General features: G+C 52.8%; 57 protein-coding genes (2 of these 57 running past the window's edge). 38 read left to right on the forward strand and 19 right to left on the reverse strand.

Annotated elements, in window-relative coordinates; genetic code table 11:
• Positions 1-713: the 3' portion of a MipA/OmpV family protein gene (locus tag BN2591_RS04145; RefSeq protein WP_162842156.1), read on the forward strand. It extends 76 nt beyond the left edge of the window; only the last 713 of its 789 coding nucleotides appear in the window; its start codon lies beyond the left edge, outside the window; its stop codon occupies positions 711-713.
• A 579-nt stretch (positions 714-1,292) separates the two neighbouring features.
• On the forward strand, positions 1,293-2,864 hold the full coding sequence (locus tag BN2591_RS04150) for a methyl-accepting chemotaxis protein (protein ID WP_086869287.1): 1,572 nt from the start codon (positions 1,293-1,295) through the stop codon (positions 2,862-2,864).
• 472 nt (positions 2,865-3,336) lie between these two features.
• Here BN2591_RS04150 and BN2591_RS04155 read toward each other — a convergent pair whose 3' ends face one another.
• Entirely contained in the window at positions 3,337-3,603 is a 267-nt protein-coding gene (locus BN2591_RS04155; RefSeq protein WP_086869289.1) for a hypothetical protein, read from the reverse strand.
• A gap of 41 nt (positions 3,604-3,644) precedes the next feature.
• Positions 3,645-4,565 carry a hypothetical protein gene (locus tag BN2591_RS04160; RefSeq protein ID WP_086869291.1) on the reverse strand — a complete coding sequence of 307 codons (921 nt, stop codon included), beginning with the start codon at positions 4,563-4,565 and terminating at the stop codon, positions 3,645-3,647.
• Between the two features lie 367 nt (positions 4,566-4,932).
• Here BN2591_RS04160 and umuD point away from each other — a divergent pair, with 367 nt between their 5' ends.
• Together umuD and umuC are read left to right on the forward strand one after the other, a co-directional pair.
• Positions 4,933-5,367, forward strand: a complete 435-nt coding sequence (umuD, locus tag BN2591_RS04165) for a translesion error-prone DNA polymerase V autoproteolytic subunit (protein WP_086869293.1) — start codon at positions 4,933-4,935, stop codon at positions 5,365-5,367.
• On the forward strand, positions 5,351-6,613 hold the full coding sequence (gene umuC / locus BN2591_RS04170; protein ID WP_086869295.1) for a translesion error-prone DNA polymerase V subunit UmuC: 1,263 nt from the start codon (positions 5,351-5,353) through the stop codon (positions 6,611-6,613). The genes umuD and umuC overlap by 17 nt, the downstream gene beginning before the upstream one ends.
• 82 nt (positions 6,614-6,695) lie before the next feature.
• Here umuC and fabV read toward each other — a convergent pair whose 3' ends face one another.
• Both fabV and BN2591_RS04180 read right to left on the reverse strand, forming a co-directional pair.
• The gene (fabV, locus tag BN2591_RS04175; RefSeq protein ID WP_086869297.1) at positions 6,696-7,889 is read right to left on the reverse strand and encodes an enoyl-ACP reductase FabV; all 1,194 of its coding nucleotides are present in this window, start codon (positions 7,887-7,889) and stop codon (positions 6,696-6,698) included.
• Positions 7,889-8,329, reverse strand: a complete 441-nt coding sequence (locus tag BN2591_RS04180; RefSeq protein ID WP_086869299.1) for a MaoC family dehydratase — start codon at positions 8,327-8,329, stop codon at positions 7,889-7,891. Before BN2591_RS04180 ends, fabV begins: the two co-directional genes overlap by 1 nt.
• Positions 8,330-8,851: 522 nt before the next feature.
• On the opposite strand from BN2591_RS04180, the gene BN2591_RS04185 reads away from it, so the two are divergent.
• The 5 genes from BN2591_RS04185 (at position 8,852) to BN2591_RS04205 (ending at position 13,067) form a co-directional block, all read left to right on the forward strand.
• Complete coding sequence (locus tag BN2591_RS04185) at positions 8,852-10,039, forward strand: acetyl-CoA C-acetyltransferase (protein WP_086869301.1); 1,188 nt, start codon at positions 8,852-8,854, stop codon at positions 10,037-10,039.
• 40 nt (positions 10,040-10,079) lie between these two features.
• Complete coding sequence (phbB, locus tag BN2591_RS04190; protein WP_086869303.1) at positions 10,080-10,817, forward strand: acetoacetyl-CoA reductase; 738 nt, start codon at positions 10,080-10,082, stop codon at positions 10,815-10,817.
• A gap of 72 nt (positions 10,818-10,889) precedes the next feature.
• Positions 10,890-11,780 (forward strand): phosphate acyltransferase, encoded by an 891-nt coding sequence (locus tag BN2591_RS04195; protein ID WP_086869305.1) that lies wholly within the window; start codon positions 10,890-10,892, stop codon positions 11,778-11,780.
• The gene (gene buk, locus BN2591_RS04200; protein ID WP_244172974.1) at positions 11,768-12,853 is read left to right on the forward strand and encodes a butyrate kinase; all 1,086 of its coding nucleotides are present in this window, start codon (positions 11,768-11,770) and stop codon (positions 12,851-12,853) included. The genes BN2591_RS04195 and buk overlap by 13 nt, the downstream gene beginning before the upstream one ends.
• 13 nt (positions 12,854-12,866) lie before the next feature.
• Positions 12,867-13,067, forward strand: a complete 201-nt coding sequence (locus BN2591_RS04205; RefSeq protein WP_086869309.1) for a hypothetical protein — start codon at positions 12,867-12,869, stop codon at positions 13,065-13,067.
• Positions 13,068-13,143: 76 nt separating this feature from the next.
• On the opposite strand, the gene smrA is transcribed toward BN2591_RS04205, so the two are convergent.
• Positions 13,144-13,707, reverse strand: a complete 564-nt coding sequence (gene smrA, locus BN2591_RS04210; RefSeq protein WP_086869311.1) for a DNA endonuclease SmrA — start codon at positions 13,705-13,707, stop codon at positions 13,144-13,146.
• A gap of 523 nt (positions 13,708-14,230) precedes the next feature.
• Between smrA and ogt the strand changes: the two genes are divergently transcribed.
• The 3 genes from ogt to uspE all read left to right on the forward strand — a co-directional run bounded on the left by ogt (position 14,231) and on the right by uspE (position 16,804).
• Positions 14,231-14,746, forward strand: a complete 516-nt coding sequence (gene ogt, locus BN2591_RS04215; RefSeq protein WP_086869313.1) for a methylated-DNA--[protein]-cysteine S-methyltransferase — start codon at positions 14,231-14,233, stop codon at positions 14,744-14,746.
• A 209-nt stretch (positions 14,747-14,955) separates the two neighbouring features.
• Positions 14,956-15,708, forward strand: coding sequence for a fumarate/nitrate reduction transcriptional regulator Fnr (fnr, locus tag BN2591_RS04220; protein WP_016496244.1), 753 nt, complete (start codon positions 14,956-14,958; stop codon positions 15,706-15,708).
• Positions 15,709-15,853: 145 nt separating this feature from the next.
• Positions 15,854-16,804: a universal stress protein UspE gene (gene uspE / locus BN2591_RS04225; RefSeq protein WP_086869315.1), complete on the forward strand. Its 951-nt coding sequence runs from the start codon at positions 15,854-15,856 to the stop codon at positions 16,802-16,804.
• A 29-nt stretch (positions 16,805-16,833) separates the two neighbouring features.
• Here the strand turns inward: uspE and BN2591_RS04230 are convergent, their stop codons facing one another.
• The 3 genes from BN2591_RS04230 to pntA all read right to left on the reverse strand — a co-directional run bounded on the left by BN2591_RS04230 (position 16,834) and on the right by pntA (position 20,981).
• Positions 16,834-17,946, reverse strand: coding sequence for a mechanosensitive ion channel family protein (locus BN2591_RS04230; RefSeq protein WP_086869317.1), 1,113 nt, complete (start codon positions 17,944-17,946; stop codon positions 16,834-16,836).
• Between the two features lie 106 nt (positions 17,947-18,052).
• On the reverse strand, positions 18,053-19,441 hold the full coding sequence (gene pntB, locus BN2591_RS04235; protein ID WP_086869319.1) for a Re/Si-specific NAD(P)(+) transhydrogenase subunit beta: 1,389 nt from the start codon (positions 19,439-19,441) through the stop codon (positions 18,053-18,055).
• Between the two features lie 10 nt (positions 19,442-19,451).
• Entirely contained in the window at positions 19,452-20,981 is a 1,530-nt protein-coding gene (pntA, locus tag BN2591_RS04240) for a Re/Si-specific NAD(P)(+) transhydrogenase subunit alpha (protein ID WP_086869321.1), read from the reverse strand.
• 502 nt (positions 20,982-21,483) lie between these two features.
• On the opposite strand from pntA, the gene ydgH reads away from it, so the two are divergent.
• Positions 21,484-22,428, forward strand: a complete 945-nt coding sequence (gene ydgH / locus BN2591_RS04250) for a DUF1471 family protein YdgH (RefSeq protein ID WP_086869323.1) — start codon at positions 21,484-21,486, stop codon at positions 22,426-22,428.
• Positions 22,429-22,620: 192 nt separating this feature from the next.
• Entirely contained in the window at positions 22,621-24,003 is a 1,383-nt protein-coding gene (locus BN2591_RS04255; RefSeq protein WP_086869326.1) for an amino acid permease, read from the forward strand.
• On the opposite strand, the gene BN2591_RS04260 is transcribed toward BN2591_RS04255, so the two are convergent.
• The gene (locus BN2591_RS04260; protein WP_086869328.1) at positions 24,000-24,335 is read right to left on the reverse strand and encodes a GlpM family protein; all 336 of its coding nucleotides are present in this window, start codon (positions 24,333-24,335) and stop codon (positions 24,000-24,002) included. The two genes, BN2591_RS04255 and BN2591_RS04260, sit on opposite strands and share 4 nt — an antisense overlap.
• A gap of 128 nt (positions 24,336-24,463) precedes the next feature.
• On the opposite strand from BN2591_RS04260, the gene rstA reads away from it, so the two are divergent.
• The 3 genes from rstA (at position 24,464) to tus (ending at position 27,508) form a co-directional block, all read left to right on the forward strand.
• Positions 24,464-25,186, forward strand: a complete 723-nt coding sequence (rstA, locus tag BN2591_RS04265; protein ID WP_086869940.1) for a two-component system response regulator RstA — start codon at positions 24,464-24,466, stop codon at positions 25,184-25,186.
• Positions 25,187-25,207: 21 nt separating this feature from the next.
• Complete coding sequence (gene rstB / locus BN2591_RS04270) at positions 25,208-26,503, forward strand: two-component system sensor histidine kinase RstB (protein WP_086869330.1); 1,296 nt, start codon at positions 25,208-25,210, stop codon at positions 26,501-26,503.
• A gap of 75 nt (positions 26,504-26,578) precedes the next feature.
• Complete coding sequence (gene tus / locus BN2591_RS04275) at positions 26,579-27,508, forward strand: DNA replication terminus site-binding protein (RefSeq protein WP_086869331.1); 930 nt, start codon at positions 26,579-26,581, stop codon at positions 27,506-27,508.
• Here the strand turns inward: tus and fumC are convergent.
• Together fumC and fumA are read right to left on the reverse strand one after the other, a co-directional pair.
• Positions 27,505-28,905 (reverse strand): class II fumarate hydratase, encoded by a 1,401-nt coding sequence (fumC, locus tag BN2591_RS04280; RefSeq protein WP_086869333.1) that lies wholly within the window; start codon positions 28,903-28,905, stop codon positions 27,505-27,507. The genes tus and fumC overlap by 4 nt on opposite strands.
• Before the next feature lie 135 nt (positions 28,906-29,040).
• Complete coding sequence (fumA, locus tag BN2591_RS04285; RefSeq protein ID WP_086869335.1) at positions 29,041-30,687, reverse strand: class I fumarate hydratase FumA; 1,647 nt, start codon at positions 30,685-30,687, stop codon at positions 29,041-29,043.
• 197 nt (positions 30,688-30,884) lie between these two features.
• Here fumA and manA point away from each other — a divergent pair, with 197 nt between their 5' ends.
• From manA to add, 5 genes are all read left to right on the forward strand, one after another.
• Positions 30,885-32,057, forward strand: a complete 1,173-nt coding sequence (gene manA / locus BN2591_RS04290) for a mannose-6-phosphate isomerase (protein WP_086869338.1) — start codon at positions 30,885-30,887, stop codon at positions 32,055-32,057.
• 105 nt (positions 32,058-32,162) lie between these two features.
• Positions 32,163-33,692, forward strand: a complete 1,530-nt coding sequence (locus BN2591_RS04295; RefSeq protein ID WP_086869340.1) for a YdgA family protein — start codon at positions 32,163-32,165, stop codon at positions 33,690-33,692.
• 167 nt (positions 33,693-33,859) lie between these two features.
• A complete protein-coding gene (malX, locus tag BN2591_RS04300; protein ID WP_086869342.1) occupies positions 33,860-35,473 on the forward strand; it encodes a maltose/glucose-specific PTS transporter subunit IIBC in 1,614 nt (537 codons plus the stop codon).
• A 3-nt stretch (positions 35,474-35,476) separates the two neighbouring features.
• Positions 35,477-36,661 carry a MalY/PatB family protein gene (locus BN2591_RS04305; RefSeq protein ID WP_086869344.1) on the forward strand — a complete coding sequence of 395 codons (1,185 nt, stop codon included), beginning with the start codon at positions 35,477-35,479 and terminating at the stop codon, positions 36,659-36,661.
• A 101-nt stretch (positions 36,662-36,762) separates the two neighbouring features.
• A complete protein-coding gene (gene add, locus BN2591_RS04310; RefSeq protein WP_086869345.1) occupies positions 36,763-37,764 on the forward strand; it encodes an adenosine deaminase in 1,002 nt (333 codons plus the stop codon).
• Positions 37,765-37,810: 46 nt separating this feature from the next.
• On the opposite strand, the gene BN2591_RS04315 is transcribed toward add, so the two are convergent.
• Positions 37,811-38,851, reverse strand: coding sequence for an oxidoreductase (locus BN2591_RS04315; protein WP_086869347.1), 1,041 nt, complete (start codon positions 38,849-38,851; stop codon positions 37,811-37,813).
• Between the two features lie 203 nt (positions 38,852-39,054).
• On the opposite strand from BN2591_RS04315, the gene blr reads away from it, so the two are divergent.
• From blr to nth, 10 genes are all read left to right on the forward strand, one after another.
• Positions 39,055-39,192, forward strand: coding sequence for a division septum protein Blr (gene blr / locus BN2591_RS04320; RefSeq protein ID WP_086869349.1), 138 nt, complete (start codon positions 39,055-39,057; stop codon positions 39,190-39,192).
• A gap of 245 nt (positions 39,193-39,437) precedes the next feature.
• Positions 39,438-39,653, forward strand: coding sequence for a transcription modulator YdgT (gene ydgT, locus BN2591_RS04325; RefSeq protein ID WP_016496264.1), 216 nt, complete (start codon positions 39,438-39,440; stop codon positions 39,651-39,653).
• A gap of 86 nt (positions 39,654-39,739) precedes the next feature.
• A complete protein-coding gene (locus tag BN2591_RS04330) occupies positions 39,740-40,180 on the forward strand; it encodes a DUF2569 domain-containing protein (protein WP_086869351.1) in 441 nt (146 codons plus the stop codon).
• A 76-nt stretch (positions 40,181-40,256) separates the two neighbouring features.
• Positions 40,257-40,838 carry an electron transport complex subunit RsxA gene (rsxA, locus tag BN2591_RS04335; RefSeq protein ID WP_016496266.1) on the forward strand — a complete coding sequence of 194 codons (582 nt, stop codon included), beginning with the start codon at positions 40,257-40,259 and terminating at the stop codon, positions 40,836-40,838.
• 1 nt (position 40,839) lies between these two features.
• The gene (gene rsxB, locus BN2591_RS04340; RefSeq protein WP_086869353.1) at positions 40,840-41,418 is read left to right on the forward strand and encodes an electron transport complex subunit RsxB; all 579 of its coding nucleotides are present in this window, start codon (positions 40,840-40,842) and stop codon (positions 41,416-41,418) included.
• A complete protein-coding gene (gene rsxC / locus BN2591_RS04345; RefSeq protein ID WP_086869355.1) occupies positions 41,411-43,759 on the forward strand; it encodes an electron transport complex subunit RsxC in 2,349 nt (782 codons plus the stop codon). The genes rsxB and rsxC overlap by 8 nt, the downstream gene beginning before the upstream one ends.
• Positions 43,760-44,812, forward strand: a complete 1,053-nt coding sequence (rsxD, locus tag BN2591_RS04350) for an electron transport complex subunit RsxD (RefSeq protein ID WP_086869357.1) — start codon at positions 43,760-43,762, stop codon at positions 44,810-44,812.
• A gap of 9 nt (positions 44,813-44,821) precedes the next feature.
• Positions 44,822-45,442, forward strand: coding sequence for an electron transport complex subunit RsxG (gene rsxG, locus BN2591_RS04355; RefSeq protein ID WP_086869358.1), 621 nt, complete (start codon positions 44,822-44,824; stop codon positions 45,440-45,442).
• 3 nt (positions 45,443-45,445) lie between these two features.
• Positions 45,446-46,144, forward strand: coding sequence for an electron transport complex subunit E (locus tag BN2591_RS04360; protein WP_086869360.1), 699 nt, complete (start codon positions 45,446-45,448; stop codon positions 46,142-46,144).
• On the forward strand, positions 46,144-46,779 hold the full coding sequence (gene nth / locus BN2591_RS04365; protein ID WP_017456616.1) for an endonuclease III: 636 nt from the start codon (positions 46,144-46,146) through the stop codon (positions 46,777-46,779). The genes BN2591_RS04360 and nth overlap by 1 nt, the downstream gene beginning before the upstream one ends.
• Positions 46,780-46,785: 6 nt before the next feature.
• Here the strand turns inward: nth and BN2591_RS04370 are convergent, their stop codons facing one another.
• Entirely contained in the window at positions 46,786-47,211 is a 426-nt protein-coding gene (locus BN2591_RS04370; protein WP_086869362.1) for a CopD family protein, read from the reverse strand.
• A gap of 743 nt (positions 47,212-47,954) precedes the next feature.
• On the opposite strand from BN2591_RS04370, the gene dtpA reads away from it, so the two are divergent.
• Complete coding sequence (gene dtpA / locus BN2591_RS04375; protein ID WP_086869364.1) at positions 47,955-49,457, forward strand: dipeptide/tripeptide permease DtpA; 1,503 nt, start codon at positions 47,955-47,957, stop codon at positions 49,455-49,457.
• Between the two features lie 107 nt (positions 49,458-49,564).
• Entirely contained in the window at positions 49,565-50,170 is a 606-nt protein-coding gene (gene gstA, locus BN2591_RS04380) for a glutathione transferase GstA (RefSeq protein ID WP_086869366.1), read from the forward strand.
• A 64-nt stretch (positions 50,171-50,234) separates the two neighbouring features.
• On the opposite strand, the gene pdxY is transcribed toward gstA, so the two are convergent.
• The 5 genes from pdxY to anmK all read right to left on the reverse strand — a co-directional run bounded on the left by pdxY (position 50,235) and on the right by anmK (position 54,836).
• Entirely contained in the window at positions 50,235-51,095 is an 861-nt protein-coding gene (gene pdxY, locus BN2591_RS04385; RefSeq protein WP_086869368.1) for a pyridoxal kinase PdxY, read from the reverse strand.
• Between the two features lie 73 nt (positions 51,096-51,168).
• On the reverse strand, positions 51,169-52,443 hold the full coding sequence (tyrS, locus tag BN2591_RS04390; protein ID WP_017456611.1) for a tyrosine--tRNA ligase: 1,275 nt from the start codon (positions 52,441-52,443) through the stop codon (positions 51,169-51,171).
• 142 nt (positions 52,444-52,585) lie between these two features.
• On the reverse strand, positions 52,586-53,242 hold the full coding sequence (pdxH, locus tag BN2591_RS04395; RefSeq protein WP_086869942.1) for a pyridoxamine 5'-phosphate oxidase: 657 nt from the start codon (positions 53,240-53,242) through the stop codon (positions 52,586-52,588).
• Positions 53,243-53,298: 56 nt separating this feature from the next.
• Positions 53,299-53,619, reverse strand: a complete 321-nt coding sequence (gene mliC / locus BN2591_RS04400) for a C-type lysozyme inhibitor (protein WP_086869369.1) — start codon at positions 53,617-53,619, stop codon at positions 53,299-53,301.
• Positions 53,620-53,711: 92 nt separating this feature from the next.
• On the reverse strand, positions 53,712-54,836 hold the full coding sequence (anmK, locus tag BN2591_RS04405; RefSeq protein WP_086869371.1) for an anhydro-N-acetylmuramic acid kinase: 1,125 nt from the start codon (positions 54,834-54,836) through the stop codon (positions 53,712-53,714).
• Positions 54,837-55,119: 283 nt separating this feature from the next.
• Between anmK and slyB the strand changes: the two genes are divergently transcribed.
• The gene (gene slyB / locus BN2591_RS04410) at positions 55,120-55,587 is read left to right on the forward strand and encodes an outer membrane lipoprotein SlyB (protein WP_086869372.1); all 468 of its coding nucleotides are present in this window, start codon (positions 55,120-55,122) and stop codon (positions 55,585-55,587) included.
• Between the two features lie 96 nt (positions 55,588-55,683).
• Here slyB and slyA read toward each other — a convergent pair whose 3' ends face one another.
• The gene (gene slyA, locus BN2591_RS04415) at positions 55,684-56,124 is read right to left on the reverse strand and encodes a transcriptional regulator SlyA (RefSeq protein WP_017456607.1); all 441 of its coding nucleotides are present in this window, start codon (positions 56,122-56,124) and stop codon (positions 55,684-55,686) included.
• Positions 56,125-56,323: 199 nt separating this feature from the next.
• On the opposite strand from slyA, the gene BN2591_RS04420 reads away from it, so the two are divergent.
• The 3 genes in view from BN2591_RS04420 to BN2591_RS04430 are tightly spaced (at most 2 nt apart) and all read left to right on the forward strand, a layout consistent with a single transcriptional unit that may run on beyond the window.
• Positions 56,324-56,560, forward strand: a complete 237-nt coding sequence (locus tag BN2591_RS04420) for a DUF1656 domain-containing protein (RefSeq protein WP_086869374.1) — start codon at positions 56,324-56,326, stop codon at positions 56,558-56,560.
• Positions 56,561-56,562: 2 nt separating this feature from the next.
• Entirely contained in the window at positions 56,563-57,423 is an 861-nt protein-coding gene (locus BN2591_RS04425; RefSeq protein ID WP_086869375.1) for an efflux RND transporter periplasmic adaptor subunit, read from the forward strand.
• Positions 57,423-57,671 carry the start of an FUSC family protein gene (locus BN2591_RS04430; protein ID WP_086869377.1) on the forward strand. The gene runs 1,764 nt beyond the window's last position, so the window shows 249 of its 2,013 coding nt (coding positions 1-249); it begins with the start codon at positions 57,423-57,425; its stop codon lies off the right edge, out of view. The genes BN2591_RS04425 and BN2591_RS04430 overlap by 1 nt, the downstream gene beginning before the upstream one ends.

A 57,671-nucleotide genomic window follows, 5' to 3' on the forward strand; every position in this document is an offset into this window, starting at 1 on the left:
ATACTTCTGCCGTGCAAAACGGAGTGACGGTGGGCATTGGCGGGGAGTATGCGCCGCGCTACAGCGGTTCAGACAAGCAACGTGTGCAGGTGGTTCCGCTGATTCAGGCCCGCGATAACGCGCTCTTTTTTGATTCGCAAAAAGGGCTCGGTTATGACCTGCAAACCGACAATGGTTTTTATCTGGAACATACGCTGGGTTATGCGTCAGGCCGCGCCGATCGTGATTCTGGCTGGCGGGACGGTGCAGAAAACTTAAAAGGCATGGGCAATATTGATGCCACGATAAATACCGCGCTGGCGGTTGGCTGGCAAGCCACGGACTGGCTGGTGCTGGAAAGCAAAGCCACCCTGCCACTTACCGATAGCCAGGGCGTGCAGTATCAGGCGTCCCTCACCTTGCTGCCGGTGCAGACCACCCGTGATACGCTGGCTTTCCAGTCTGCCGCGCTGTTTGGTGATAGCCGATATATGAATACGTTTTACGGTGTCAGCCACAAGCAAAGTTTGCGTTCCGGCTATGCGCGCTACCGCGCAGAACAGGGATTTTACGGGATCGATAATAGCCTGACGTGGAGCCATCAATTTGATGTCCACTGGGGAACATTGCTGAGCGCCAATTACACCTGGCTGAACGATCACGCGGCAGACAGCCCTATTGTTCTGCGCCGTAATGAAGGCTCAGCGGTGATTGCCATTACGTATACTTTTTAAAAGGTGCGGGAAAAGATGGACAAAAACGATTATCAGTTTCTGGCAAAAATATGGTTTGCCTGCGGTGTCGTTTACCTGGCGGCTTATCTGACCTATATCAGCAGCTAACCGTAAAAATGCGGTTGCAGTAGCCCTGGTGAATGCCGCGCTGGACACAGAACGCCGTGCGGCATACAAAAAGCGGCGCTATCTTTCGGGTTTGATGTATTTCTTATGCAATAATTCTGAAGTACTTACTCAGGTGATTATTTGTTTGCTGGCAATAAACATTGCCCTGTAAATCGGTGTGTTACGTTTTATTACCGCCATACATCTTATTTACGCTGTTCCTGCCTTCTGTGATATTTCTTTAATTTACGTTAACTATATCAATTTCATTCAAAAAAATTGCTGCATCAAAATTATACAATATATCAACGATCGATCACATCATAATTGATAGATATAAACTATTGCTTTTCATTTTTAATAAGATTTTAACGATCGATCCCTAATCAATACTTTTTCATGGCCGATAAAACGTAGATGCCGACCGCTATAGCGGCCAGGCATGCAGATAAAATTCACTAAGGAAAGACCATGGAAAATACAACAACGATCAGTAAACCAACGGGTATCAGTATCCGAAATAAGATAATGCTCTCCTTCGGCGTCTTATTATTGTTACTACTTTTTATTGCCGGGAATGCGATTTACCGGCTTGATGAGGCGAAGAATAAAATATCCAAGATTGTCACCGAAGATTATCCTACCACCGCATTGGGTAATAATTTAATTCGTGATGTTAATGGTTCAACAACGCTATTTCTTAATGCAATCATTGAAAAAGATGCCACCAAAAAAGCGCAGTTGATTACAGACCTTGCCGCCAGGTCTGAAAAAATAAGCGAACTTTATAAGCAACTGAATCAACAAGCCGATGATGCGGCTTCTCAGGCGCTGTTAGAGAAAATCACTGCCGCGCGCAGCCTCTATATTCAGTCGCGTAGCAAAGTGATGGGTAATATACAAACCGACCCTGATGCCGCCATCACCGAATATTCAACCCATACGCGTACTTACGAAAGCCAGTATGTAGAGAAGATCAATAGCTTTATCAGCCTGCAACGGGATGAAATGCAAACGTCATATACTGATTTTTTGCATGATTACAACGTGAGCCGCATGGTGTTGATCTTCATTACCCTTATCTGTTTTATATTCGGCATTATCATGGCAATCATGATTTCACGTGCCATTGTTGGTCCTATCAGGCATGCCGTTGATGCGGCGATCAGGATCGCGAAAGGCGATCTGGGCACTGAGATAAAAGTCACTTCTAAAGACGAAACGGGGCTGCTGACAGGCGCAATCGGCCACATGCAGGAGGAGCTGAAAAAAATTGTTCTGGAGATCCGCAGCGGCGCGGAAAATATCGCCACTGGCGCATCGCAGATCATGGCCGGCACACGCGATTTATCTGCCCGTACGGAAGAACAAGCGAGTTCCATTGAGCAAACTGCCGCTTCCATGGAGCAAATCTCCTCAACGGTTAAGAATACGGGCGATAACACGGCAAATGCGTCGCAGCTTTCTGCCAGAGCAAGTGATGCGGCGAAAGATAACGGTAAATTGATGAGCTCGCTGACTCAGGAAATTCACAACATCAGCAGCTCGGCGGACAAAATGTCTGACATCATTAACCTGATTGATTCTATTGCGTTCCAGACCAATATCCTCGCGCTTAACGCCGCGGTTGAAGCGGCACGCGCAGGTGAACACGGCAAAGGGTTTGCCGTGGTGGCGCAGGAAGTTCGCAATCTGGCGCAGAAAACGGCGAACTCGTCGAAAGATATTCGTGCGCTGATTGAAAACTCGACGCAGCAGAGCGTGCGCGGCCTGGAAATGGTGCGCCAGGTGAACGGTAAAATGGACGAAATGGTCGAGAACGTGGATAACGTCTCCAGCATTCTGAAAGAGATCGAACAAGCGAGCCTCGAACAGAGTGATGGTGTACAGCAAATCAATATTGCGATTGGTCAGATTGATACCACGACCCAGCAAAATGCGGCGCTGGTCGAAGAGTCGGTTGCCGCGTCTGAAATGCTCAACGAGCAAGCCAGAGTGATGAAAGATTTGGTAAGTGTGTTCAGGGTCCCGGCGAGTGTCTGATCCTGCGCGTATGCGATTCGCAGGGAACACTGTCGTGATAAATACGTCGCCGTAAAGCGGCGACATACGCAACAATATCGTCGGCTGGGTTCTTGCCAGCCGACGTAAACGTCAGCAACGATGTCGCCAATCATTCCCACGCGGATGAGACGTCGCCGTACTTTCCATCTGCGCGCCAGAGGATAATGTCAAAGGTTTCCAGAAAGGCTCTCTTTTATCCCCCTTTTTACTCGCAAATCAAAACTTCCCACATGCTTTTTACGTCGAGTATTTACGGTAATGGCTAACGCGTGCCGCGACATTTAATACAGTTTGAAACTCATGGCCAGGCGTGTACGGCAAAGGTTTGTGCCATCTTGCTACCGGGCAGTTCGATCGAAAGAACGGAGAATATACTGTAAAAACAGTCAATAAAATGTTCGTAGACGCCCTTCTTTTTACAGGTTCAACGCACGACCCCCTGAAACTGTTACTATTTCCAGTGACACTCCAGGCCACAAACCGTCCGGATAAAGTCGCACAGGGCTTGCGCGCCTTCGGCAATGGTTGGAAAGTCAGTCGAATGGTAGATACCTTGTCCATCAGCGCCGAACAGATGCCGATATTCCGGCTTAACATCCACGGAAGTGAACCGCATCAACGTCTCGCGGTTGCAACGAATGCGATAGCCATTTTTATAACGCTGTAGCATATGCACGCCGGTCGTCGTGTTACCGGTGCTTCTTGCAATATTTAACATATGAGCATCTCCTCAATGCGCGAAAAATAATAACGTCCACTTTACTCATTTATAAATTTTCTATTTTCCTGCTTTTTTTGCAGCAAGTAATCCGGTGTTGTGCGCCTGGTTATTAAGCCAGTGGTTTTAAAATGATATTGATAGCGGCCATCAATATAGAACGGCAACTCAATAATAGCCTTGTGGCTACTGCGTACATCCAGATAAGCAAACAGCTGGTAAATGGCCAGATCAGGGCAGAAAGAACGATTGTCATCACTGCATATCTTTCCGTTATAGCGACTGATTCCGTCGTCGTCATATTTCGCCGCGATTTCACCGCCTTCTACAGGGAGTGTTAATTGACCGTCTGAAACGTAATACATAATTTTCGGGTCGCTAATCACGCCTTCTTTTTCCTTCTGCATAACCAGAATCGTCGCCTTTGCTTCTTTATAGGGAGGCGAAAGTTTTGCGACATCCTCAGACTCCAGCGTATACAGATACGTTTTTTCACCTCGCATTTCGTCGTTATCTTCTGCTACTTTCCATTTACCAGGCATCGCTGTCTCAAGGTAGGCATTTGCGACAGCATAATAGGCATCCACTCTGCTATTCGTTTCTTTTATTTCCACGTCAGGTTGCATAGCATTTTCAAAAGCAGCCAACAATGGCGCGGTTTTTAATTTGACGAGAGGCTCCGAGGTGCCGGTATCCAGTTTCTTAAGTTCAGGGAGATATTTCGCCCGATATGTTTCACGATACATTGATACGCACTTAGCGTCTTTGGCTACCGCCATTTCATAGTTTTCTAATGCAGCCTTCGTCAGGATCATAAGCTGCTGACCATCGCGAATTTCAACACTATCCATATCCATGGTTGCAGGGCATTTACTTGCAGTGGTTTTAGGTGCTGCACTTGCGCTAAAGCTGGCGCTGGCCGCAAGCAGCATGGCTGATGCGTAGGTTATTTTTTTGATCATGATTCATTCCTGTATGTATTTATTATCTGTTTGAGTTGCGCCTGTATCTCGCCTCAAACATCCACATATGAATGTTTGAGGCGTTCATTACGCGCAAGATCCGATTCATTCGACCCCGCTCGCAAACCAACACGCCCTGGCTCGCGGCAAGAGAGCGCTTCAATGCATTTGCATCAGGCAGCAATGAGATTTTCCCTAGGGGGAACAGTCTATTTTTACCCGCATTCAGGCACCAGTTTTTAGTGATACTTTTTCGCTAAATTCTTTGCTACTTCAAACATTTCCTGAATATGGCGCGCTGCGCCTCTTGATCAGTGACTGAATTTAGCAATACTGTATATAAATACAGTTAACCGGATTCATCATCATGCAGTTCATCCCATCGACCGAGAGTGATTACATCGTTCCCCTTCCGCTCTTTACTGAGCGCGTTCCCTGTGGGTTCCCAAGTCCGGCTCAGGATTATGTCGAAGAGCGGCTTGATTTAAACAAACTGGTCGTTAAACACCCCAGCGCGACTTACTTTGTCAGGGTCAGCGGGGATTCGATGATCGGTGCAGGGATTGGCGATGGTGATTTGCTGGTGGTTGATCGCTCATTGACCGCCGGGCACGGTGACATTGTTGTTGCGGCGGTTGCGGGTGAGTTCACGGTGAAGGAGTTGCGGACCCGCCCTGTTCTCCAGCTCATCCCGCATAATGTTCATTATGCGCCGATTGTTTTCCAGGCTGAGGAAGAGTTGCAGATCTTCGGCGTCGTAACATTTACCTTGAAGTCAAACCGACATGTTCGCGCTTGTTGATGTGAATAACTTCTACGCCTCCTGTGAGACGCTGTTTCGCCCGGATCTTCAGGGGAAACCCGTGGTTGTCGTGTCCAACAACGATGGGTGCATTATTTCGCGATCGCGTGAAGCAAAGACGCTGGGCATCGACATGGCGGCGCCTTATTTTAAGATCAAAGATGAGCTTCATCGTCAGAACGTTACGGTATTTAGCTCAAATTATGCGCTGTATGCCGACCTCAGCAATCGGGTTATGTCGACGCTGTCTGAAATCACCCCCGCCGTTGAGCTTTATTCGATTGATGAAGCTTTTATCGATCTGTCTGGCGTATCAAACTGTATTTCACTTGAGGCATTCGGCCACCAGATCCGTAATCAGATCCTGAAAAATACTGGGCTGACAACGGGCGTTGGCATTGCTCCCACGAAAACCCTCGCCAAGGTGGCCAACTACGCCGCCAAAAGATGGGCCAGCTACGGTGGCGTTGTGGATATTTCCTCCCGGGAGCGGCAACGTAAGTTACTGTTTCACGTGCCGATACAGGAGGTCTGGGGCGTGGGACGTCGCATCAGTAAAAAGCTGGCGTTAATGGGCATTGAAAATGCGCTGCAACTTGCCGACAGTTCAACCTGGGTTATCCGTAAACACTTTAATGTTGTGCTGGAACGTACCGTGCGGGAACTGCGCGGCGAATCATGCCTGGCATTTGATGAGTTTCCCCCAACTAAGCAGCAAATTATTTGTAGCCGCTCTTTTGGCAAGCGAATCACGCAGTATGCCGATATGCATCAGGCCATATGCGCCTATGCTGAGCGCGCGGCAGAGAAGTTACGCGCTGAACATCAATTCTGCCGCTTCATCAGCGTTTTTATTCGTACCAGCCCACATGCGGATAATCATATTTACTACGGAAACCAGGCATCCGTGACGTTGATGACGCCGACCAATGATACGCGCGACATTATCCGTGCCGCGACAGGCTCGCTGGATCAGATATGGCGGGAGGGGCATCGCTATATGAAGGCTGGCGTAATGCTTTCGGATTTTTTCAGCAGCGGCGTGGCCCAACTCAATTTATTTGATGAAAACCGCCCGCACGCGAACAGCGCGGTGCTGATGGAAACCATTGATCGTTTAAATACGTCGGGGAAAGGAAGCGTCTGGTTTGCAGGGCAAGGAACAGAAAAAAGCTGGGCGATGAAACGCGAAATGCTTTCCCCCGCCTATACAACCCGCTATTCCGATCTGCCTGTCGTGAAATAAAAACTGAACAGAAGCATAACCGGCAGCGGTTTTCATTAACAAATGCGCCATCAGACTGGCGCATTTGTCATATCAGGCGTGCTTATGCGTGGCTGTACTCTTTTACCAGTTGGCGCAGATCCAGTTCAGAGGAGTAATCCACATCCGGCATTGAAAAACCATTCAGCGCGTAAAACTCGGCGAGATACCCGGCGAAGTCGCCAACGGTTTTAAAGTTCTCGGTGGTGACCCGTTTTCTTAGCCGCTCCACGGCTTGCTGGACATCCGGGCGCAGCTCGAAATCATCAAGGCGGATCCGCCGCTCGTCATCCGTTACGACGTTGCCCATTGGCGGGTAAAGGTGGTTCAGCATCAGCCTGTGCATCTGCTCAATACAGGTTTCATGCAACCGCTTCTGCTTCATTACCTTGTACAGCAACGTAATATATAACGGAAACATGGGGATAAACGCGCTGGCTTTGGTCACCAGCGCTTTGCAGATCACCGCGTAGGCATGGCCATTAATGCGTTGTAGCTGCGCGTCAAGATCATCAGCGGTGGCGTGCAAATGGGCTTTTGCAGCGCCTAATGCGCCCTCTTTATAGAGCGGCCACGTTGATTTCGGGCCGGTATAAGAGTACGCCACTGTTTTGAACCCTTCAGCCAGCACACCGGCCGCCGATAACATATCAACCCAGCGTTGCCAGTCTTCACCGCCCATCACTTTTACCGTATCGGCAAGTTGTTGTTCGGTCACCGGTTCCAGCGTCTGGTTCACCATCTGGCGGGTTTCCAGGTCAAACCCTGGGCCGGAAAAGGCTTGCCCGCGCACGCCAAGCGTCGAGGTGTAGCGCGTACCATCCGGGCAAACACGCACGCCAGAGGCAACCGAATAGACAAGCAGGTCGATGCTGCCGCCAAACTCCTGCTTGATGTACTCAATCACGTCGTTGCGGGTCGTATCGGAAAAAGCATCCGCGATAAAATTTTTCGCGATAAGCCCTTTCTCATGCGCCCGGCGACGGAAAAAAATATTGTTATACCATCCGGCGCTACCGATACCTTTTTCGCCCGGGCTTTTTTCAAAGGAAACGCCAATCGTATCGGCACCGCCACCAAAGGCCACCGCGATGCGTGAGGCCAGCCCATATCCGGACGAGGCACCAATCACCAGCACCTTTCGCGGACCATAAATTTCCCCATGTGATTCAACATATTTTATTTGTTTATCAATGCCCTGGCGTAAACCTTCCGGGTGGCAGTTTTTAGCGACATTACCTTGAATAATGAGCTCCATCAGTTCACCTCCTCCACAAGCGCTTTTTCTCGTGGGGGTAAAACGACAGCTTCACCGATAATAACCTGATCGCCATGCTGATTGGTGCATGTGGTTTTGAGTCGTACCCGGTTTTTTTCGCAATTAATCGCGATAACTTCCGCCGTCGCTGTAATCGTATCGCCAATAAATGTTGGCTTAATAAACTTGAGATCCTGTCCAAGATAAATAGAGCCATTACCTGGTAATTTATTAGCAATTACCGCTGATATTAGCCCACTCACCAAAATACCATGCACCACGCGTTGTCCAAATATACTTTCCCGCCCGGCACTCTCATCCAGATGAACAGGATTGGTGTCGCCAGAGGCCAATGCAAACTCTACGACATCATTATCCGTCAATGTTTTTTTAAACTCTGCACACTGACCAACATGCAAATTGTGGATTGTATTAACCATAAAGCACACATCCTTTCTGATATATTGTGGAGGAGTTAACGGAAATATTTAGAGAAACAACTAATAGTGTAAATATATGCCTGCTTCATCCAATCCCGTCAAGACCTGGTGAATACTCATAACAAAGAGAGTGGCGTTATTTTTCTTTTTCAGGTGTATCACGTTGCTGAGTTATTCCTTAAATTACCTCTTACGCCTGGCCCAGGCATCAAGCCTGACGTCCAGCGCCAACGCTGTATCGCCTGGAAAAATCATCATTATCAGCCAGATAAAACCAGCATCGATAAGAAAGATCTGCATATACATCTTATTAATGATTAAGAAACAGATCATATATTAAATAGTAATAACAAATAAAAACAAAATCACAACCAAAAAGGATTAAGGTCAAATACAGAAAAATAAGAACCGTTATAACTACCACATTAAAATTAACACCTTTTAAGCATTGACGCATATCAATACAACGTAAAAGCCTCAGCGCATTAATAGTTGAATCGTTTAAATAAAAAGGTAATACAAATGAAGGACACGGATATTGTCGTTCTTGATTGTGCAAGAACTGCCATCGGCGTACTGAATGGATCGCTGGCTGAAATCAGCGCACCGCAATTAGGCGCGACGGTGATTAAAGCACTTCTGGAAAAAACGGGGATTGCAGTAAAAGAGATCGATGAAGTTATTATCGGCCAGGTCCTTACCGCAGGAAGCGGGCAAAACCCGGCTCGCCAGACGTTAATTCAGGGGGGTATTCCTACCGATGTTCCGGCGCTGACAATTAATAAAGTATGTGGTTCGGGGTTAAAAGCGCTGCAACTGGCATGGCAGGCGCTGAAATGTGGTGATGCCGAATTAATTATTGCCGGAGGGCAAGAAAGTATGAGCCAGTCGCCACATGTTTTACCCCATTCACGCAGCGGCATGAAAATGGGTAACTGGCCAATGCAGGACAGCATGGTGAAGGATGGCCTCTGGGATGCCTTCCATGATTACCACATGGGGATCACCGCCGAGAATGTGGCAGAAAAATATGCGATCACTCGTGAAGAACAGGATGCTTTCGCCCTTGCGTCACAACACAAAGCGGCGATCGCGCTGGAGACGCATCATTTTGCCAGCGAAATTGTTCCGGTTGACATCACCCGGCCTCGTAAAGAACCCGTCCTGTTTGATACCGATGAATTCCCCCGTCCGCAAACATCGCGTGAAGGCTTAGCCAAACTCCGCCCAGCGTTTAAAACTGACGGCACAGTCACCGCCGGTAATGCCTCTGGCGTTAACGATGGTGCGGCAATGGTTATACTGGCAACGGCAAAAAAAGCGCGCGAGCTGGGGATCGCACCGCTGGCCAGAATCGTGGCGTTTGGTACGTCAGGCGTGTTGCCAGAAATAATGGGAACCGGGCCCATCACGGCGTCTCGTCATGCGCTGTCCAGGTCGAACTGGCAGGTTGATGACCTGGATCTTATCGAAGCCAATGAGGCCTTCGCCGCTCAGGCCATCGCCGTCAACCGGGAAATGGGCTGGGATCTCTCGAAAGTGAATGTCAATGGTGGTGCGATTGCACTCGGTCACCCTATCGGTGCATCCGGCACGCGAATTTTCGTCTCTTTGCTCCATGAAATGCAGCGCAGAAAAAGCAAAAAAGGTCTGGCGACGCTGTGTATTGGCGGTGGTATGGGTATCGCCGTCACTGTCGAAATGGAATAACGCCGCGATTCAGAATGTTATTTAACGTGAGGAAATGATGATGGGTAAAGTTGCGCTTGTAACGGGTGGGATCCGCGGTATCGGTGGAAAAATCAGCCTTCGCTTTCTGCTGGAGCATTACCAGGTTATCGCGATTGATACGGATGAGGAAAGACTGAAAGCGTGGGTCGAAGTCCAGCGAGCAGCAGGGTTTACCAAAGCCGATGCTATTCGTTGCGACGTCAGCGATTATGCGCAGTGCCAGGACGCGGTCGGCACGCTGCTTAAACAGTATGGACACATTGATATTCTGGTGAACAACGCGGGTATTACCCGCGATGCGACCTTCAAAAAAATGGATAAATCACAATGGGATGCGGTTATTCAGGTCAACCTGAACAGCATGTTCAACATGACCAAACCCGTGCTGGATAACATGCTGGCAAACCAGCGCGGGCGCATCATTAATATGTCGTCGATAAATGGCCAGAAAGGACAGTTTGGTCAGGCGAATTATTCGGCCGCCAAAGCCGGTGTGCATGGTTTTACGAAAGCGCTGGCGCAGGAAGTAGCACGTAAAAATATTACCGTTAATACCATCTCCCCAGGTTATATCAACACCGAAATGATGCAGGCCATTCCTACCGATGTGCTGGAGGCGATTGTGGCGCAAATTCCGGTGGGTCGTCTCGGCGAAGCGGATGAAATCGCCGAACTGGTTATGTATCTGGTCAGTGATAAGGCCGGGTTTATTACCGGCTCCAATATCGCCATTAACGGCGGGCAGCATATGTATTAAGGACATGTCATTGACGGGCCTCACCAGCGATCATCTAGTGAGGCGACATTGGGAACTCGGGATATTTTTATCATGCTTGAAAAGTTAAGTTCGTTTGTTGAGCTTGCGCGCAGTAAAAGGCCGAAAATAGTTGCCGTTGCCGCAGCAGAAGATTCTCATGCACTCGAAGCCATTAAATGGATCAGAAATGACGGGCTGGCAGAGGCAATTCTGATTGGTTGCCGGGATAAAATAATCTCGCTCGCTGAAAACCTTAAATTTGATATCAGCCATGTCGAAATAATTGATCTTCCGGATAAAACAGAAGCCTGTAAAGAAGCGGTGAGAGTGGTCAAATCAGGGCAAGCCGATATTTTAATGAAAGGTCTTGTCGATAGCGCCATTTATTTACGCGCAATTTTAAATAAAGAGACCGGCATAGCGGCATCAAGGCTTGTCACGCAATTAGCGTTCATCGAAAGCCCGCATTATCACAAGCTATTTGCTATTACCGATGCCGGAATCACGATTACACCTGACCAGCGAGATAAAGCCACGATGATTGCTCAGTCGGTTAATGTCCTGCACCAGGTTGGTATTGCGGTGCCCAAAGTCGCGCTGATTGCCGCCGTTGAGCATATCACGCCAGCCATCGCCGCTACCGTGGATGCCGCGGCGCTAAGCGGCATCGCTTATGATAATTGTATTGTTGAAGGTCCGCTGTCCATCGATCTGGCGTTTAATAAAGAATCCTGCCGACATAAAGGGTTGCACTCCCAGGTGGGCGGCGATATTGACCTCGCCGTCCTTCCGGATATCAACAGCGCCAATGTATTTTATAAAACGGTAATGCAGCTTGGCGGAGCATTGAGCGCAAGCACACTGACGGGAACAGCAAAACCGGTTGTATTTACCTCGCGATCAGACACAGCGAAAACAAAATATTTTGCTATTGCTTGTGCGATTTCTCAATGCAAGGACTGATTATGTATATTTTGGTAATAAACCCAGGCTCAACATCGACGAAAATCGCGGTATATAACAACCGCACACAGCTTATTTACCGCACCTTTAACCATGATGAAAAAGAGATGGCAGCTTTTTCCACGATGCTGGATCAAAAAGCGTTTCGCAAACAGATAATTCTCGACATATTGCAGGAGCATGGTTTTCGCTTAAATGACATTGATATATTTATCGGTCGGGGTGGCCTGGTGCGTCATTTGCAAAGCGGCGTTTATCGTATTAATGACGACTATATTCACGATGCCAGTGTAGGTCTGAACGGTGAACATGCTTCTAATCTGGGAGCCATCCTGGCCTGGGAATTCGCGCGGGCGGTAAATAAAGAAGAGATGGCTTATACCGTTGATCCTGTCGTCGTCGATGAATATGACCCGATAGCAAAGATATCCGGAATACCGGAAATTTCACGCGTTGGCGCTTTTCACGCGCTGAATCAGAAAGCAGTCGCGTATCGTTATGCCACGGAAACAAACCGCTCCTATTCCGCGCTTAAATTGATCGTTGCCCATTTAGGTGGCGGTATCAGCGTAGGCGCTCACCGCAATGGTCGTATTGTGGATGTAAATTCAGCCCTGGGCGGCGATGGACCATTCTCGCCGGAACGCGCAGGCCGCCTTCCCAGCTATGAATTATTAAAGCTGTGCTTTTCCGGGCAGTACACGTATGCGCAATTGAAGAAGAAGTTGATTGGCGAAGGCGGTGTATATGGTTATCTGGGAACCAAGGATATCCGCGACGTTGAACAACAGATTATGGATGGGAATAAAAAGGCGCGGGACATTCTGGAAGCCATGGCTTACCAGATAGCCAAAGAGATCGCCTCATGCGCCGCCGTACTGGAGGGATGGGTCGATGCCATCATCATTACCGGCGGCATTGCCTATAACAGAAGAATTGTCGAATTTATTCGTCAGCGCGTCAGTTTTATTACACCTGAAATCGTCGTTTATCCAGGTGAGGATGAGATGTTCGCGCTGGCCGATGGCGTACTGGCAGCGATGGAAGGTCAAAGGGAGTTAGTCGAATACTAAAGAGGTATAAACGATGGATAAAAAGAGTATTGCATTATTTCCAAATCACATCACCGTGACAAAACCTAATGACAGTGTATGCCTGCACATTAATTTCAATGATGGGCGGGAGGATATTTCAATTGAGCTGAGTAAAACGGAGGCAGAACATCTTTCACACGCGCTGGGTAACCAGCAAAATGAAATTCTTATTGCGGCCGAATATGCCGATTAAAAAACAACGGGAACCTTTCTGGTTCCCGCTTTTTATTTATCATTCGCAAGCTAATTTCCCGCCACCACTGCGTTCTTCAACGACTGCGTTTTGCATGCCGTTCCCAGTTATCCTGCTTCGCCTGCTCAGACTTGCGGATCGCGACATAGCAAGCACCGCTTCCGCCGTGGTGCGGCAGCGCGGTGCAAAACGCCTGAACCTCATCAAATTCAGGCAACCAGCGCGCCAGATAACTCCGGATGATATTCGCATGCGAACCCTCTTCACGCGCTTTACCATGAATGATAAGCACATTGCGTAGCCCGTCCTGGCGCGCATGGTACATAAAACGAAACACCCTTTGCCGGCACTGCTCGATCGGTTGGTGCAGTAAGTTCAGGCTTGCCTGTTGACCATATTTCCCCTGGCGTAATTTATCAAGCACCCCTTGTTGCAGGCCTTCTCGTTTGAACTCCAGCGGTGAATCAAGCGGCACGATATCAAGAAAACCGGTGGTCAGAAAGTTGTCGAGTTGCAGAGTGTCGACGCGTTGTAACGTGCGCGAATTGCGGCTCGGTTGCCAGTGCACATCAGCACCGCGCTTCAGGGGTTGGACATCTTCCATGGCGTCAAGGAAAAGCGATTTGTCGTCAGGGTTCATTAGGCAGTCCTCCAGCTACTTCTGCCTCCGTACTATAGCTGGCAGGGCCTGCGCTCACAATGCCTGGTGCCAAATTGGCGTTTGCACAGGCAAAAGATAATCGCGAGGAGTTCTCCTGGATGATATTCCAATAACATTACTCTTAGTCATGTTATAAAAAACTTAGCTTAAGAAAAATTAATATTCTGAATTTCAGTTAAATTATCGTGAAATCAATCACCAATTCTGACTGGAAATATAATGAAGGAACGCTATAACTATATTTACCGCGCAAGGATGAAAATGCATAAAATAACGATCGGATGCGCTGCTGTGTGTACTGTAGAGCCTGACGGATGTCGGCAGGCTCTATTTTTTTATTTGCGAAATAAGCGCAATATATCATCTATTACATAATGCGTACTTCGCTGGCTATTATTTCACCAGCTTATTTCTTTTACTCTCAATATAAGCCCTTTCGGGGTATAGCAGCCTTTCGGTACGTTTGGTAAATTGCGCCATTGCCCAGTGAAAAGGATGCCAGATGCTGACCTTACTTGAAGATAATATTTCCACACCGCTTGGCCCGCTTTGGGTGCTGTGCGATGAACAATTTCAGCTTCGCGCGGTTGAATGGGAAGAACACAGCGATCGGATGGTTGAGTTACTGAATATCCACTATCGCCGGGAAGGTTACCAGCGAGTGGCGGCGCATAATCCGGGCGGGTTAAGCCAAAAATTGCAGGACTATTTTGACGGCGATCTGGCCGTGATTGAAACCCTGCCGACGGCAACTGCCGGCACGCCTTTTCAGCGCGAAGTATGGCAAGCGCTACGCACTATCCCCTGTGGCCAGGTAATGCATTATGGTCAACTGGCGGTAAAACTGGGGCGTGCAGGTGCGGCGCGCGCGGTCGGCGCAGCGAATGGTTCAAATCCGGTGAGTATTGTCGTGCCCTGCCATCGCGTTATCGGCAGTAACGGCATGATGACGGGATATGCGGGCGGCGTGCAGCGAAAAGAGTGGTTACTGCGCCATGAAGGGTATCTTCTATTGTGAGAAAAAACGCATATTTAGCGTTCTTTTCACCTCCTTTTGTGGTAAAAGCCTTAGCGAAATGATGGAATTTCAAAGAGATGGTGCAATGTCATCTCTTTTCATTTCTGCCTCCCGTTTTATTAATCGTGAATTGACGTTTTACCAGGCTTACGCGCCCAATAAAAAGATGTTAAAATTGACCAATATCAATTACGGCGTTGAGCAGACCTATGATCCCGGAAAAGCGAATTATACGACGCATTCAGTCTGGCGGTTGCGCAATCCATTGCCAGGATTGCAGCATTAGCCAGCTTTGCATCCCCTTTACTCTGAATGAACATGAGCTGGATCAGCTCGATAACATCATTGAGCGTAAAAAGCCCATCCAGAAAGGTCAGACCTTGTTCAAAGCCGGGGATGAATTGAAATCCCTTTACGCTATCCGCTCCGGTACGATCAAAAGCTACACCATTACCGAACAGGGCGATGAGCAGATCACCGGTTTCCATTTGGCGGGTGACCTGGTGGGCTTTGATGCCATCGGTACCGGCCATCATCCGAGCTTCGCACAGGCGCTTGAAACATCCATGGTCTGTGAAATCCCGTTCGAAACGCTGGATGATCTCTCGGGCAAAATGCCAAATCTGCGTCAGCAAATGATGCGTCTGATGAGCGGCGAGATCAAAGGCGATCAGGATATGATCCTGCTGTTATCGAAGAAAAATGCAGAAGAACGCCTGGCGGCGTTTATTTATAACCTCTCACGCCGTTTCGCGCAGCGCGGTTTCTCGCCGCGTGAATTCCGCCTGACGATGACGCGTGGCGATATCGGCAACTATCTGGGTCTGACGGTGGAAACCATCAGCCGTCTGTTAGGCCGTTTCCAGAAGAGCGGCATGCTGGCGGTGAAAGGTAAATATATCACCATTGAGAATAGCGACATGCTGGCGCAACTGGCTGGTCATGCGCGCAACGTTGCCTGAGTTTTCCCCCGCTTGATCTCTCCTTTGCCGGGTCATTAAATTTATCTGATTTATTGATCTGGCGAAGGCTTTCCCCTGTTTCATTCAGCACTTATGGGTTATCTTTTACTGACAGACTGTGGTGACAGATGTAAGGAGACCCTGTATGGCTAAGTATCAGAATATGTTGGTCGCCATCGATCCCAATCAGGACGATCAGCCAGCGTTACGACGTGCTGTGTATTTGCATCAACGGATTGGCGGCCGCATTAAAGCGTTTTTGCCCATCTATGACTTCTCTTACGAAATGACCACCCTTCTGTCCCCTGACGAGCGTACCGCAATGCGCCAGGGCGTCATCAGCCAGCGCACCGCGTGGATCCGCGAGCAGGCGAAATATTATATCGATGCGGGTGTACCGATCGAAATCAAAGTGGTCTGGCACAATCGTCCCTTCGAAGCCATCATTCAGGAAGTTCTGGCGGGCGGACACGATTTACTGCTGAAGATGACCCACCAGCATGACAAACTGGAATCCGTTATTTTTACACCGACCGACTGGCATCTGCTACGTAAATGCCCGTGCCCGGTATGGATGGTAAAAGACCAGCCCTGGCCAGAAGCCGGACGCGCGGTTGTCGCCGTCAACCTGGCCAGCGAAGAGATTTATCACAACTCGCTGAATGAAAAGCTGGTCAAAGAGACGCTGCATCTGGCCGAACAGGTAAACCATACTGAAGTTCATCTGGTTGGCGCTTACCCGGTGACACCTATCAACATCGCGATTGAACTGCCGGAATTTGATCCCAGCGTATACAACGACGCCATTCGCGGTCAGCACTTGCTGGCGATGAAAGCGTTGCGGCAGAAATTTGGCATTGATGAAAAACTCACGCATGTGGAGAAAGGGTTACCCGAAGAGGTGATCCCGGATCTGGCCGAACACCTGCAGGCCGGGATTGTCGTGCTTGGCACCATCGGGCGCACCGGGATCTCCGCCGCCTTCCTTGGCAACACCGCCGAGCAGGTTATTGATCACCTGCGCTGCGATCTGTTGGTCATTAAACCGGATGATTACCAGACGCCTGTTGAGCTGGACGACGAAGAAGACGACTAAACTAGCAACCCGCCGCAAGGCGGGTTTTTTTATACCGCCGTTTGTTCCTCTTGTGGTTCAACGGGCGGCGTTTCAACAGCCACTCCCCCTTTCACCACGACGCACGGCAGCGCCAGTTCAATCCCCTCTGCGGCGAGATGTTCCATGATGCGGATATTGATTTCTTGCTGGATATCCATGTAGGTGTTGTAATCCGCCGAATTGACGATATGCACCACTTCAAAATTCAGCCGATCGGTGCCAAACCCGAGGAAGTGGGCACGGTCAAAACGCGTGTTGCCAACATCCGTGATGATGTTACGTACCATCTCGCCCACTTTACGCAGCTTCTCCGGTGGCGTAGTGATCGCCATACCAAAAGTGAAGACAATCCGCCGGGTCTGCATACGTTTGTAGTTATGAAGTGTTTGCTGAAGCAGGATGGCGTTACCGCAGACAATCTGCTCCCCACTCAGGCTACGGATACGCGTGGTTTTGAGACCAATATGTTCGATGGTGCCGGCCACATCGCCGAAAACGACAAAGTCGCCAATCTCAAAAGGTTTATCAAAACCAATGGAAAGCGAGGCGAAAACATCGCTGAGAATGGTTTGTACCGCCAGCGCGATGGCGATACCGCCCACGCCGAGGCTGGCGACCAGCGCGGTAATGTTGACCCCGACATTCGCCAGAATCGATAACAACATCATCGTCCAGAGCATCATGCGCAGCAGCAGACCGGCGATGACCATGGTGACCGGGTTTTTACTGGTATTGGGCGAGTACATCAAGTGACGCATCCACGATACCACGCCCTGATCAAGCCAGAGGGCGATTTGGATCGCCAGCACTAAAAACCAGGCGTGCCCGAGCGTGTTAAACAGGTGATCGGGGAGATCGACAAACCGCAGGCTGAAGAGTAACGCCGCCACAAAGAGCAGGAATTTGCTGGTGCGCCTGAGCATATCCACCACCACATGCTGCAGCCTGCCGACGCCGTTCTGCTTTTCACTCCAGTTGCGCGCGCCTTTCAGCACCATATTCAGTAAGTAGGTAAACAGCCAGTAGACAACCAGCGTAACGATAACCACCGTGGCAAGACCAATCCAGAATGATGGCTGCATCACTATGGATATGAAGTCAAAACGTGACAAAAACGTCATCCTTCCTCCTCATAAAAAACATGAAGATAAAAGTATAGACACTCTGCTTTCGTCTACGCGGACGAAAAAAAACCGCTCCGAAGAGCGGTTTTTTAAGCAATACGCATTACAGCGCTTTGAGGATAGCGTCGACGCTGGCTTTGGCATCGCCAAACAGCATCTGCGTGTTCTCTTTGAAGAACAAGGGGTTTTGCACACCCGCGTAGCCGGTATTCATGGAACGCTTGAACACAATCACGTTCTGCGCTTTCCACACTTCCAGCACCGGCATACCGGCGATCGGGCTCTTCGGATCATCCTGCGCCGCCGGGTTGACCGTGTCGTTCGCACCGATAACCAGCACGGTGTCGGTATCGGCGAAATCATCGTTGATTTCGTCCATTTCCAGCACGATGTCGTACGGCACTTTCGCTTCCGCCAGCAGCACGTTCATATGGCCCGGCAAACGTCCGGCAACCGGATGAATACCGAAACGCACCTTCACGCCGCGCGCACGCAGTTTTTCGGTGATTTCCGCCACCGGATACTGCGCCTGCGCCACCGCCATGCCGTAGCCAGGAGTGATGATGACCGAATGCGAGTTTTTCAGCAGTTCTGCGGTCTCTTCGGCATTGATTTCACGGTGCTCGCCCGCTTCTTCATCACTGCCGGTTGAAGAGCCATCGGTACCAAAACCACCGGCAATCACGCTGATAAAGGAGCGGTTCATCGCCTTACACATAATGTAAGAGAGGATCGCACCGGAAGAACCGACCAGCGCACCGGTCACGATCAGCAGGTCATTGCTAAGCATAAAACCCGCGGCTGCCGCTGCCCAACCGGAGTAGGAGTTCAGCATCGAGACCACAACCGGCATATCCGCACCACCGATAGAGGCCACCAGATGCCAGCCAAACACCAGTGCAATTATTGTCATCACCAGCAGCGCCAGTACTTGCAGACCGACACTTTCAGTGCGCACAAACACCAGCAGCAACAAGAAGGAAACCACCAGCGCCGCCAGATTCAGTTTGTGGCGATGCGGCAGCATCAGCGGCTTAGAAGAGATCTTCCCGCGCAGTTTACCGAAAGCGACAATAGACCCCGTGAAGGTCACCGCACCAATAAAGATGCCGAGGAACACTTCCGTCAGGTGAATATTCACCAGCACCGGATCCAGCCCCACCTCATGGTCGAGATAGCTGTTAAAGCCAACCAGTACCGCCGCCAGGCCGACAAAGCTGTGCAACACCGCCACCAGCTCCGGCATTTCGGTCATTTCCACTTTCTTCGCCAGGCGAATACCAATCGCGCCACCGATAATCATCGCCACTAGAATCCAGGCGACATTGCCGGTGTCCGGGCCAAAGATGGTTGCAATCAGCGCAATCGCCATCCCGGCGATACCAAAGTTATTTCCCTGCTGGGACGTTTCGTGTTTTGAAAGCCCCGCCAGGCTGAAAATAAACAGGATCGCGGCAACAATGTATGCAGCTGTAACTAATCCTCCAGACATCTGTTACCCCTTAGTTCTTCCGGAACATTTTCAGCATGCGCTGAGTGACGGTGAAACCACCAAAAATATTAATGCTGGCAATCAGTACCGCAATAAAACTCAAGAAGCTGACCCAGCCGCCGTGACCAATCTGCAACAGCGCGCCAACAACGATAATGCCGGAAATGGCGTTCGTCACCGACATCAGCGGCGTGTGCAGCGCATGCGAAACGTTCCACACTACGTAGTAACCCACCACGCAAGAGAGTGCGAAAACGGTAAAGTGGCCGAGGAACTCTTTCGGTGCAACATCCGCAAGCCAGCCAAACAGAATGATCGCCAGCGCCATAAAAGCATATTTCCGCCACGGCGAAACCGGTTTGACCTCTTCTTTTGGTGCCGCGGCCGCTTTCGGCGCGGCCTGCGGCTGTGCAGAAACCTGAATCGGCGGCGCCGGCCAGGTTACTTCACCATCGCGAACCACGGTAACCCCGCGAACCACAACGTCATCAAAATCGACAACCACGTTGCCATCTTTTTCAACGCACAGCAGTTTCAGCAGGTTGACCAGGTTGGTGCCGTAAAGCTGGGAAGACTGCGTAGGCAAGCGGCCAGGTAAGTCGGTATAACCGATCACTTTCACGCCATTGGCGGTGGTGCTGACCTCGTTCGGCACGGTGTATTCGCAGTTGCCGCCGTTTTGCGCAGCCAGGTCAACAATGACGCTGCCCGGCTTCATGGAATCAACCATTTCACGGGTGATCAGCTTCGGTGCGGGTTTCCCCGGAATAAGCGCCGTGGTGACAATAATGTCGACATCTTTCGCCTGGGCGGCGAAGAGTTCCATTTCTGCTTTGATAAAGGCATCGGACATCACTTTCGCGTAACCGTCACCGCTGCCCGCTTCTTCCTGGAAATCCAGCTCCAGGAACTCGGCGCCCATGCTCTGCACCTGCTCTTTGACTTCAGGGCGCGTGTCGAACGCACGCACAATGGCCCCAAGGCTGTTGGCCGCGCCAATCGCCGCCAGACCGGCAACGCCCGCGCCAATAACCATCACTTTCGCCGGTGGCACTTTGCCCGCCGCCGTGATCTGCCCGGTAAAGAAACGGCCGAATTCATGCGCCGCTTCAACAATCGCACGATAGCCCGCAATGTTGGCCATTGAGCTCAGCGCATCCAGCGACTGAGCGCGGGAGATACGCGGCACGGAATCCATCGCCATCACGGTAATGTTGCGTGCGGCCAGCTTCTCCATCAATGCCGGATTTTGCGCAGGCCAGATAAAACTCACCAGCGTTGTGCCCGGGTTAAGCAGCGCGATCTCTTCGTCATCCGGCGCGTTAACTTTGAGGATAACGTCCGAGTGCCAGACGTTGCTTCCATCGACAATCGTCGCCCCGGCCTGGACGAACGCCTCGTCATCGAAACTTGCCAGCTTGCCCGCGCCGCTTTCAATCGCGACGGTAAAACCCAGTTTAAGCAGTTGCTCGACCGTTTTCGGCGTCGCTGCAACACGGGTTTCATTGGCCAACCGTTCTTTAGGTACACCAATACGCATAGTTTTCCCTTCCATCGGTTTTAGATGATGGTTTGTCAGTGGTTCCGGCGCGGTTATTTACTCAACGCTGCGGAAAATAAAACAGTAACAAACTTTCTATAACCTACTGAAAATAACGCCTGTGATCCACAGCCGGAAAAGAGAAATTATGCATTTATCCGTGAAAATTAACGGTCTGAGACCGCAGGCAAGGTTATTTACCTTAAATTCCTGCATGCAGGCCGATATTCCGCTCAAGCGAAGCGGCAAAACACGATTAATCTCCAGTTAAGATTCGCTTTTTAACAATGTATTAACTTAAAAAAGTCATAACCTTTATCGGTTTTGCTGGTCAAGCGTCTGTTTTTTCAACATATCACTAAAGGTTATCGTTATTTCCCTCTCAGCCGCACAGTCAGTGAAAAATGACGCAGACAGTTGCGCTGTTTAAATGCAATAATCACCGACGTTTTCCCAACAACAACACCAGTTTATGGTTTGCGCAAGGCGAAGGATTATTTTTATGAAGCTTAAGTACACCCTCCTGGCGTCAGCACTTCTCTCGGCAACGGCATTTACCGCCAACGCAGCGACAGAGTTAACACCGGAGCAAGCGGCAGCGGTAAAACCTTACGATCGCATCGTGATCACCGGCCGTTTTAATGCCATTGGCGACGTCGTTAACGCAGCATCCAAACGTGCGGATAAAGAAGGTGCCGCATCTTTTTACGTTGTTGACACCTCCGATGCGGGCAACAGCGGTAACCAGCGCGCGACGGTCGATTTATACAAGGCGGACGCCGCCAAAGCGGAGCGTCCTGCTTTCCGCGTTATTAACGGCGTGACTGAGTTACCGAAAGATCAAGCGATTGCGCTTCAGCCGTACGATACGGTGACCGTTCAGGGTTTCTTCCGCACCCAGCCGGAAGTGAACGACGCCATTACTAAAGCCGCCAAAGAGAAAGGCGCCGCCTCTTTCTTTATTGTTCGCCAGGTTGATGCTAACCAGGGCGGTAACCAGATCATCACGGCCTTCATTTATAAAGCAGACGCGAAAAAACGCGTTATCCAGAGCGCGGATGCTATCCCGCGTGACTCGGATGCGGGCCGCGCCGCGCTGGCAAAAGGTGGTGAAGAAGCCAAAAAAGTTGAGATCCCAGGCGTCGCCAGCGATGCGACAGCCGGCGTTGGTGTCGGTCGTTTCTTCGAAACGCAATCCTCTTCCGGCGGTCGTTACAGTGTCACGCTGCCTGACGGCAAGAAGATTGAAGAGGTGAATAAAATCACCGCAGCCCAGATGGTGCCGTTCGACAGCATCAAGTTCACCGGCAACTATGGCAACATGACGGAGATCTCTTACCAGGTCGCCAAACGTGCTGCGGCAAAAGGCGCCAAGTACTATCACATCACACGCCAGTGGTCAGAAAGCGGCAACAATATGACCATCAGCGCCGACCTGTATAAATAATCTGCATTTATGAATCAGGCGGCTACGGCCGCCTTTTTTATTTTTTTACTCTTTTTCGTAAAATTGTCGTCCCACCTCATTGCATGGCCCGTCGACTCTCCGTAAAATCCCGCGCCTTAGTGATATCCACCATATTTATGCGCCACGGCAAAATAATTATTCTGGATTAGTTGCTTTTTTGACAGGATAACCATGGAAAAGAAACTTGGCCTTAGCGCATTAACTGCGCTGGTTTTAAGCTCGATGCTGGGCGCTGGCGTTTTCAGCCTGCCACAAAATATGGCGGAAGTTGCCAGCCCGGCGGCGCTGATCATTGGCTGGATGATCACCGGGGCGGGAATTTTACTGCTCGCCTTTGCCATGCTGATCCTGACCCGTATTCGCCCGGATCTCGATGGCGGCATATTCACTTACGCCCGCGAAGGTTTTGGTGAACTGATTGGCTTTTGTTCGGCCTGGGGCTACTGGCTGTGCGCGGTTATCGCTAACGTCTCCTATCTGGTTATCGTCTTTTCCGCCCTGAGTTTCTTTACCGATACACCATCGTTGCGCCTGTTTGGCGATGGCAACACCTGGCAGTCGATTGTTGGCGCATCCGCACTATTGTGGATTGTGCATGCGCTGGTTCTGCGCGGCGTACAAACCGCTGCGAGTATCAACCTGGCGGCGACGCTGGCGAAACTGGTGCCGCTTGGGCTGTTTGTTGTGCTGGCGGCGCTGGCGTTTAACCTTGATAAATTCCGCCTTGATTTCAGCGGCATCGCGCTGGGTGTTCCGGTATGGGAACAGGTTAAAAACACCATGCTGATTACCCTGTGGGTCTTTATTGGCGTCGAAGGCGCAGTTGTGGTTTCTGCCCGGGCGCGCAATAAGCACGATGTTGGCCGCGCCACTCTGCTCGCCGTGCTGGCAGCGCTGACCGTCTACCTGCTGGTTACTTTGCTTTCGCTCGGCGTTGTTCCCCGTCCGGAGTTAGCGGAAATGCGTAATCCATCCATGGCCGGGCTGATGGTGAAACTGCTGGGGAGCTGGGGTGAAGTGATTATCGCAGCGGGATTGATTGTCTCCGTCTGCGGCGCGTACCTGAGCTGGACGATTATGGCTGCGGAAGTGCCGTTACTGGCCGCAACGCATAAAGCGTTCCCGAAGATCTTCGCGCGGCAGAATAAAAACAACGCGCCTGCTGCCTCTTTATGGCTGACCAATATCAGCGTGCAGGTTTGCCTGGTGCTTATCTGGCTCACCGGTTCGGATTACAACACGCTGCTGACCATCGCTTCAGAGATGATTCTGGTGCCCTATTTCCTTGTCGGTGCGTTCCTGTGGAAGATCGCGCAGCGTCCTTTGCACCAGGCGGTGGCGATTGGTGCTTGCCTGTATGGCTTGTGGCTGCTGTATGCCTCTGGTCCGATGCATTTATTGCTGTCGGTGGTGCTCTACGCTCCGGGGCTGCTGGTGTTTATGTACGCCCGTCGCACACATGAGATGACGGAAATGCTCAAGCAACATGAAAAAGCGCTGATTGGCGCCTTGTTAATCGCCGCCGTTCCCGCCACCTGGATGCTAATGCGCTAGTGCAGGCGGCTCCAGCAATAAATTAACAGCCAGGCGCTGAGGCTCCAGCAAATAACCGCACAGCCCAGCGCCGGCCAGACCCGCATCAAACCGGTGAAATACCAGAGCGACAGTAAATAGATAAAATAGGGAATAATCGCCCACATGCCGAACACGATCGTGGTGCGCAGCGCCCCAACGCCACGCTCGGTGGCAACAATATAGTGCGCAATCAGCGCGAAAGTCGGAAATAACGGAATTAGCCCGGCAATATAGTAATTTTTTGTTTTGGCCAGCAGACCAATCAACACCACCACCAGCGCCCCGATAGCTGCTTTAATCACCAACCCCATGATTTTCCCTTTATCACTGCAACAACAACGACCTACAGCATAACGGAAGCCTCTTTGTTTAGAAAAGATTAATGGCAGCTTATAGCAAGGCGGTGTATGTTGACGTTTTTGAACAATCGCGATGGCTTATGAATAAGATCGTTTTTGTGGAAGATGACCCGGAAGTAGGCGCACTGATTGCCGCTTATCTGGGCAAACACGATATGGACGTCATTGTCGAACCCCGTGGCGATCGCGCCGAAGAGGTGATCGCCCGCGAAAAACCCGAACTGGTGCTGCTGGATATTATGCTGCCCGGCAAAGATGGCATGACCTTGTGCCGCGACTTGCGTAACCAGTGGAGCGGCCCGATTGTGCTGCTCACCTCACTGGACAGTGATATGAACCACATTCTTTCACTGGAGATGGGCGCCAACGATTACATTCTGAAAACCACGCCGCCCGCCGTATTGCTGGCGCGTCTGCGTTTGCATTTGCGCCAGCGCAACAGTGCCAATACCGTCGCCGAACCCGCCACGCCCTCGCTGAAACAGCATAAGACGATCAGCTTCGGCACCTTATCTATCGATCCGGTTAACCGCCAGGTACTGCTGGCCGGTCAACAAGTCGCCCTCTCCACCGCCGATTTCGAATTGTTGTGGGAGTTAGCGACCCATGCCGGGCAGATTATGGACCGGGATGCGCTGCTGAAAAACTTACGCGGTGTAAGCTACGATGGCATGGATCGCAGCGTTGATGTGGCGATTTCCCGTCTGCGTAAAAAGCTGCTCGACAGCGCAACGGAACCTTACCGTATTAAAACCGTTCGCAACAAAGGCTATCTATTTGCCCCGCATGCGTGGGACAACTAAAACGTACAACCAGGTGTCGCTATGAAAAAGCTGTTCGTCCAGTTTTACCTTTTGCTGTTCGTCTGCTTTCTGGTCATGACGATGCTGGTGGGTCTGGTGTATAAATTCACCGCCGAGCGGGCTGGCCGCCAGTCCCTTGACGACCTGATGAAAAGCTCGCTGTACCTGATGCGTAGCGAGCTGCGCGAGATCCCGCCCAATCAATGGGCCAGAACCCTGAAGGAACTGGATCTCAACCTGTCGTTTAATTTGCGTATTGAGCCGATGAGCAAATTCACGCTGGAACCGCGCCCGGCGCAACGGCTGCGTGAAGGCGATATTGTGGCGCTTGATTCGGAATACACCTTTATCCAGCGTATTCCCCGCAGCCATTATGTTTTGGCGGTCGGTCCGGTGCCGTATCTCTTCTTCCTGCATGAAACGCGGCTGCTGGATATGGGGTTAATGGCGTTAATTGCTATCTCTCTCGCCTTTCCGGTATTTATCTGGATGCGTCCGCACTGGCAGGAGATGTTGCGGCTGGAATCGGCAGCACAACGCTTCGGTGAGGGGCATTTAGAAGAGCGCATTCATTTTGACAGTGCCTCAAGTTTTGAACGGCTCGGCATCGCCTTTAACCAGATGGCGGACAATATCAATGCGCTGATCGCCAGTAAAAAGCACCTTATAGACGGCATAGCCCACGAACTGCGCACGCCGCTGGTCAGGCTGCGTTACCGGCTGGAGATGAGTGAAAACCTCAGCGAAACTGAACATGCGGCGTTAAATCGCGATATCAGTCAACTGGAAGCGTTGATTGAAGAGTTACTGACTTATGCCCGTCTCGATCGACCGCAGACCGAACTGAAACTCACCTCGCCAGATCTACCAGCGTGGTTCAGCAGTTACCTTGACGATGCGCGCAGCATGAACCCGCAGCACACCTTTTTGCTGGCAACAACGCCGGGTGAAGATTATGGCGCGCTGGATATGCGTCTGATGGAGCGCGTTCTGGATAATCTGGTGAATAACGCCCTGCGTTACAGTCAGCAAACGATAAAAGTCACCTTACAACGCGAAGGTTCACAAGCCTGTATGATCGTTGAAGATGATGGCCCCGGTATTGCGCCCGAAGAGCGCGAACGCGTGTTTGAGCCCTTTGTTCGCCTCGATCCCAGCCGCGACCGTGCGACCGGCGGTTGCGGGTTAGGGCTGGCGATTGTGCATTCCATCGCGCAGGCTTTCGGCGGCGAAGTCAGTTGCGCGCAGAGCGAGCTGGGCGGCGCAAAATTTTCTTTCCACTGGCCGATTTACCACCACATTGTTTTGCCCTCCTGACCATTTACCGCACAGTGGCCGAATCCCGGCGACTGTGCTATAAACATAAGTATGTTGTAACTAACGGAGTGCACCATGGCGGCCTTAGATTTGATCGAACGCCTGAATACCACCTTCCGGCAGCTGGAGCATGAACTGGCAGCGCTAAAAACCGAGTTAGCGGGCTGCCGGTTAATGGCCGCACGCGTATTTAGCCTGCCGGATGTCCCCAAAGGTGCGGAACACAATCCGCTTACCGCGATTCATGTCGAGCAACATCTTGGTCAGCAGGCGGCAGAGCTTGCCCATAAGCATTACACCCATCTCTTTATTCAGCAGCAGTCGGAAAACCGCAGTAGTAAAGCCGCCGTGCGGCTGCCGGGCGTTATCTGCTATCAGGCAAATGAGGCGACACTTAGCGCGCTGACCGGGCGCATCAGTACGGTGAACGCGCTGAAATTAGCCTTTGAGCGAATTGTCACCCAGGAATCGGGGCTGGTTCCCGCAGCCCGGTTTGAATGGGTACATCGCCACCTGCCGGGGCTTATCACTCTCAATGCTTACCGGACACTAACGGCCATTCGCGCACCGGCAACGATCCGCTTTGGCTGGGCAAATAAGCATATTATTAAAAATCTCACCCGCGATGAGGTGCTGGCACAGCTGGAAAAGAGCCTGAAATCCCCGCGAGCTGTCTCTGCGTGGACGCGTCAAGAGTGGCTGGGGCGGATTGAGCAGGAGTACAACGATATCGCCGCCCTGCCCAAACAGGCGCGGCTCAAAATCAAGCGCCCGGTGAAAGTGCAGCCCATTGCCCGCGTCTGGTATGCCGGCTCACAAAAGCAGGTGCAATACGCCTGCCCCACACCGCTTATCACGCTGATTTCAGAAGAGAATGGCGGAACCGTGCCGGATATTGGCGGGCTACTGGATTACAACGCGGAAACTATTCAACACCGCTATAAACCGCAGGCGCAGCCGCTGACGCTGATTATCCCGCGGTTGCACCTGTATCTGGCGGGTTAAGCCTGTTTCAAACTGCCCACCATCGATTCCGGACGCACCCAGCTGTCAAACTCGGCTTCCGTCAGGTAGCCGAGCGCCAGCGCAGACGCTTTTAGCGTCAGCCCCTCTTTGTGCGCTTTTTTGGCAATTTCCGCCGCTTTGTCGTAGCCGATATGGGTATTCAATGCTGTCACTAGCATCAAAGACTCATTCAGCAGTTGATCAATACGCTCGCGGTTGGGTTCAATCCCCACGGCGCAATGCTCATTAAAGCTCTCCATCCCATCCGCCAGCAAACGTACAGATTGCAGGAAGTTGTGGATGACCATCGGGCGGAAAACGTTGAGCTCAAAGTTGCCGGATGCGCCACCAATATTCACCGCCACATCATTGCCCAGCACCTGGCTGCAGAGCATAGTCATCGCTTCGCACTGCGTGGGGTTCACTTTGCCTGGCATAATCGAGCTGCCCGGTTCGTTTTCCGGAATCGCTATTTCGCCAATACCACAACGCGGGCCAGAGGCGAGCCAGCGTACATCGTTCGCGATTTTCATTAATGAAGCGGCGAGCCCTTTCAGCGCGCCATGCGCATGTACCAGCGCATCGCAGGTCGCCAGCGCTTCAAATTTGTTGGGCGCGGTAATAAACGGTTGCCCGGTAAAGCTGGCCAGCTCTTGCGCCACGCGCACGGCGTATTCCGGGTGCGTATTCAGCCCGGTGCCCACGGCGGTGCCGCCCAGCGCCAGTTCGCTCAGGTGCGGCAGGCTCTGTTCGATATGTTTGAGGTTGTGCTCAAGCATTGCCACCCAGCCGGAGATCTCCTGGCCCAGCGTCAGCGGCGTCGCGTCCTGCAAATGGGTACGGCCGATTTTGACAATACCGGCAAACGCGATGGCTTTCTCATTAAGCGTCTTTTTCAGTACCTGTAACTGCGGGATCAGTTGCTCGCGCACGCCAATTACCGCCGCCACATGCATCGCCGTCGGGAAAACATCATTTGAACTCTGGCTTTTATTCACGTCGTCATTGGGATGGATCTTGCGTTCCATCCCGCGCACACCACCGAGGATTTCGCTGCCGCGATTGGCCAGCACCTCGTTCATGTTCATATTGCTCTGCGTACCGGATCCGGTCTGCCAGATAGCGAGCGGAAACTCATCGGGATGTTGACCGGCCAGCACTTCATCTGCCGCCGCGATGATCGCGCGCGCTTTCTCTTCGGGCAGCAGCCCCAAATCCTGATTAACTTTCGCCGCTGCGCGTTTGGTCAGCGCCAGGGCGTGGATCAGTGAGACCGGCATTTTTTCCGTTGAGATACGAAAATGCTCAAGCGACCGCTGGGTTTGCGCTCCCCACAGTTTGTCTGCCGGGACGTCGATTGCGCCCATTGAATCTTTCTCACTGCGATGCGTTGCCATGACTCTCTCCTTGGTTACAAAGTGATAGTGGATTGCGACATTGCTCACCTGCAAACAAGTAAAAGTATTGATGCTTTTTATAATGTTGTTTACTGCTTTGTGCTTAAAAAAAACCGCCCCGAAGGGCGGTCAATACTATTTAACGCAGCGGGCACACTGACCGGATTGAATTTGCTGGAAGAAGTCGTTGCCTTTGTCATCCACAAGGATAAACGCCGGGAAATCTTCCACTTCAATTTTCCAGATAGCTTCCATACCGAGTTCCGGATAAGCGACACACTCAAGGCTTTTGATACTGTTCTGCGCCAGGATCGCCGCCGGGCCGCCAATACTGCCAAGATAAAAACCACCGTGTTTATGGCAGGCATCCGTCACCTGCTGGCTGCGGTTGCCTTTCGCCAGCATGATCATGCTGCCGCCCTGCGATTGCAGTTGATCAACATAAGAATCCATACGCCCGGCGGTGGTCGGCCCCAGCGAACCGGAGGCATAACCTTCCGGCGTTTTTGCCGGACCAGCGTAGTAAATCGGGTGATCTTTAATGTACTGCGGCAGATGCTCGCCGCTGTCCATCAACTCTTTGAGCTTCGCATGGGCAATATCGCGCGCAACGATAATCGTGCCAGTGAGTGACAGGCGCGTAGAGACCGGATACTGCGAAAGCTGAGCGAGGATCGCTTTCATCGGGCGGTTAAGATCCACTTTCACCGCTTCGCCTTCACCGGCCTCGCGCAGCGCTTCAGGAATGTATTTGCCGGGATTCTGCTCTAAACGCTCCAGCCAGATGCCATCGCGATTGATTTTACCTTTGATGTTACGATCGGCTGAACAGGAAACGCCCATGCCGACCGGGCATGACGCGCCGTGGCGCGGCAGGCGGATCACGCGGATATCATGGGCAAAATATTTCCCGCCAAACTGCGCGCCAAGACCGAGGTTCTGCGCTTCCACCAGCAGTTCTTGCTCCAGTTGCAGGTCACGGAACGCCTGTCCGTGTTCGTTACCTTCGGTTGGCAGCGCGTCGTAATATTTGGTGGAGGCAAGTTTGACCGTTTTCAGCGTCGCTTCCGCCGACGTACCGCCAATCACAAACGCGACATGGTACGGCGGGCAAGCCGCTGTGCCGAGGGTGCGCATCTTCTCAACCAGGTAGTTTTTCAGTTTCGCCGGGGTGATCAGTGCTTTGGTTTCCTGAAACAGGTAGGTCTTATTCGCCGAGCCGCCGCCTTTGGCGATACAGAGGAATTTATACTCGTCGCCATCAACGCTGTAGAGATCAATCTGCGCCGGCAGGTTGGTACCGGTATTCACCTCTTTATACATATCCAGCGGCGCGTTTTGCGAATAGCGCAGGTTCTCTTCGGTGTAGGTGTTATAGACACCACGCGCCAGCGCGGCTTCATCCCCGCCGCCGGTCCAGACGCGCTGCCCTTTTTTACCCATGATGATCGCCGTGCCGGTGTCCTGACAGGTTGGCAGAATGCCTTTGGCGGCAATGTCCGAGTTGCGCAGGAATTGCAGGGCGACATATTTGTCGTTTTCACTGGCTTCGGGATCGACAAGGATATCGGCGACCTGCTGCTGGTGCGCCGGGCGCAGTAAAAATGAGGCGTCGTGGAAAGCGTGTTGCGCCAGCAGGGTCAGCGCTTGCGGATCCACTTTCAGGATCTGCTGGCCCTCAAACTCAGCCACAGAAACATAGTCGCGGCTTAGCAGGTAGTATTCGGTGTCATCCTTTCCGAGCGGGAAAGGATCCTGATAACAAAAGGGTTTGTTCGACATTGTTCTCTCACTTACGGCTGATCTGGTTATTGTTCAGGCAGTCAATCCATCTGCCTGTGTTAAAGCGAGTCGCCATATCCTACACAATTTTTTAACAAAAACTGAGACTAGTACGACTTTTTACCCTCGCTGGTTACTTCCGTCGGCTTTGTTGCTTTAATAACGCCATAATTTCATTAATGAGAAAGGGCTTGATAATGCAAAAACTCATCAACTCCGTGCAGAACTACGCCTGGGGAAGTAAAACGGCATTAACGGATCTCTACGGCATTGCCAATCCTGACCATCTGCCGATGGCCGAATTGTGGATGGGCGCGCATCCGAAGAGCAGCTCAAAGGTGCAGGATGCCAGCGGCCAGACCCGAGCGTTACGAGAAGTGATTGATCAGGATAAAACCCGCTTGCTGGGCAACGCTGTCGCTGAACGTTTTGGCGAATTACCGTTCCTGTTTAAAGTGCTGTGCGCCGACCAGCCACTGTCAATTCAGGTGCATCCCAACAAGAAAAACTCCGAGATCGGTTTTGCCAAAGAGAATGCCGCAGGCATTGCGCTGGACGCCGCAGAGCGCAACTACAAAGATCCAAACCACAAGCCGGAGCTGGTGTTTGCCCTGACGCCGTTCCTTGCCATGAACGCCTTCCGCGAGTTTTCCGACATTGTTTCCTTGCTGCAACCGGTGGCGGGCGCGCACCCGGCGATCGCCCATTTCCTGCAAGCGCCGGGCGCAGAGCGCCTGAGCGAGCTGTTTGCCGCGCTGCTCAATATGCAAGGCGAGGAGAAATCCCGCGCACTGGCGGTGCTGAAATCCGCGCTCGGTAATCACTCCGGCGAGCCGTGGCAGACCATTCGCCTGATTAGCGAGTTCTACCCGGATGACAGCGGCCTCTTCTCTCCGTTGCTGCTGAACGTGGTGAAACTGAACCCAGGCGAAGCAATGTTCCTGTTTGCCGAAACCCCGCATGCCTACCTGCAAGGCGTGGCGCTGGAAGTGATGGCGAATTCTGACAACGTACTGCGCGCCGGGCTGACGCCGAAATACATCGACATCCCGGAACTGGTGGCGAACGTAAAATTCACGCCGAAACCCGCCAGCGAGCTGCTGACGCAACCGACGCAGCATGGCGCGGAGCTGGATTTCCCGATTCCGGTAGACGATTTCGCGTTCTCCCTGCACGATCTCAGCAGCAAGGAAACTCAGTTGGCGCAACAGAGCGCAGCCATTGTCTTCTGCGTGGAAGGCGAAGCGGTGCTCAGCAAAGCGAGCCAGCAATTAGTGCTGAAAGCGGGTGAATCGGCGTTTATCGCCGCCGACGAATCGCCTGTTGGCGTAAGCGGCACCGGTCGCGTGGCGCGAGTGTTTAATAAGTGAGAGTAAGTTACTGAACTTTTTAGCAAGGATTGCTAAGCTTGAAGGCACATCACTCGACATCCAGGCGGCGTTAACCGCCTGGTTTCTTTTTTAGGGATAAACATTATGAAAAAAACGTGGGTTGCCGCAGGGATTATCGTCGCGCTCGGTATCGTTTGGACGGGCGGAGCCTGGTACACCGGCAAACAACTTGAAGGTCGTCTGGCAGAGATGGTGAGCCAGGCGAACGCGCAAATTAAGCGCAACGCGCCGGAGGCCAATATTGAGCTCTCTGCGCAGGATTATCAGCGCGGCCTCTTTTCCAGCCAGTTAACATTAAACATTAAACCGCTCGCCGGTAGCGCCAATACCTGGCTGAAGCCGGGACAAGCCATTGTTCTGCACGAGACGGTCGATCATGGCCCGTTCCCGCTGGCGCAGCTTAAAAGCTTTAGCCTGACACCCGCGATGGCTTCCGTGCATACGCAGCTGGTCAATAACGATGTGACAAAAGGGCTGTTTGATATTGCCAAAGGCCAGGCGCCCTTCTCTGCTGACACCCGCATTGGCTATAGCGGCGATACCCGCACGGATGTCGTGCTGAGCCCACTGAATTCAGAAAAAGACGGCGACAAAGTTGCCTTTAGCGGCGGTCATTTCCGCTTCAGCGCGGACAGCAAAGGTAACGCTCTGGCGCTGAGCGGCGAAGCCGAAAGTGGCCTGGTGGATACGGTGAATGAATATGGGCAGAAAGTGCAGCTCTCGTTCAATAACCTGAAAACCGACGGTTCCAGCGAAATGTCCAGCTTTGATGAGCGTACCGGCAACCAGAAGATGAGCCTTGATAAGCTCGCGATCTCTATTGAAAATAAAGAGATGGCGCTGCTTGAAGGCATGAGCTTAACCGCCAAATCTGAGGTTGCGGACGACAAAAAGAGCCTCAACAGCCTACTGGATTACTCCCTTAACAGCCTGAAGGTCCAGGGCCAGGATCTCGGCAGCGGAAAACTGACGCTGAAAGTGGGCCAGATTGACGGTAAAGCCTGGCATCAGGCCAGCGAGCAGTACGATGCGCAAATTCGTGCATTGATGGCGCAACCAGATATCGCGCAGAACCCGGAACTCTACCAGCAAAAAGCCACCGAAGCGTTCCTCAGCATTGTGCCGCTGTTGCTGAAAGGCGAGCCGGTGCTGACCATTGCGCCGCTAAGCTGGAAAAACGCCAAAGGCGAATCGACCTTTAACATGTCTCTGTTCCTGAAAGATCCGTCAACCGCCACCGGCGCGCCGCAAACGCTGGCCGAACAAGTTGACCGCACGGTGAAATCCCTCGACAGCAAGCTGACGATCCCGCTGGATATGGCCACCGAAATGATGACGCAGGTGGCAAAACTTGAAGGTTATCAGCAAGAGGACGCGGCGAAACTGGCAAGCCAGCAGGTGAAAGGCCTGGCGGCGATGGGCCAGATGTTCCGCATCACCACCGTGGAGAACAACAGCATCCTCACCAGCCTGCAATACGCTAACGGTCAGGTGACGCTGAACGGCGAAAAAATGCCGCTGGAACAGTTTGTCGGCATGTTCGGTATGCCAGGTCTGCAACCTGCCCAGCCGGACGACGCGACGCCGCCCGTCCCTGCAGTACCGCAGCAGTAATTTTCCAGCCCCTTTCGAGGGGCTTTTTATTTTCTACCGGGTTATCTTGCCAGAATCCGAAAACGACAACCCCGTTACCGGCTCGCGCTTTTTGCGCGACAAAAACTGATAAAACCGTCTGCGCTCTGCGCATCCGCCAGAGCATTCTTTTTATGTAAGGAGAGGTTATGGCGGGGAAAACCGCGCAAAAAGCGAACCTGTGGGCATTTTTCCAGCAGCTCGGTAAAACCTTTATGCTGCCCGTCGCACTGCTGTCGTTTTGCGGCATCATGCTCGGCATTGGCAGCTCGCTGAGCAGCCACGATGTGATAACACTGCTGCCAGTGTTGGGCCATCCTTTGCTGCAGGCTATTTTCATCTGGATGAACAAAATTGGCTCGTTCGCGTTTAGTTTCCTGCCGGTGATGTTCTGCATCGCGATCCCGCTGGGACTGGCGCGTGAAGATAAAGGCGTGGCGGCTTTTTCCGGTTTTGTTGGCTATGCGGTGATGAATCTGGCGGTAAATTTCTGGCTCACCGCACAGGGCATATTGCCGACTAACGATGCGTCTTTGCTCAAAGCACATAACGTGCAGAATGTGCTCGGCATCCAGTCCATTGATACCGGGATCCTCGGCGCGGTCATTGCCGGGATTATTATCTGGCGGTTACATGAACGCTTTCACACCCTGCGCCTGCCGGATGCGCTGGCCTTTTTCGGCGGTACACGCTCGGTACCGATTGTCACCAGCGTCGTGATGGGCGTGGTGGGACTGGCCATCCCGCTAGTCTGGCCGTGGTTTGCCATGGCGATTAGCGGCCTCGGGCACATTATCGATCGCGCCGGAGATTTCGGGCCGATGATTTTCGGCACTGGCGAACGTCTGCTGCTCCCCTTTGGTCTGCAACATATTCTGGTGGCGTTGATCCGCTTTACGGAAGCTGGCGGAACAATGGAAATCTGCGGACACAGCGTCAGCGGCGCTTTGACGATTTTCCAGGCACAGCTCAACTGCCCGCAGACGCACGGTTTCGCCGAAAGCGCGACGCGTTTTCTTTCGCAAGGCAAGATGCCCGCTTTCCTCGGCGGCTTACCCGGCGCGGCGCTGGCAATGTACCACTGCGCACGTCCTGAAAATCGCCACAAAATAAAAGGGCTGATGATTTCCGGCGTTATCGCCTGCGTGGTGGGCGGTACGACCGAACCGATCGAATTCCTGTTCCTGTTTGTCGCGCCGGTACTCTATTTAATTCATGCCTTGCTTACCGGCCTCGGCTTTACCGTGATGGCCGTGCTCGGCGTGACGATCGGTAATACGGACGGCAACGTGATTGATTTCATTGTCTTCGGCGTGCTGCACGGCATGGCGACGAAGTGGTATCTGGTGCCGCTGGTTGCCGCCATCTGGTTCGCTGTTTACTACGCGTTGTTCCGTTTCGCTATCACCCATTTCGACCTGAAAACACCGGGGCGCGACAACATAGTGGCAGAAAGTACGGACACCGTAACGCAAGGCGTGCCGGGCAAATCCGGTTATGGCGTTCCGGCCTTGCTTAACGCGCTGGGCGGGGCGGAAAACGTCGCAACACTGGATAACTGCATTACCCGCTTACGCCTTTCGGTGAATAAGATGGATAACGTTAATGTCGACGCCCTCAAGGCCAACCGCGCGATTGGCGTTATCAAAGTGAATGAACATGACTTACAGGTGGTGATTGGGCCACAGGTACAGTCGGTAAAAGATGAAATGGCGCAGCTCATCAATGCGCAACAATTTGGTTCAGCGGTGGAGGCGGAATAAAAAATGACCACTGACACGTTCGATTTCTCCACGCCTGTAGACCGCCACGGTACCTGGTGTACGCAGTGGGATTATGTCGCCGATCGCTTTGGGCGCGAGGATTTGCTTCCTTTCACGATTTCCGACATGGATTTTGCCACCGCGCCGTGCGTAATTGACGCGCTACAACAGCGACTTACCCATGGCGTGCTGGGTTACAGCCGCTGGAAAAACGAGGAATTTCTGAGTGCTATCTCGCACTGGATGAGCACCCGCTTTAATACGCAGATTGATGCTGAAAGCATTGTTTATGGACCGTCGGTTATCTGGATGATTGCCGAAATGATCCGCCAGTGGTCACGGCCGGGCGATGGCATCGTGGTTCATACCCCGGCGTACGACGCGTTTTATAAAGCCATTCAGGCGAATCAGCGGCAATTGCTGGCTGTGCCACTACAGCACAACGACCAGGGTTGGTTCTGCGATATGGCGCAACTCGACGCCGTGCTGGCAAGGCCGGAGAGTAAAATCCTGCTGCTGTGCAGCCCGCAAAACCCGACCGGAAAAGTATGGACTCGCCATGAACTGGAAACCATGGCGGCGCTGTGTGAACGCCATAACGTGAAAGTGATAAGCGATGAAATTCATATGGATATGGTCTGGAGCAGCCAGGTGCACATCCCGTGGAGCGCGGTTGCACGCGGGCCGTGGGCGCTGTTTAGTTCGGCATCGAAAAGCTTCAATATTCCCGCGCTGACCGGCGCGTGGGGGCTTATTGATGATGCGCCGTCGCGCAATGGCTGGCTGGAGGCGCTGAAAAACAGCAACGGTCTCTCCTCGCCGGCAGTGCTATCGATCGTTGCCCATATCGCCGCTTACCGGGACGGCGCACCCTGGCTGGATGCGCTTCGTACATACTTACGCGCCAATCTGGCTTATCTGGCAGAGCGCCTGAATAACGCCTTTCCGGCGCTCAACTGGCAAATACCGGAATCCACCTACCTGGCATGGATAGATTTACGTCCGTTAGGTATTGATGATTCCGCCCTGCAAAAAGCGCTGATCGAGGAGCAAAAGGTGGCCATTATGCGCGGCGATACGTACGGCGCGGAAGGTCGGGGGTTTGTGCGGCTGAATGTCGGTTGCCCGCGGGTAAAACTTGAGCAAGGCGTGACGGGATTAATCGCAGCATTAGCATCGCTTAGTTAAGCCAATATTTGCGCAACTCGCCCGACGGGTTGCGCAAGATAGCTTTTTACCGCCTTTTGTCTCTATAATGGCGAGCACTTTCTTACAATAAGAGTGCGACCATGATTGATCCCAACCTGCCGTTAACTGATATTCATCGCCATCTCGACGGAAACATCCGTGCACAAACGATTCTGGATCTTGGCCGCCAGTACAATTTGCCCCTGCCTGCACAAACACTTGAAGCACTGCGTCCGCATGTTCAGGTCACCTCTAATGAACCGGATTTGGTCAGCTTCCTCGCGAAACTCGACTGGGGTGTCAAAGTGCTTGCGTCACTGGACGCCTGTCGTCGCGTCGCTTATGAAAACATGCAGGACGCGCGGCTGAATGGCTTGCACTACGTTGAACTGCGTTTTTCGCCAGGTTACATGGCGATGACACACAACCTGCCGGTAGCGGGCGTTGTGGAAGCGGTGATTGCCGGTGTGCGCGACGGCAGCCGTGATTTCAATGTGCAGGCGCGCTTAATCGGCATTATGAGCCGCACCTTCGGCGAGGCCGCATGTTTACAGGAACTCGATGCGCTGCTGGCGCACCGCGACGGCATTACCGCGCTGGATCTGGCCGGTGATGAGCTGGGTTTCCCCGGCAGTCTTTTCCTTTCGCATTTTAACCGTGCGCGCGATGCGGGCTGGCAGATTACTGTGCATGCGGGAGAAGCCGCTGGCCCGGAAAGCATCTGGCAGGCGATTCGTGAACTCGGTGCGGTGCGAATCGGACACGGCGTGAAAGCGATTGAAGATGCCGCGCTGATGGATTTTCTCGCCGAGCAACGTATTGGTATCGAATCCTGTCTGACCTCGAATATTCAGACCAGCACCGTGCCGTCCCTCGCCCGCCATCCGCTGAAGACCTTCCTTGAACATGGCATCCTGGCGAGCATCAATACCGACGATCCGGCGGTACAAGGTGTCGAGATTGGTCATGAATATCAGGTTGCCGCCCCGGCTGCCGGGCTGAGTCGCGAACAGATTCGCCAGGCACAGATTAACGGGCTGGAGATGGCTTTTCTTAGCGCAGCGGAAAAACAAGCGCTGCGCGATAGCGTTGCGAAAGCGTAAGAAGGAAGAAGAAAACCGCTCACGACACGGCGTGAGCGGTTTTTTTTCAGGTCAGACTCAACGTAGAACGGTGTTTTGCGGATTCAATACCCAACTCAATCAGCTCCATTATCTGGATCGCCTGGCTGGCCGGAACCGGGTTTTCCCCCACGCCGTTCAGCGCGTCGCGAATAGCCGCGTAATAAGCCGGGTAATTTCCCGGTAGCGTCAGCCAGTTCTCTTCCTTACGATCTTCGCCGTCAACGCGGGTTAATACGCCGTCACGCATGTCATAACCCCAGTCGGTCTGCGGTAACCGCGCGCCGCTTTTCAGGCACTCTTCCTGTGGGTCCAGGCCATATTTCACGTAACTGCCGCGCGACCCATGGACGATATAGCGAGCCGATTCTGCGGCAGCCAGCATTGTGCCGTGCAATACAACGCGCCGCTGCGGGTAGGCAAGCACCGCGTGAAAATAGTCTGTCGATTGTGCGCCAGGGCGTAACTGCGCCAGATCCACGGTCATCGATACCGGCAAGCCGAAAAGGTTAACTGCCTGATCGAGCAGATGCGGCGCCAAATCATACCAGATGCCACTGCCTGGCCCGCCTTGCTCGCGCCAGCGGTTACGCACCTGTGGGCGGAAACGATCAAAATGCGATTCGAAATAGGCCACTTCGCCCAGCGCACCGTCAGCCAGCAAGGCTTTCAGCGTTAAAAAATCGCTGTCCCAACGGCGGTTATGGAACACCGACAACACACGCCCGAGGCTACGCGCCAGCGCGTCCAGCTCACGGGCTTGTGACAGTGTCACCGTGAAAGGTTTATCTACCACCACATGTTTGCCCGCTTCCAGCGCCGCTTTGGCCAGCGGGAAATGGGTATCGTTCGGCGTGGGGATGACAATCAGGTCAATCGACGGATCGTTGAACAGATGCTTCGGCTCGGAGACAACCGGCACGGCTGGCCAATCCGCTTTTACTTTCGATTCGTCGCTGCTGGAAATCGCGGCCAGCTCCATTCCCGCCGTTCCGGCAATCAACGGCGCATGAAATGTTTTACTGGCGTAGCCATAACCTATTAATCCGACACGGATATTATCGCTCATAGAGTGGTCTCTCCTTATTGGAACGTCTATTTCACACCATCTGCCAGGTGGCGACAACCGCTTCAGCAACCCATTAGCGAAACGAATGAATTTACCGCGCTCAGCCCTGGTTTCTGCCTAAAAAATCTGCTTAAATCTGCAACCAGGCGCCGGTTTTTATCGACAGCCGCAGATAAAAGTAAACATCAGGGAGTAGTAAAAGTATGGCCGGAATTTTCAATCGGATTATTGAATTAATGGGCTGGGTGGTACTCGGCATATCGACCATTCTTTTGGTTTTTGCCAGCCATATTGATAATTATCAGCCCCCTGAACAGAGCGTCGCGGCACAAAAGAAATAATCACCGCCATAAAACGCGCAAAGTGTAACTCAGCGTCATATCGTTATTGCCAGCCATGGCGAAGGGCGTTAATCTTCACAGCCGGGCGCTGTTCTGGTGCCTGGTTTTACCTGAAAAGAAAACTCTTAATTTAGTGGCAGACCATTCCTGTGCTATTTACGCCCGGGTAATATTGTTTATTATTCGTACAAAATTAGCCCGCGTATATTTTCTGCCTCTTTCTTATTATATGGACACCCCTCGACATGACCGTTCAGGACTATTTATTAAAATTCCGCAAAATCAGTTCGCTTGAAAGTCTGGAAAAATTGTTTGATCACCTCAACTACACGCTGACCGACAGTGGTGAAATTATCAACATGTACCGCGCAGCCGATCATCGACGTGCTGAATTGGTTTCTGGCGGCCGCCTGTTTGACATTGGGTGCGTTCCGCGCTCGGTATGGCGCTACGTGCAGTAACGCCGCTGGCATTCGTCGTGTAATGCTTTATACTCCTCGCCCGGCGAAATCATTCAGAGCATTAATGCCTTAACAGAGGAATACGCATGACAACGACTCCCGCAGAAAGAATCGGAGGCTGGTTACTCGGCCCTCTGGCCTGGTTGCTGGTCACGTTATTAAGCACCTCGCTGGCATTATTGCTGTATGCCACCGCCTTGATGACACCGCAGTCGGTCACGGCGTTGGGCGCACAACCGCTGAAACAGACCATACTGTGGTTCGTCTCGTTCGCCTTCGCTATTGCCATCTGGTATTACACCTTCTGGCTGGTTATCGCCTTTTTTAAACGCCGCCGCAGCGTGCCAAGGCACTATATTATCTGGCTTTTGGTCTGCGTATTGCTCTCCGTGAAAGCCTTTGCGTTCGCTCCCGTCTCCGACGAACTGGCGCTGCGTCAGTTACTCTTTCCGCTGCTTGCAGCCGCGTTGATGGTGCCCTATTTCAAGCGCTCAAGCCGCGTGAAAAGGACCTTTGTTAATCCGTAAAACCTTACAGTTATCCTGTTGTCGCCCGGTGCTGTTTGACCGATAATAGGCGGCTTTTTTTATTTCAGGCCACATAATGACAGACTATCTGCTGCTATTTATCGGAACGGTACTGGTCAACAACTTCGTGCTGGTGAAGTTTCTTGGCTTGTGTCCGTTTATGGGCGTTTCCAAAAAACTGGAAAGCGCAATGGGCATGGGGCTGGCGACCACCTTCGTGATGACGATGGCGTCAATCTGTGCCTGGCTCATCGATACATGGGTACTGATCCCGCTGGATTTAGTCTATCTGCGCACGCTGGCGTTTATCCTGATTATCGCCGTGGTGGTGCAGTTCACCGAAATGGTGGTGCGCAAAACCAGCCCGGCGCTTTATCGCCTGCTGGGTATCTTCCTGCCGCTGATCACCACTAACTGCGCAGTGCTCGGCGTGGCCCTGCTCAATATCAATCTTGGGCACAATTTCATGCAATCGGCGTTGTATGGCTTCGCCGCCGCCGTAGGGTTCTCACTGGTGATGGTGTTATTCGCCGCGATTCGCGAACGTCTTGCCGTTGCCGATGTGCCCGCGCCCTTTCGCGGCAATGCGATTGCGTTAATCACTGCGGGCTTAATGTCTCTGGCCTTTATGGGCTTTAGTGGTCTGGTGAAACTGTAATATGAGTGCGATCTCCATAGCCGTTGCCGCACTGAGCGTGCTGGGGCTGCTGTTTGGCGTCATTCTGGGTTATGCCTCCCGCCGTTTTGCGGTGGAGGATGATCCGGTCGTTGAACGCGTTGATGAATTGTTACCGCAAAGCCAGTGTGGGCAGTGCGGCTACCCTGGCTGCCGTCCTTACGCTGAGGCGGTTGGTCTGCAGGGTGAAAAAATTAACCGCTGCGCTCCGGGCGGCGAAGCGGTAATGCTGAAAATCGCCGCGCTGCTGAATGTCGATCCGCAACCAATTGATGGCGATGCAGCAGCGCTTGAGCCTGTGCGTATGCTGGCGGTAATCGATGAGAGCAATTGCATTGGCTGCACAAAATGCATTCAGGCTTGTCCGGTAGACGCCATTCTCGGCGCAACGCGCGCCATGCATACGGTGATGAGCGATCTGTGCACCGGCTGTAATCTTTGTGTGGATCCGTGCCCGACGCAGTGCATTGAACTGCGTCCTGTGGAAACGACCACCCATAGCTGGAAATGGGATTTGCAGTCCATTCCGGTGCGAAATATTCCTGTGGAACACCATGCTTAAGTTATTTTCCGCTTTCCGAAAAGAGAAACTGTGGGATTTTCACGGCGGTATTCACCCGCCTGAAATGAAAACCCAATCAAACGGCACGCCGCTGCGCCAGTTGCCGCTGGCGAACCGCTTTGTGATCCCCCTCAAGCAGCACCTTGGTGCTGAAGGCGAACTGTGCGTGCGCGTCGGTGACAAGGTATTGCGCGGGCAACCGCTGACGCGGGGTCGTGGCCGTATGTTGCCTGTTCATGCGCCAACTTCCGGCACCGTGGTCGCGATTGCGCCCCACTCCACCGCGCATCCCTCCGCGCTGCCAGAGATGAGCGTCATTATTGAAGCGGATGGTGAAGATCGCTGGATCGAGCGTGACGGCTGGCCGGATTACCGTTCCCACAGTTATGACGCGTTAATTGAGCGTATCCATCAGTTTGGCGTTGCGGGGCTTGGCGGTGCGGGCTTCCCTACCGCAGCAAAACTGCACGGCGGTGGCGATAAAATCGACACGCTGATTATTAACGCGGCGGAATGCGAACCCTATATCACCGCCGATGACCGTTTAATGCAGGATTGCGCGGCGCAGATTATGGAAGGCGTGCGCATTCTGGCGCACATTCTTAAACCGCGTCAGGTGTTGATTGGTATTGAGGATAACAAACCGCAGGCGATCTCGATGATGCGTGCGGTACTGGCGGGCAGCCATGATATTCAGTTGAAAGTCATTCCAACGAAATATCCCTCCGGCGGTGCCAAACAGCTTACGCAGATCCTCACCGGCAAGCAGGTGCCGCATGGCGGGCGTTCGTCGGACATCGGTATTCTGATGCAAAACGTCGGTACCGCGTATGCGGTTAAACGCGCGGTGATCGACGGCGAGCCTTTAACGGAGCGCGTTGTGACGGTGACCGGTGAAGCGGTTACCCGGCCGGGAAATGTCTGGGCGCGCCTGGGAACACCGGTTCGCCATCTGCTGGATTTCGCCGGTTTCTGTCCTTCTTCCGGGCAACTGGTGATTATGGGCGGTCCGCTGATGGGCTTTACGCTGCCGTGGCTGGATGTGCCGGTAGTCAAAATCACCAACTGCCTGTTGGCGCCTTCCGCCAGCGAAATGGGCGAGCCGCAGGAAGAGAAAGGCTGTATTCGCTGTAGCGCCTGCGCCGACGCCTGCCCGGCCGATTTGCTGCCTCAGCAACTCTACTGGTTCAGCAAAGGCCAGCAGCACGACAAAGCGACGGCGCATAACCTTTCTGACTGCATCGAATGTGGTGCCTGCGCCTGGGTGTGCCCAAGTAATATTCCGCTGGTGCAATATTTCCGCCAGGAGAAGGCAGAGATTTACGCCATCGCCGAGGAAGAAAAACGCAACGCCGAGGCTAAAGCACGCTTTGAAGCGCGTCAGGCACGTCTTGAGCGGGAAAAAATCGCCCGCCAGCAGCGTCATAAACAGGCTGCGGTTCAACCTGCCGCTAAAGATCAACAGGCAATTGATGCCGCGCTGGCGCGCGTACGCGAAAAACAGACGACCGCCGCGCAGCCAGTTGTAATTCAGGCTGGTGCCCAGCCCGATAACAGCGACGTGATTGCAGCGCGCGAAGCACGCAAAGCGCAGGCGCGCGCTCGCCAGGCGGAAAAAGCGCAGCAGCTGGAAAACAGTGCCGCCACCGGCGAAACAGCCGATCCACGCAAAGCCGCGGTTGAAGCGGCGATTGCCCGCGCCAAAGCGCGTAAACTCGCCCAGAGCCAGTCTGCTGAATCGGCAGCCAAAGCTGATCAGCCGCAGATTGAGACCGAACAACAGGCTGAATCTGTACCGGTCGATCCACGTAAAGCCGCCGTTGAAGCGGCGATTGCCCGCGCCAAAGCGCGTAAACTCGCGCAGAGTCAGTCTGCTGAATCGGCAGCCAAAGCTGAGCAACCGCAGATTGAGGCCGAACAACAGGCTGAATCTGCACCGGTCGATCCGCGTAAAGCCGCCGTTGAAGCGGCGATTGCCCGCGCCAAAGCGCGTAAACTCGCGCAGAGCCAGTCTGCTGAATCGGCAGCCAAAGCTGATCAGCCGCAGATTGAGGCCGGACAACAAGCTGAATCGGCAGCCAATGTTGAGCAACCTCATGTGGAAACAGAACAATCACCGGCTGAATCAGCACCGGTCGATCCACGCAAAGCCGCCGTTGAAGCGGCGATTGCCCGCGCCAAAGCGCGCAAATTAGAACAACGACAAGCCGCCGCGCAAGCTGATGATGTCTCGTCTTTTGCGCAGGCTGCCAATGACGACCCGCGCAAAGCCGCAGTCGCCGCAGCCATCGCCCGTGTTCAGGCGAAGAAGGCCGCACAGCAAGCCGTTAACGAGGATTAAATGGTTTTCAGAATCGCAAGTTCCCCTTATACCCATAACCAGCGCCAGACCTCACGTATTATGCTGCTGGTGACGCTCGCGACCGTGCCGGGCATTGCTGCGCAACTGTGGTTTTTCGGTTGGGGGACGCTGATACAGATCATTCTCGCGATTATCAGCGCACTGGCTGCCGAAGCGCTGGTACTGAAATTACGCAAGCAGAACGTTGGTGCGATCCTGGCGGATAATTCTGCCCTGCTGACCGGTCTGCTGCTGGCTATCAGTATTCCCTCCTTCGCCCCGTGGTGGATGGTGGTACTTGGCACCGTGTTCGCGGTGATTATCGCCAAGCAGCTTTATGGCGGGTTAGGCCACAACCCGTTTAACCCGGCGATGATTGGCTATGTGGTGCTGCTTATCTCCTTCCCGGTGCAGATGACCAGCTGGCTGCCGCCGTATGAAATCGCACGTACCGTGCCTGGCTTCATGGATGCACTGCAGGTTATTTTCACTGGTCACACTGCCGCTGGCGCAAATATGGAAACGCTGCGCATTGGTATCGATGGCGTCAGCCAGGCGACGCCGCTCGACACCTTTAAAACTTCATTGCATGCCGGACACAGCGTTGAGCAGATCCTGCAATCCCCCATCTATAGCGGCATGCTGGCCGGTGCGGGCTGGCAGTGGGTCAACCTCGGTTATCTGGCCGGTGGTCTGTTCCTGCTGTGGCAAAAAACCATTCGCTGGCATATCCCGGTAAGCTTCCTGCTGACGCTGGCGATTTGTGCCGCACTCGGCTGGATTTTCGCTCCGCAATCGCTGGCTGCGCCGCAATTGCATCTGTTCTCTGGCGCAACCATGCTGGGCGCGTTTTTCATTCTGACCGATCCGGTTACCGCCTCGACCACCAACAAAGGCCGTCTGATTTTTGGCGCGCTGGCGGGCGTGCTGGTGTGGCTTATCCGCAGTTATGGCGGCTACCCGGATGGCGTGGCCTTTGCCGTATTACTGGCAAATATTACCGTGCCGTTGATTGATTACTACACGCGTCCGCGCGTGTACGGGCATCGTTAAGGAGCCGCCATGCTAAAGACAATGCGTAAACATGGCGTGACGCTGGCGCTGTTCGCCGCTGGTTCTACCGGGCTGACCGCCGCAATAGACCAAATGACCAAAACAACCATTGCCGACCAGGCTGCGCTGCAACAAAAAGCACTGTTTGATCAGGTGATCCCTGGCGACAGCTATAATAACTCGCTGCAACAGAGCTGTTTACTGGTCAGCGATCCGGCGCTTGGCAAAGGGCAACACCATGTGTGGATCGCCAAAAAAGATGACAAGCCGGTTGCCGCAGTTCTTGAAGCGACCGCACCGGACGGTTACTCAGGCGCCATCCAGCTACTTGTTGGCGCAGATTTTAGCGGCACAGTGCTGGGCGTGCGCGTGACGGAGCACCATGAAACGCCGGGTCTCGGCGATAAGATTGAGCTGCGTATTTCCGACTGGATCACCCACTTCGCCGGAAAGCGGATTGACGGCGCGACCGATGGCTATTTCGCGGTGAAAAAAGATGGCGGTGATTTTGATCAGTTTACCGGGGCGACCATCACGCCGCGCGCGGTCGTTAACGCGGTAAAACGAACCGGCCTGTACGCGATGACACTACCGGAACAGCTTTCCCGTTTACCGGGTTGTGGAGAGTAAGCGATGAGCGAAGTCAAAGAGGTTATTGTTCAGGGGCTGTGGAAAAACAACTCTGCGCTGGTACAACTGCTGGGTATGTGCCCGCTACTGGCGGTGACGTCCACCGCCACCAACGCACTGGGTCTGGGGCTGGCAACAACGCTGGTGTTAACCCTGACCAATCTGTTTATTTCCACCCTGCGTCGCTGGACACCAGATGAGATCCGCATCCCGATTTACGTGATGATTATTGCCTCGGTGGTCAGCGCGGTACAAATGCTGATCAACGCCTATGCGTTCGGTCTTTACCAGTCACTGGGCATTTTTATTCCGCTGATCGTCACCAACTGTATCGTGGTCGGTCGTGCTGAAGCCTTTGCGGCAAAAAAAGGCCCGGCACTTTCTGCACTCGACGGCTTCTCTATTGGCATGGGTGCAACCTGCGCCATGTTCGTACTGGGTTCCCTGCGTGAGATCCTCGGTAACGGTACGCTGTTTGACGGCGCAGATGGGCTGTTAGGCGGCTGGGCGAAAGTGCTGCGCATAGAAGTGTTCCACACCGATTCCCCATTCCTGCTGGCGATGTTGCCGCCGGGCGCGTTTATTGGCCTCGGCATGATGCTGGCGGTGAAATACCTTATCGATCAGAAGATGAAAAAACGCCGTGAAGCGGCGGTGACCGCGGCAAACGACAGCACTCAGGCCGCGCCCGGGAAGGCATAATGAATAAAGCAAAACGACTGGAAATTTTAACCCGCTTACGGGAAAACAATCCGCACCCGACCACCGAGCTGAATTTCACCTCACCGTTTGAGCTGCTGATCGCTGTACTGCTCTCTGCGCAGGCTACCGATGTCAGCGTCAATAAAGCCACCGCGCTACTCTACCCAGTGGCAAACACACCTAAGGCGATGCTGGAACTGGGCGTTGAAGGGGTGAAACAGTACATCAAAACCATCGGCTTGTTTAACAGCAAAGCGGAGAATGTCATTAAGACCTGCCGTATTTTGCTGGAAAAGCACAATGGCGAAGTGCCGGAAGACAGGGCCGCGCTGGAAGCTCTGCCGGGTGTCGGGCGTAAGACCGCCAATGTGGTACTCAACACCGCGTTTGGCTGGCCGACCATCGCTGTGGACACGCATATTTTTCGCGTTTCTAACCGCACGCGTTTCGCGCCGGGTAAAAACGTTGAGGAAGTGGAAGAGAAGCTGCTGAAAGTTGTGCCTGCTGAATTTAAAGTCGATTGCCACCACTGGTTGATCCTGCACGGGCGATACACCTGCATCGCCCGTAAGCCGCGCTGCGGCTCCTGCATTATTGAAGATCTGTGCGAGTACGACAGTAAAGTCGATAATTAACGCCCGTCAGAACGGGCGCATCACTGCCAGCAGAATAATCACCGCAACGGCGACAATGGTTATGCCGGTGGCATTGCGAATAGCCCCCATACCTTTCACCGCTTCACCTGTCGCTATGCGGCGCAGTGTGGCAGAGAGAAAACCATGCAGGCCGGAAAGCAGCAGCACCACCACCACCTTGATTATCAGCCACAGATGCGGCATTTGACCGTGCGCAATCACCATTACCGCACCCGCGACCCACAGCAGTAACATTGCAGGCGTGGTGATTTTACGGCTCCAGCGGCGTACATCGCCCGTCAGCGCGACACGCGAGGTGTTATCCGCTTGTGTTGCGCACCAGCCGGCAACGACAGCCATAACCAGCATTCCGCCTATCCAGACGATGGCCGCCGCGATATGTAACGCATTGAGCCATGGATGAAAGTTCATATTTCGACTCCTGTGTAATAAAGACTGCGGCAAGTCTGACAGCGTATCTGTCCCCTGTCATGAACAATGCGCGGCAAATAGCAGAAAAGGTCTCGTTATTGATCCCGGATTGGTTACCCAACGAATCGCGGATAAGAGAACTCGCTGATTTTATGTCATAACTTTATGTGATAACGCTCACGTCTCTGTAAATTACTCAAAATGTCGAATGATTGCGCGTAAATCGTGATATTGAGCAAATAATCGTCCGCTTATGCGTATTTAATGAGATTATTCCTTTTTTTAGAAGAAAAAAATCCAACTAATGGCTATTTCGGTGACTATTGCTAACACAATGTTAAAAAAGAGATTAACAATGTTCACGGAATGGTTGCAGTGCAAACTTTAATCACGTTTAGCAAGAGATATGACCAGATTGATTACATAAACCAGCCCAATGCACTACTATTCAGCCAAAATAGCAGAACATATGCCTTAATGCGCAATCTAACCCCCGGACTATAGTAGAAAAATCCACTTTTGTTTCCATGATGAAATTTAACTCTGAATAACAAATAGAAACACCGAGCATTGTAATGCCCTGGATCTATGTAACAGAATATGTCAAAAGACTTGCCTGAACGCGCCGGATAGTGAACATTAACCGCCGTTTTCCCCTCCCAATATAACTATAAGCGTGATGAACTCTGGTCATTGCGCGCTGAACACCCCCGTTAATATGGGATGTAAAAAAAGAGGTATATGTGTCAACTGCAAACAAACCAACGGAAAGCGTCAGTCTGAACGCTTTTAAACAACCGAAAGCGTTTTATCTGATCTTCTCTATCGAGTTATGGGAACGTTTTGGTTACTACGGCCTGCAAGGGATTATGGCTGTTTACCTGGTGAAACAACTGGGTATGTCAGAAGCGGACTCTATTACACTGTTCTCCTCCTTCAGCGCACTGGTTTATGGCCTGGTTGCCATCGGTGGCTGGCTGGGTGACAAAGTGCTGGGCACCAAACGCGTGATTATGCTTGGCGCGATCGTGCTGGCCGTCGGTTATGCGCTGGTGGCGTGGTCCGGTCATGATGCTAGCATTGTATATATGGGCATGGCGGCCATCGCCGTGGGTAATGGTCTGTTTAAAGCCAACCCATCTTCCCTCCTCTCCACCTGCTATGCGAAAGACGACCCGCGTCTGGACGGTGCATTTACCATGTACTATATGTCCGTTAACGTCGGTTCATTCTTCTCCATGCTGGCAACACCGTGGCTGGCCGCGAAATTCGGCTGGAGCACCGCGTTTGGCCTGAGCGTGGTGGGTCTGCTGATCACCATCGTTAACTTCTCCTTCTGCAAACGTTGGGTGAAAAATCACGGTTCTAAACCGGATTTCGAACCGCTGCGCGTTGTCTATCTGCTGGCAACCATTGTCGGCATCGTGGCGCTGATCGCTGTCGCCACCTGGCTGCTGCACAACCAGGGCATTGCGCGTATGGTGCTGGGTGTTGTGGCGCTGGGTATTATCTGCATCTTCGCCAAAGAGACGTTCGCGCTGAAAGGTGCCGCTCGTCGTAAAATGATCGTTGCCTTCATTCTGATGGTACAAGCGATTGTTTTCTTCGTGCTCTACAGCCAGATGCCGACATCGCTGAACTTCTTTGCTATTCGTAACGTTGAGCACACGCTGTTTGGTATCGCTTTCGAACCTGAACAGTATCAGGCGCTGAACCCGTTTTGGATCATTATTGGTAGCCCGATTCTGGCCGCTATCTATAACAAAATGGGCGATACGCTGCCGATGCCGCATAAATTCGCCATCGGTATGGTGCTGTGCTCCGGCGCGTTCCTGGTGCTGCCACTGGGCACGAAATTCGCCTCTGAGGCGGGTATCGTTTCCGTAAGCTGGCTGATCGCAAGCTATGGCCTGCAAAGTATCGGTGAACTGATGATCTCCGGTCTCGGTCTGGCGATGGTTGCGCAGCTGGTGCCGCAGCGTCTGATGGGCTTTATTATGGGAAGCTGGTTCCTGACCACGGCTGGCGCGAACATTATCGCCGGCTATGTGGCTAATCAGATGGCTATCCCGGAAAACGTGACCGATCCGCTGATGTCACTGAACATCTACGGCTCCGTGTTCCTGCAAATTGGTATCGCGACTGCCGTTATCGCTTTGCTGATGATCGTCACCGCACCGAAGCTGAACCGCATGACGCTGAGCGAAGATACCACTCGCGAAACGTCGGAAACCGCTACGGCATAATCGCCGCGGGGAACTCGAATTATTCAGCCGCTAACGCCAGTTAGCGGCTTTTTTTTTATTCCGCCGCGTAATAACCTATGCCGGAAATCAGCCATAAGGAAAAGATAATGAAACTGTTTTACAAGCCGGGCGCCTGCTCCCTCGCCTCACATATTGCTCTGCGTGAGACCGGAAAAGATGTGGATCTGGTAAGTGTTGATTTGATGAAAAAACGCCTGGAAAACGGCGATGACTTTTTCGCCATCAACCCGAAAGGACAAATCCCGGCGCTGCTGCTGAATGACAACACTCTGATTACTGAAGGTGTGGCGATTATGCAATACGTTGCTGACAGCGCGCCTGAGAGCCAGTTGCTGGCACCTGTTGGCACCCTGCCGCGTTACAAGACGCTGGAGTGGCTGAACTTTATCGCAACCGAGCTGCATAAAGGCTTCACCCCACTGTTTCGCCCGGATACACCGGAAGAGTACAAACCCACTGTACGCGCTTTGCTTGAGAAAAAATTGCACTACGTAAATGAATCCCTGAGCAATAACGCGTGGATTAGCGGTGCGAACTTTACCATTGCCGACGGTTATCTGTTCACGGTGCTGCGCTGGGCGCGCGCGGTGAAATTGAATATGGAAGGTCTGTCGAATATTGACGCGTATATGGCGCGTATTGCCGCTCGCCCTGCGGTGGTGACTGCAATGGCAGCAGAAGGTATTCAGTAAAATGTGATTGCCCGCGAAGGCTCTATTTAGCGGGCATGAATAAAGGCGGGGATCCCCGCCTTTTTTACAGCAATGTGGCGCTAAAAAGATGCTCTGGTTGCGCAATTCTGTCCTGTGCCGCGACCACCTGCAGTTCATACTCCTGCAAATTTTTAGTCGCCAGCATGATTTCATACACCGCCGCCGTTACGTGCTCCAGCGCTTCACGCACGTTCGCACCCTGTAGCAATTTCACCAGTAACAACCCGCTGGTTACATCGCCCACACCGACAGGCTGGCGTGCGCCAAAATCCACCAGCGGACGGCTAATGTGCCAGGCTTCACTGGGCGTCACCAGCAACATTTCAAAGCGATCGGTGCTCAGTCCCGCGCGCGCCAGGTGTTTCACCAGCACGATTTGCGGCCCCTGCGCAATCAGCTCGCGTGCCGCAGCCACTGCGTCTTCCACCGTGTTAACCGCATGCTCGCAAAGGATCTCCAGCTCAATCAGATTTGGCGCAATGATATCGCTGGCAGGCAAAGCGTGGCGGACATGAAACTCAGCAACCCCTGGCGCAACGATGCAGCCTTTCTCCGGATGCCCCATTACCGGGTCGCAGAAAAATTTCGCCCGCGGGTTGGCCGCTTTCACCTGACCAACGATACCCAGAATATGCTCTCCCTGCTCTGCCGATCCCAGATAGCCGCTCAGCACCGCGTCACAGCGTTTCAGTTGGTCAATCGCCGCGATGCCCTGCACAATTTCGGTCAGATGAGCTGGCGGCATAACACTGCCGGTCCATTTGCCGTACTGGGTATGGTTAGAAAACTGCACCGTGTTCAGCGGCCAGACGTTAGCCCCCAGGCGGCGCATCGGGAACTCGGCGGCACTGTTCCCCGCATGACCAAAGACCACATGCGACTGAATGGCGAGGATATTCTTCATTGTTGGTAGCCTTGCAAGAATGGAGCAATAAAGAGAAGGGAGTGATTTCTCACTCCCTTCGGCAGGTCTGTTTTTATTTCCAGCAGATCAGGCAGTAGTTTTTCTTACCGCGGCGCAACAGCGTGTAGCGACCAAACAGGCGGTCACCGTCAGTGAAGAAATACTCCGGATCGGATTGTTTTTCGCCGTTGATGGTCACAGCGTTAGACGCGATGGTTTTACGCGCCTGGCCGCGGGAAGGCTGCAGTTCAGAATCAACCAGCGCCTGCATCAGATCGGCGCCTTTTTCCATCTCAACCATTGGTACACCATCCTGCGCCAGCTGTTCGAAATCGGCTTCGCTCAGGTCACTCAGCGTACCGTTGAACAGACTTTCGGTGATGCGTTTCGCGGCGGTTAAGCCCTCTTCACCGTGTACCAGACGTGTTACCTGCTCAGCCAGCACATATTGCGCACGCGGCGCTTTACCGCTGTTTTTGTCTTCTTCTTCCAGCGCGTTAATTTCCGCGATATCCATAAAGGTGAAGAACTTCAGGAAGCGATAAACGTCCGCATCGGCGGTGTTGATCCAGAACTGATAGAACTTATACGGGCTGGTTTTCTTCGGATCCAGCCACACCGCGCCACCTTCGGTTTTACCAAATTTGGTGCCATCCGCTTTGGTGATCAGCGGAACGGTCAAACCAAAGACCTGGTTCTGGTGCAAACGGCGCGTCAGATCAATACCCGATGTGATGTTGCCCCACTGGTCGGAACCACCAATTTGCAGCACGACATCATGCAGTTCGTTCAGGCAGGCAAAGTCGTAACCTTGCAGCAGGTTGTAGGAAAACTCGGTGAACGAGATACCGACATCATCGCGGTTCAGACGCTGCTTGACCGCTTCTTTGTTAATCATCTGGTTAACAGAGAAGTGTTTGCCGATGTCGCGCAGGAAGGTCAGCACGTTCATGCTGCCAAACCAGTCGTAATTATTTGCAGCGATAGCAGAGTTGTCGCCACAGTCGAAATCGAGGAACGGTGCGACCTGTTTACGGATTTTATCCACCCACTCCTGCACGGTGTCTTCGGTGTTCAGTTTACGCTCAGTGGCTTTAAAGCTCGGATCGCCAATCAGACCGGTCGCGCCACCCACCAGCGCCACTGGCTTGTGGCCAGCCTGCTGGAAGCGTTTCAGGCATAACAATGGAACCAGATGCCCCAAATGCAAGCTGTCAGCGGTGGGATCGAAGCCGCAATAGAGCGCGATCGGGCCCTGCGCCAGTCGCTCTGCTAACGCTTCCTCATCTGTCACCTGAGCCACGAGGCCCCGCTCTTGCAATTGTTTAATCAAGTTACTGCTTGCCATCAAAATCTCCATGTATAAAACGGACTGCACCTTTGCCGGTACACGACTTTTCGCCAGATGCGAAAGGATACTTCATGGGGGGCAGATAGAATAAAGCGCCGGAACACGGAGTGCCAGCGCTTATAGCAACATTTTTCAGGGATTATGGCGCGAGGCGATCAATTTTCCACGCAGCGTTCTCGCGCTGGTATAAAAAACGGTCATGCAGGCGATTGGCACCGCCTTGCCAGAACTCCATTTGTTCGATACTGACACGAAAACCGCCCCAGAAGCTGGGTAAGGGGATTTCGCCCTGCTGGAATTTTTGCTTCAGTTCAAGGAACTTGCTTTCCAGAACACCGCGCGCGGAGATGCGGCTCGATTGTTTTGACACCCAGGCGCCGATTTGGCTGTCTCGCGGGCGGCTGTGGAAATACTTCACCACTTCCAGCGTTGAAAGCCGTTCAGCTTTACCAGTGACCATCACTTGCCGTTCCAGCATATGCCATGGGAACAGCAGGCTGACAGCAGGGTTGTTTTCAATGTGATGCGCCTTACGGCTGCCAAGGTTGGTATAAAAAACCAGCCCTTTTTCATCGTAATGTTTAAGCAACACGATGCGCTGATAGGGCTGACCATTCTCATCGACCGTCGCCACGACCATTGCAGTCGGGTCAACGAGTTGGGCTTCACAGGCCTGCCCCAGCCAGCGTTCAAATAATGCCAACGGCTCGGCGGGAAGGTCGCCGCGACGCAGACCACCTTTGGTGTATTCACGGCGCAGATGCGCGATTTGCTGCAATTGATCGTTATCAGACATGGCGTTAGCGAAAGTAATCATCAGGTGGGGCTATTATGCGCCCCCCTGTAAAAATCTCAACGCCGCGGAATAAGCTGGCAATTATTCAGTACGATGCGATCGCGCTTGTAGACGGTCGCGCTCTCACCCTTCGACCAGAAAACATAGACACCGTCCGTGTAGCGTGCGCCAGAGGCTGAAAGCCCTTGCTGTAAGGTCAGCAATTTATCATCCCAGACAAAACTCGCCTGCTGACGGGTGTTGTTTATTTTCACGGTGAGCGGTTTTTCGTCGCACTGGTAAACCAGCGTATCGGTATGCATGCGTTCTACAAACTGATTGTAATAGCTGCATCCGGCAAGCAGTGCGGGCAGACAGGCAATGAGTATTTTTTTCATAAAGTAGTCCCGGGACAGTCCTGGTCACGGAGGGCGAAACGCCCTCCCTAAGCCCGGTCAGTCTAGCCCGGTGCAACTAAAGTGAAATGCGGTTAACTCTGATTCTGCCGCGGATTAGCAGGGTAAATCGCGCCGAGCACCGAGGCCGCGGACGCACCAGTAACGGATGGCAGATTGCCAGGCAATCCGGCCAGGGTACGCCATGCCAGCCAGGCAAACGCCAGCGCTTCCATATCGTCGCCGCTGATTCCGGCTTCATCCGTGGTAGTGACTTCTGTACCTGGCAGAAGCCCTGCAAGACGAGCCATGACCAACGGATTGCGACACCCACCGCCGCAGACTAGCAGGCGTTCGCAACCGCCACTGAGCAGCACCTGCTCGGATATTGTCACCGCCGTCAATTCAGCCAGCGTCGCCTGCACATCGCAGGCGCTTAAGCCCGGGAAGTGCGCGAGGTGGCGTTCCAGCCAGCTGTAATTAAAGTATTCTCGACCGGTGCTTTTCGGCGCAGGCGTGGCAAAGTAGCCATCGCTTAGCATGTTTTGCAGTAGCGGCAGCACCACTTTGCCTTCACTCGCCCACTGCGCATCTTTATCGTAAGGTTTGCCTTTTTGCCGCCAAATCCACGCGTCCATAAGCATATTGCCCGGCCCGGTGTCATAACCTCTGATCGGCTGGCCGGGGATGAGAAGTGATAAATTGGCGATGCCACCAATGTTAAGCACCATGCGCCGTTCTACCGGATGCGCCAGCAGTGCATGGTGAAAGGCCGGTACCAGCGGCGCGCCCTGCCCGCCAAGCGCGATATCACGGCGGCGAAAGTCACCGACCACCGTCACACCCGTACGCGCCGCGATGTGGTTATTATCACCAATCTGTAGCGTATGCGGCGCAATGCCCGTCGGCTCATGCCAGACGGTTTGCCCGTGACAACCAATCGCAACGATATCCTCCGGGTGGAGTTGCTCCCGGTCCATCAACGCCAGTACCGCGTCGGCGAACAACTTGCCCAGTTGAGTATCCAGCCGCCCCAGTTGTGAGAGGGTGAGTTGCTGCCCCTGACAAATGCCAAGAATCGCCTCTTTTAACGGCAGCGGAATGGGAAACGTCAGGCTCGCTTGCTGCGCGACCATGGTTTCATCGATGGCGGCCAGCACCACATCAATCCCATCCAGACTTGTTCCAGACATCACCCCAATGTAGCGACCCGATTTCATACGCCTTCCTTTAATGCATGACCGAAGGCCACCACTCCACCATAAAGCAGGGGTTAACGCCATCGGCTGCAAACACTTTTTAACAATCGGCTGGATTTTCGTTAAGTGAAATTGCGCCGGGCTGCGCTTATAATCGCTTCGTTTAAATCTGGTTAAGCTCGCGTTGATTATTATTTTCGCCGGGATTTGGCAGAAGATATGACCTGGTATTGCTAAAATGCCATATAATTTAACCATGTCGGATGCCCGCAAGGGCGTTTCATGGTGAACAGGAGATTCATAAATGATGTTACGTGCACTGGCAGTTTCGCTGATTGGTTTTACTTTGGCTGGCTGCGTGAATAACGACACGCTTTCCGGTGATGTCTACTCTGCATCCGAAGCTAAACAGGTGCAGAATGTCACTTACGGCACCATTGTTAACGTCCGTCCGGTACAGATTCAGGGCGGTGATGATAACAATGTCATCGGCGCGCTTGGCGGTGCAGTGCTGGGTGGTTTCCTTGGCAATACGGTTGGTGGCGGCACAGGACGTTCTCTGGCCACAGCAGCAGGCGCGGTAGCCGGCGGCGTCGCAGGACAATCCGTCCAGGGTTCACTGAATAAAACGCAGGGTGTTGAGCTGGAAATTCGTAAAGATGATGGCAACACCATTATGGTCGTACAGAAACAGGGCAGCACCCGTTTTTCCGCAGGCCAGCGCGTCGTGATGGCAAGCAACGGTCGTCAGATTACCGTTTCCCCGCGTTAATTCCCGTCTCAGGTGGTCACGCCAGTGGCCGCCCTTTCATATTGCCGATACAGAATGTTGATGTAAAAAAGCCTTGCGGATGCAAGGCTTTGCTGGTCAGTCTCGCGACTGAAGCTCACTGATGTTTTGTTCCAGCCGGGCAATCATTTTAATTAACAGATCGAGTTCTTCCGCAGAGATCCCGGAAAGTATTTCCCCCCGGGTTTTACGAATAACCGTCTCCATCTCTTCAATGATTGGGTCCGCTTTTTCTGTCAATTTGATCCGCTTTGCCCGGCGATCGTTGGCGCAGGTCTGGCGAGAAATAAGGCCTTTCTCTTCCAGTTGATCCAGCGTACGCACCAGCGAAGGCTGCTCAATGCCAATCGCTTTTGCCAGTTGAATTTGCGACTGATCGGGCGGCAGCTGATGAATATTATGCAGCGTTACCCAGTGAGTCTGCGTTAATTCCAGAGGTTTCAGGCGATGGTCAATCAAAGCGCGCCAGACGCGCACTAAGCGTGCCAGATCAGAACCTAATGGCGATTCCAATTTCATCTCCTTATAATTAGCTTGCTAAGTTATTATACTCATTTTAGAATAGTTTGCAGTATTTATATTGGTAAAACAAATGTATTGCGGTTCTCGCCGGGGCTTACGCTGAGATTCCACCTGCCTTAGCAACACGCAGTGGTTGGTACTTATCTAATGATAAGCACCAATCTGGCGATCCGTTAGGTTGTACAGGACGCAAAATGTGAAGTTGAACTCAAGTTTCCCGAACTTACCTCTGCAAGACCTGATTTTTGGCGCATCGGTCTATTTCCCTCCCGTATTTAAAGTGGTCATGCTGGGCTTTCTGTTCTGGCTTATTGCTCACCGCCTGTTACGCGGGTGGATTTATGCCGGTGATATCTGGCATCCCATCCTGATGGATCTCTCCTTGTTTGTTATTGCGCTGAGCCTCGCCCTCGGCTTGCTAATTGTGTGGTAATTATGCGCCTGAAATCCCTGAAATATTTCTCCACGCTCCTGGTACTGGCCGTGGCGATTGTCGCGGCCTGGTGGATGTGGAACTTTTATATGCAGTCCCCCTGGACGCGTGACGGAAAAATCCGCGCTGAGCAGGTCAGTATTACGCCGCAGGTCTCAGGCAGCATCACCGAACTGAAAGTGAAAGATAACCAGTTGGTTAAAGCAGGCGACTTGCTATTTCGTATCGACGAGACGCCTTACCACATTGCCGTACTGAACGCCGAGGCCCAGTTGGCGCGCACGGAGACCGATCTGGCGAAAGCGAATAATGAAGCCAATCGCCGTCGCCATCTCTCACAAAACTACATCTCCGCAGAAGATCTCGATACTGCCAATATTAGTGTGAAAGCCGCTCAGGCAAGTGTTGCGGCAGCGCAGGCGCAACTTGCGCAGGCACAATGGCAATTAACGCAAACGCAGGTTAAGGCACCGGTGGACGGTTGGGTCACCAACCTCTCCGCCCGCATCGGGAATTACGCCACCGCCGGGCAACCGGTTTTCGCGCTGGTAGACAGCCATTCGTTTTATGTGATGGGTTACTTCGAAGAGACCAAATTGCGTCATATCCATGAAGGGGCGACAGCGAAAATCGTGCTTTATAGCGGAGATGTTACGTTACAGGGTCACGTTTCCAGCATTGGCCGCGCGATTTATGATCAAAGCGTTGAGACTGACAGCGGCCTGGTTGCCGATATCAAACCGAACGTGCCGTGGGTACGACTGGCGCAGCGTGTGCCGGTGCGTATTCAGTTTGATAACCTGCCCGCCGGGCTGACGCTGGTTTCTGGCACCACGTGCACCGTGGCGATTGGTAGCCAGTAATGAAATCGCCGGTCTGGCTCTGGCAAAATCTGCCCTGGGTGAAAGCCACTACCGGGCAGTGGCGCTATGCGCTGCGCAACGGCATCGCGATGTGTCTGGCGCTTACGGTGGCTTATTATCTCGACCTCGATGAACCTTACTGGGCCATGACATCCACAGCCGTTGTCAGCTTCCCCACCGTCGGCGGCGTGATCAGTAAAAGCCTTGGACGTATCGCCGGCAGCCTGCTTGGAGCCAGCGCGGCGCTG

The organism is Kosakonia pseudosacchari (assembly GCF_900184035.1).
GTDB lineage: Bacteria > Pseudomonadota > Gammaproteobacteria > Enterobacterales > Enterobacteriaceae > Kosakonia > Kosakonia pseudosacchari.

Coding starts and splice junctions, on each gene's coding strand:
- BN2591_RS04150 (WP_086869287.1), top strand. CDS start 1,293: ATGGAAAATACAACAACGATCAGTAAACCAACGGGTATCAGTATCCGA.
- BN2591_RS04155 (WP_086869289.1), bottom strand. CDS start 3,603: ATGTTAAATATTGCAAGAAGCACCGGTAACACGACGACCGGCGTGCAT.
- BN2591_RS04160 (WP_086869291.1), bottom strand. CDS start 4,565: ATGATCAAAAAAATAACCTACGCATCAGCCATGCTGCTTGCGGCCAGC.
- umuD (WP_086869293.1), top strand. CDS start 4,933: ATGCAGTTCATCCCATCGACCGAGAGTGATTACATCGTTCCCCTTCCG.
- umuC (WP_086869295.1), top strand. CDS start 5,351: ATGTTCGCGCTTGTTGATGTGAATAACTTCTACGCCTCCTGTGAGACG.
- fabV (WP_086869297.1), bottom strand. CDS start 7,889: ATGGAGCTCATTATTCAAGGTAATGTCGCTAAAAACTGCCACCCGGAA.
- BN2591_RS04180 (WP_086869299.1), bottom strand. CDS start 8,329: ATGGTTAATACAATCCACAATTTGCATGTTGGTCAGTGTGCAGAGTTT.
- BN2591_RS04185 (WP_086869301.1), top strand. CDS start 8,852: ATGAAGGACACGGATATTGTCGTTCTTGATTGTGCAAGAACTGCCATC.
- phbB (WP_086869303.1), top strand. CDS start 10,080: ATGGGTAAAGTTGCGCTTGTAACGGGTGGGATCCGCGGTATCGGTGGA.
- BN2591_RS04195 (WP_086869305.1), top strand. CDS start 10,890: ATGCTTGAAAAGTTAAGTTCGTTTGTTGAGCTTGCGCGCAGTAAAAGG.
- buk (WP_244172974.1), top strand. CDS start 11,768: ATGCAAGGACTGATTATGTATATTTTGGTAATAAACCCAGGCTCAACA.
- BN2591_RS04205 (WP_086869309.1), top strand. CDS start 12,867: ATGGATAAAAAGAGTATTGCATTATTTCCAAATCACATCACCGTGACA.
- smrA (WP_086869311.1), bottom strand. CDS start 13,707: ATGAACCCTGACGACAAATCGCTTTTCCTTGACGCCATGGAAGATGTC.
- ogt (WP_086869313.1), top strand. CDS start 14,231: ATGCTGACCTTACTTGAAGATAATATTTCCACACCGCTTGGCCCGCTT.
- fnr (WP_016496244.1), top strand. CDS start 14,956: ATGATCCCGGAAAAGCGAATTATACGACGCATTCAGTCTGGCGGTTGC.
- uspE (WP_086869315.1), top strand. CDS start 15,854: ATGGCTAAGTATCAGAATATGTTGGTCGCCATCGATCCCAATCAGGAC.
- BN2591_RS04230 (WP_086869317.1), bottom strand. CDS start 17,946: ATGACGTTTTTGTCACGTTTTGACTTCATATCCATAGTGATGCAGCCA.
- pntB (WP_086869319.1), bottom strand. CDS start 19,441: ATGTCTGGAGGATTAGTTACAGCTGCATACATTGTTGCCGCGATCCTG.
- pntA (WP_086869321.1), bottom strand. CDS start 20,981: ATGCGTATTGGTGTACCTAAAGAACGGTTGGCCAATGAAACCCGTGTT.
- ydgH (WP_086869323.1), top strand. CDS start 21,484: ATGAAGCTTAAGTACACCCTCCTGGCGTCAGCACTTCTCTCGGCAACG.
- BN2591_RS04255 (WP_086869326.1), top strand. CDS start 22,621: ATGGAAAAGAAACTTGGCCTTAGCGCATTAACTGCGCTGGTTTTAAGC.
- BN2591_RS04260 (WP_086869328.1), bottom strand. CDS start 24,335: ATGGGGTTGGTGATTAAAGCAGCTATCGGGGCGCTGGTGGTGGTGTTG.
- rstA (WP_086869940.1), top strand. CDS start 24,464: ATGAATAAGATCGTTTTTGTGGAAGATGACCCGGAAGTAGGCGCACTG.
- rstB (WP_086869330.1), top strand. CDS start 25,208: ATGAAAAAGCTGTTCGTCCAGTTTTACCTTTTGCTGTTCGTCTGCTTT.
- tus (WP_086869331.1), top strand. CDS start 26,579: ATGGCGGCCTTAGATTTGATCGAACGCCTGAATACCACCTTCCGGCAG.
- fumC (WP_086869333.1), bottom strand. CDS start 28,905: ATGGCAACGCATCGCAGTGAGAAAGATTCAATGGGCGCAATCGACGTC.
- fumA (WP_086869335.1), bottom strand. CDS start 30,687: ATGTCGAACAAACCCTTTTGTTATCAGGATCCTTTCCCGCTCGGAAAG.
- manA (WP_086869338.1), top strand. CDS start 30,885: ATGCAAAAACTCATCAACTCCGTGCAGAACTACGCCTGGGGAAGTAAA.
- BN2591_RS04295 (WP_086869340.1), top strand. CDS start 32,163: ATGAAAAAAACGTGGGTTGCCGCAGGGATTATCGTCGCGCTCGGTATC.
- malX (WP_086869342.1), top strand. CDS start 33,860: ATGGCGGGGAAAACCGCGCAAAAAGCGAACCTGTGGGCATTTTTCCAG.
- BN2591_RS04305 (WP_086869344.1), top strand. CDS start 35,477: ATGACCACTGACACGTTCGATTTCTCCACGCCTGTAGACCGCCACGGT.
- add (WP_086869345.1), top strand. CDS start 36,763: ATGATTGATCCCAACCTGCCGTTAACTGATATTCATCGCCATCTCGAC.
- BN2591_RS04315 (WP_086869347.1), bottom strand. CDS start 38,851: ATGAGCGATAATATCCGTGTCGGATTAATAGGTTATGGCTACGCCAGT.
- blr (WP_086869349.1), top strand. CDS start 39,055: ATGGCCGGAATTTTCAATCGGATTATTGAATTAATGGGCTGGGTGGTA.
- ydgT (WP_016496264.1), top strand. CDS start 39,438: ATGACCGTTCAGGACTATTTATTAAAATTCCGCAAAATCAGTTCGCTT.
- BN2591_RS04330 (WP_086869351.1), top strand. CDS start 39,740: ATGACAACGACTCCCGCAGAAAGAATCGGAGGCTGGTTACTCGGCCCT.
- rsxA (WP_016496266.1), top strand. CDS start 40,257: ATGACAGACTATCTGCTGCTATTTATCGGAACGGTACTGGTCAACAAC.
- rsxB (WP_086869353.1), top strand. CDS start 40,840: ATGAGTGCGATCTCCATAGCCGTTGCCGCACTGAGCGTGCTGGGGCTG.
- rsxC (WP_086869355.1), top strand. CDS start 41,411: ATGCTTAAGTTATTTTCCGCTTTCCGAAAAGAGAAACTGTGGGATTTT.
- rsxD (WP_086869357.1), top strand. CDS start 43,760: ATGGTTTTCAGAATCGCAAGTTCCCCTTATACCCATAACCAGCGCCAG.
- rsxG (WP_086869358.1), top strand. CDS start 44,822: ATGCTAAAGACAATGCGTAAACATGGCGTGACGCTGGCGCTGTTCGCC.
- BN2591_RS04360 (WP_086869360.1), top strand. CDS start 45,446: ATGAGCGAAGTCAAAGAGGTTATTGTTCAGGGGCTGTGGAAAAACAAC.
- nth (WP_017456616.1), top strand. CDS start 46,144: ATGAATAAAGCAAAACGACTGGAAATTTTAACCCGCTTACGGGAAAAC.
- BN2591_RS04370 (WP_086869362.1), bottom strand. CDS start 47,211: ATGAACTTTCATCCATGGCTCAATGCGTTACATATCGCGGCGGCCATC.
- gstA (WP_086869366.1), top strand. CDS start 49,565: ATGAAACTGTTTTACAAGCCGGGCGCCTGCTCCCTCGCCTCACATATT.
- pdxY (WP_086869368.1), bottom strand. CDS start 51,095: ATGAAGAATATCCTCGCCATTCAGTCGCATGTGGTCTTTGGTCATGCG.
- tyrS (WP_017456611.1), bottom strand. CDS start 52,443: ATGGCAAGCAGTAACTTGATTAAACAATTGCAAGAGCGGGGCCTCGTG.
- pdxH (WP_086869942.1), bottom strand. CDS start 53,242: ATGTCTGATAACGATCAATTGCAGCAAATCGCGCATCTGCGCCGTGAA.
- mliC (WP_086869369.1), bottom strand. CDS start 53,619: ATGAAAAAAATACTCATTGCCTGTCTGCCCGCACTGCTTGCCGGATGC.
- anmK (WP_086869371.1), bottom strand. CDS start 54,836: ATGAAATCGGGTCGCTACATTGGGGTGATGTCTGGAACAAGTCTGGAT.
- slyB (WP_086869372.1), top strand. CDS start 55,120: ATGATGTTACGTGCACTGGCAGTTTCGCTGATTGGTTTTACTTTGGCT.
- slyA (WP_017456607.1), bottom strand. CDS start 56,124: ATGAAATTGGAATCGCCATTAGGTTCTGATCTGGCACGCTTAGTGCGC.
- BN2591_RS04425 (WP_086869375.1), top strand. CDS start 56,563: ATGCGCCTGAAATCCCTGAAATATTTCTCCACGCTCCTGGTACTGGCC.